The 53,741-nt window shown below is 60.8% G+C and carries 62 protein-coding genes and 1 tRNA gene (1 of these 63 only partly in view); 20 read left to right on the top strand and 43 right to left on the bottom strand.

The annotated features are described in order from the left end of the window. The 5 genes in view from dnaX to ACQ4WY_RS19095 are tightly spaced (at most 47 nt apart) and all read left to right on the top strand, a layout consistent with a single transcriptional unit that may run on beyond the window. A protein-coding gene (dnaX, locus tag ACQ4WY_RS19115; RefSeq protein WP_436505356.1) for a DNA polymerase III subunit gamma/tau crosses the window boundary here: on the top strand, positions 1–1,882 show its 3' portion. 425 nt of this gene lie to the left of the window's left edge; only the last 1,882 of its 2,307 coding nucleotides appear in the window; its start codon lies beyond the left edge, outside the window; the stop codon is at positions 1,880–1,882. Between the two features lie 41 nt (positions 1,883–1,923). Next, positions 1,924–2,250: a YbaB/EbfC family nucleoid-associated protein gene (locus tag ACQ4WY_RS19110; RefSeq protein ID WP_034759121.1), complete on the top strand. Its 327-nt coding sequence runs from the start codon at positions 1,924–1,926 to the stop codon at positions 2,248–2,250. Between the two features lie 47 nt (positions 2,251–2,297). Beyond that, a complete protein-coding gene (recR, locus tag ACQ4WY_RS19105; protein WP_086138528.1) occupies positions 2,298–2,888 on the top strand; it encodes a recombination mediator RecR in 591 nt (196 codons plus the stop codon). 7 nt (positions 2,889–2,895) lie between these two features. After that, on the top strand, positions 2,896–4,116 hold the full coding sequence (locus ACQ4WY_RS19100; RefSeq protein ID WP_436505355.1) for a CaiB/BaiF CoA transferase family protein: 1,221 nt from the start codon (positions 2,896–2,898) through the stop codon (positions 4,114–4,116). A 33-nt stretch (positions 4,117–4,149) separates the two neighbouring features. Next, positions 4,150–5,292, top strand: coding sequence for an esterase-like activity of phytase family protein (locus ACQ4WY_RS19095; RefSeq protein ID WP_436505353.1), 1,143 nt, complete (start codon positions 4,150–4,152; stop codon positions 5,290–5,292). On the opposite strand, the gene ACQ4WY_RS19090 is transcribed toward ACQ4WY_RS19095, so the two are convergent. From ACQ4WY_RS19090 to ACQ4WY_RS19075, 4 genes are all read right to left on the bottom strand, one after another. Continuing rightward, the gene (locus ACQ4WY_RS19090; protein ID WP_436505352.1) at positions 5,261–7,420 is read right to left on the bottom strand and encodes a putative bifunctional diguanylate cyclase/phosphodiesterase; all 2,160 of its coding nucleotides are present in this window, start codon (positions 7,418–7,420) and stop codon (positions 5,261–5,263) included. The genes ACQ4WY_RS19095 and ACQ4WY_RS19090 overlap by 32 nt on opposite strands. A 1-nt stretch (position 7,421) precedes the next feature. After that, positions 7,422–10,262, bottom strand: a complete 2,841-nt coding sequence (locus ACQ4WY_RS19085) for a hybrid sensor histidine kinase/response regulator (protein ID WP_436505351.1) — start codon at positions 10,260–10,262, stop codon at positions 7,422–7,424. A gap of 184 nt (positions 10,263–10,446) precedes the next feature. Further along, positions 10,447–10,647 carry a YbdD/YjiX family protein gene (locus tag ACQ4WY_RS19080; RefSeq protein WP_010396213.1) on the bottom strand — a complete coding sequence of 67 codons (201 nt, stop codon included), beginning with the start codon at positions 10,645–10,647 and terminating at the stop codon, positions 10,447–10,449. Beyond that, complete coding sequence (locus tag ACQ4WY_RS19075; protein WP_353658262.1) at positions 10,647–12,707, bottom strand: carbon starvation CstA family protein; 2,061 nt, start codon at positions 12,705–12,707, stop codon at positions 10,647–10,649. Before ACQ4WY_RS19075 ends, ACQ4WY_RS19080 begins: the two co-directional genes overlap by 1 nt. A gap of 246 nt (positions 12,708–12,953) precedes the next feature. On the opposite strand from ACQ4WY_RS19075, the gene ACQ4WY_RS19070 reads away from it, so the two are divergent. From ACQ4WY_RS19070 to ACQ4WY_RS19050, 5 genes are all read left to right on the top strand, one after another. Then, a complete protein-coding gene (locus ACQ4WY_RS19070; protein WP_436505350.1) occupies positions 12,954–14,342 on the top strand; it encodes a cache domain-containing protein in 1,389 nt (462 codons plus the stop codon). Next, on the top strand, positions 14,339–14,968 hold the full coding sequence (locus ACQ4WY_RS19065) for a response regulator transcription factor (RefSeq protein ID WP_436505348.1): 630 nt from the start codon (positions 14,339–14,341) through the stop codon (positions 14,966–14,968). Before ACQ4WY_RS19070 ends, ACQ4WY_RS19065 begins: the two co-directional genes overlap by 4 nt. A 302-nt stretch (positions 14,969–15,270) precedes the next feature. Next, complete coding sequence (locus ACQ4WY_RS19060) at positions 15,271–16,359, top strand: EAL and HDOD domain-containing protein (protein WP_436505347.1); 1,089 nt, start codon at positions 15,271–15,273, stop codon at positions 16,357–16,359. A 1-nt stretch (position 16,360) separates the two neighbouring features. Then, complete coding sequence (locus tag ACQ4WY_RS19055; protein WP_436505346.1) at positions 16,361–18,415, top strand: putative bifunctional diguanylate cyclase/phosphodiesterase; 2,055 nt, start codon at positions 16,361–16,363, stop codon at positions 18,413–18,415. Positions 18,416–18,508: 93 nt separating this feature from the next. Beyond that, positions 18,509–18,598, top strand: a tRNA-Ser gene (locus tag ACQ4WY_RS19050). A 299-nt stretch (positions 18,599–18,897) separates the two neighbouring features. Here the strand turns inward: ACQ4WY_RS19050 and ACQ4WY_RS19045 are convergent. The 15 genes from ACQ4WY_RS19045 to ACQ4WY_RS18975 form a co-directional block, all read right to left on the bottom strand. Further along, complete coding sequence (locus tag ACQ4WY_RS19045; protein ID WP_436505345.1) at positions 18,898–19,302, bottom strand: hypothetical protein; 405 nt, start codon at positions 19,300–19,302, stop codon at positions 18,898–18,900. 61 nt (positions 19,303–19,363) lie between these two features. Continuing rightward, a complete protein-coding gene (locus tag ACQ4WY_RS19040) occupies positions 19,364–19,651 on the bottom strand; it encodes a BrnT family toxin (RefSeq protein ID WP_436505344.1) in 288 nt (95 codons plus the stop codon). Between the two features lie 298 nt (positions 19,652–19,949). Continuing rightward, the gene (locus tag ACQ4WY_RS19035) at positions 19,950–21,008 is read right to left on the bottom strand and encodes a phage integrase (RefSeq protein ID WP_436505343.1); all 1,059 of its coding nucleotides are present in this window, start codon (positions 21,006–21,008) and stop codon (positions 19,950–19,952) included. 13 nt (positions 21,009–21,021) lie between these two features. After that, entirely contained in the window at positions 21,022–21,273 is a 252-nt protein-coding gene (locus tag ACQ4WY_RS19030; RefSeq protein ID WP_046682344.1) for a DUF4224 domain-containing protein, read from the bottom strand. Positions 21,274–21,432: 159 nt separating this feature from the next. Continuing rightward, positions 21,433–22,284, bottom strand: coding sequence for a phosphoadenosine phosphosulfate reductase domain-containing protein (locus ACQ4WY_RS19025; protein ID WP_436505342.1), 852 nt, complete (start codon positions 22,282–22,284; stop codon positions 21,433–21,435). Next, the gene (locus ACQ4WY_RS19020) at positions 22,281–22,895 is read right to left on the bottom strand and encodes a hypothetical protein (protein WP_436505456.1); all 615 of its coding nucleotides are present in this window, start codon (positions 22,893–22,895) and stop codon (positions 22,281–22,283) included. The genes ACQ4WY_RS19025 and ACQ4WY_RS19020 overlap by 4 nt, the downstream gene beginning before the upstream one ends. Then, complete coding sequence (locus ACQ4WY_RS19015) at positions 22,892–23,131, bottom strand: hypothetical protein (protein WP_436505341.1); 240 nt, start codon at positions 23,129–23,131, stop codon at positions 22,892–22,894. Before ACQ4WY_RS19015 ends, ACQ4WY_RS19020 begins: the two co-directional genes overlap by 4 nt. After that, positions 23,125–23,277, bottom strand: a complete 153-nt coding sequence (locus ACQ4WY_RS19010; protein WP_436505340.1) for a hypothetical protein — start codon at positions 23,275–23,277, stop codon at positions 23,125–23,127. Before ACQ4WY_RS19010 ends, ACQ4WY_RS19015 begins: the two co-directional genes overlap by 7 nt. Further along, entirely contained in the window at positions 23,274–25,112 is a 1,839-nt protein-coding gene (locus tag ACQ4WY_RS19005; protein ID WP_436505339.1) for a replication endonuclease, read from the bottom strand. The genes ACQ4WY_RS19010 and ACQ4WY_RS19005 overlap by 4 nt, the downstream gene beginning before the upstream one ends. Continuing rightward, positions 25,102–25,455, bottom strand: a complete 354-nt coding sequence (locus ACQ4WY_RS19000) for a hypothetical protein (RefSeq protein ID WP_034745810.1) — start codon at positions 25,453–25,455, stop codon at positions 25,102–25,104. The genes ACQ4WY_RS19005 and ACQ4WY_RS19000 overlap by 11 nt, the downstream gene beginning before the upstream one ends. A gap of 101 nt (positions 25,456–25,556) precedes the next feature. Continuing rightward, complete coding sequence (locus ACQ4WY_RS18995; RefSeq protein WP_436505338.1) at positions 25,557–25,964, bottom strand: hypothetical protein; 408 nt, start codon at positions 25,962–25,964, stop codon at positions 25,557–25,559. A 119-nt stretch (positions 25,965–26,083) separates the two neighbouring features. After that, entirely contained in the window at positions 26,084–26,347 is a 264-nt protein-coding gene (locus ACQ4WY_RS18990; protein ID WP_436505337.1) for an Ogr/Delta-like zinc finger protein, read from the bottom strand. Continuing rightward, positions 26,344–26,532 (bottom strand): hypothetical protein, encoded by a 189-nt coding sequence (locus ACQ4WY_RS18985; protein ID WP_046682347.1) that lies wholly within the window; start codon positions 26,530–26,532, stop codon positions 26,344–26,346. Before ACQ4WY_RS18985 ends, ACQ4WY_RS18990 begins: the two co-directional genes overlap by 4 nt. 37 nt (positions 26,533–26,569) lie before the next feature. Then, complete coding sequence (locus ACQ4WY_RS18980; protein ID WP_035820909.1) at positions 26,570–26,773, bottom strand: hypothetical protein; 204 nt, start codon at positions 26,771–26,773, stop codon at positions 26,570–26,572. 10 nt (positions 26,774–26,783) lie between these two features. Further along, the gene (locus ACQ4WY_RS18975) at positions 26,784–26,987 is read right to left on the bottom strand and encodes a ribbon-helix-helix protein, CopG family (protein ID WP_139178462.1); all 204 of its coding nucleotides are present in this window, start codon (positions 26,985–26,987) and stop codon (positions 26,784–26,786) included. 82 nt (positions 26,988–27,069) lie between these two features. Here ACQ4WY_RS18975 and ACQ4WY_RS18970 point away from each other — a divergent pair, with 82 nt between their 5' ends. The 5 genes from ACQ4WY_RS18970 (at position 27,070) to ACQ4WY_RS18950 (ending at position 30,644) form a co-directional block, all read left to right on the top strand. Further along, positions 27,070–27,513, top strand: coding sequence for a helix-turn-helix domain-containing protein (locus ACQ4WY_RS18970; protein WP_436505336.1), 444 nt, complete (start codon positions 27,070–27,072; stop codon positions 27,511–27,513). Between the two features lie 103 nt (positions 27,514–27,616). Then, a complete protein-coding gene (locus ACQ4WY_RS18965; protein ID WP_436505334.1) occupies positions 27,617–28,174 on the top strand; it encodes a hypothetical protein in 558 nt (185 codons plus the stop codon). 379 nt (positions 28,175–28,553) lie between these two features. Then, complete coding sequence (locus tag ACQ4WY_RS18960) at positions 28,554–29,324, top strand: hypothetical protein (RefSeq protein ID WP_436505333.1); 771 nt, start codon at positions 28,554–28,556, stop codon at positions 29,322–29,324. Positions 29,325–29,377: 53 nt separating this feature from the next. Then, on the top strand, positions 29,378–29,995 hold the full coding sequence (locus ACQ4WY_RS18955; RefSeq protein ID WP_436505332.1) for an AAA family ATPase: 618 nt from the start codon (positions 29,378–29,380) through the stop codon (positions 29,993–29,995). Between the two features lies 1 nt (position 29,996). Beyond that, complete coding sequence (locus ACQ4WY_RS18950; protein WP_436505331.1) at positions 29,997–30,644, top strand: HNH endonuclease; 648 nt, start codon at positions 29,997–29,999, stop codon at positions 30,642–30,644. 303 nt (positions 30,645–30,947) lie between these two features. On the opposite strand, the gene ACQ4WY_RS18945 is transcribed toward ACQ4WY_RS18950, so the two are convergent. The 24 genes from ACQ4WY_RS18945 to ACQ4WY_RS18830 form a co-directional block, all read right to left on the bottom strand. Next, a complete protein-coding gene (locus ACQ4WY_RS18945) occupies positions 30,948–32,219 on the bottom strand; it encodes a phage late control D family protein (protein ID WP_436505329.1) in 1,272 nt (423 codons plus the stop codon). Next, on the bottom strand, positions 32,216–32,824 hold the full coding sequence (locus ACQ4WY_RS18940) for a phage tail protein (protein ID WP_436505328.1): 609 nt from the start codon (positions 32,822–32,824) through the stop codon (positions 32,216–32,218). The genes ACQ4WY_RS18945 and ACQ4WY_RS18940 overlap by 4 nt, the downstream gene beginning before the upstream one ends. Positions 32,825–32,839: 15 nt before the next feature. Further along, on the bottom strand, positions 32,840–35,440 hold the full coding sequence (locus ACQ4WY_RS18935; RefSeq protein ID WP_436505327.1) for a phage tail tape measure protein: 2,601 nt from the start codon (positions 35,438–35,440) through the stop codon (positions 32,840–32,842). A gap of 279 nt (positions 35,441–35,719) precedes the next feature. Then, a complete protein-coding gene (locus ACQ4WY_RS18930; protein ID WP_436505455.1) occupies positions 35,720–35,791 on the bottom strand; it encodes a GpE family phage tail protein in 72 nt (23 codons plus the stop codon). Next, a complete protein-coding gene (locus tag ACQ4WY_RS18925; protein ID WP_436505326.1) occupies positions 35,764–36,129 on the bottom strand; it encodes a phage tail assembly protein in 366 nt (121 codons plus the stop codon). Before ACQ4WY_RS18925 ends, ACQ4WY_RS18930 begins: the two co-directional genes overlap by 28 nt. Before the next feature lie 40 nt (positions 36,130–36,169). Next, positions 36,170–36,679, bottom strand: coding sequence for a phage major tail tube protein (locus ACQ4WY_RS18920; protein WP_436505325.1), 510 nt, complete (start codon positions 36,677–36,679; stop codon positions 36,170–36,172). Between the two features lie 56 nt (positions 36,680–36,735). Continuing rightward, positions 36,736–37,911 carry a phage tail sheath protein gene (locus ACQ4WY_RS18915; protein ID WP_436505324.1) on the bottom strand — a complete coding sequence of 392 codons (1,176 nt, stop codon included), beginning with the start codon at positions 37,909–37,911 and terminating at the stop codon, positions 36,736–36,738. A gap of 35 nt (positions 37,912–37,946) precedes the next feature. Continuing rightward, the gene (locus tag ACQ4WY_RS18910) at positions 37,947–38,429 is read right to left on the bottom strand and encodes a hypothetical protein (protein WP_436505323.1); all 483 of its coding nucleotides are present in this window, start codon (positions 38,427–38,429) and stop codon (positions 37,947–37,949) included. A gap of 2 nt (positions 38,430–38,431) precedes the next feature. Next, on the bottom strand, positions 38,432–39,991 hold the full coding sequence (locus ACQ4WY_RS18905; protein ID WP_436505322.1) for a phage tail-collar fiber domain-containing protein: 1,560 nt from the start codon (positions 39,989–39,991) through the stop codon (positions 38,432–38,434). Beyond that, positions 39,988–40,608, bottom strand: coding sequence for a phage tail protein I (locus ACQ4WY_RS18900; RefSeq protein ID WP_436505321.1), 621 nt, complete (start codon positions 40,606–40,608; stop codon positions 39,988–39,990). Before ACQ4WY_RS18900 ends, ACQ4WY_RS18905 begins: the two co-directional genes overlap by 4 nt. Then, positions 40,601–41,512: a baseplate assembly protein gene (locus tag ACQ4WY_RS18895; RefSeq protein ID WP_436505319.1), complete on the bottom strand. Its 912-nt coding sequence runs from the start codon at positions 41,510–41,512 to the stop codon at positions 40,601–40,603. Before ACQ4WY_RS18895 ends, ACQ4WY_RS18900 begins: the two co-directional genes overlap by 8 nt. Next, positions 41,509–41,853, bottom strand: coding sequence for a GPW/gp25 family protein (locus ACQ4WY_RS18890; protein ID WP_436505318.1), 345 nt, complete (start codon positions 41,851–41,853; stop codon positions 41,509–41,511). The genes ACQ4WY_RS18895 and ACQ4WY_RS18890 overlap by 4 nt, the downstream gene beginning before the upstream one ends. Next, positions 41,850–42,521, bottom strand: coding sequence for a phage baseplate assembly protein V (locus ACQ4WY_RS18885; RefSeq protein ID WP_436505317.1), 672 nt, complete (start codon positions 42,519–42,521; stop codon positions 41,850–41,852). Before ACQ4WY_RS18885 ends, ACQ4WY_RS18890 begins: the two co-directional genes overlap by 4 nt. An 84-nt stretch (positions 42,522–42,605) precedes the next feature. Next, a complete protein-coding gene (locus ACQ4WY_RS18880; protein ID WP_436505316.1) occupies positions 42,606–43,205 on the bottom strand; it encodes a hypothetical protein in 600 nt (199 codons plus the stop codon). Positions 43,206–43,360: 155 nt separating this feature from the next. Then, on the bottom strand, positions 43,361–43,828 hold the full coding sequence (locus ACQ4WY_RS18875; protein WP_436505315.1) for a phage virion morphogenesis protein: 468 nt from the start codon (positions 43,826–43,828) through the stop codon (positions 43,361–43,363). Then, positions 43,825–44,313, bottom strand: a complete 489-nt coding sequence (locus tag ACQ4WY_RS18870; protein WP_436505314.1) for a phage tail protein — start codon at positions 44,311–44,313, stop codon at positions 43,825–43,827. Before ACQ4WY_RS18870 ends, ACQ4WY_RS18875 begins: the two co-directional genes overlap by 4 nt. After that, complete coding sequence (locus ACQ4WY_RS18865) at positions 44,297–44,809, bottom strand: lysis system i-spanin subunit Rz (protein ID WP_436505313.1); 513 nt, start codon at positions 44,807–44,809, stop codon at positions 44,297–44,299. Before ACQ4WY_RS18865 ends, ACQ4WY_RS18870 begins: the two co-directional genes overlap by 17 nt. Then, positions 44,806–45,366: a glycoside hydrolase family 108 protein gene (locus ACQ4WY_RS18860; RefSeq protein ID WP_436505312.1), complete on the bottom strand. Its 561-nt coding sequence runs from the start codon at positions 45,364–45,366 to the stop codon at positions 44,806–44,808. Before ACQ4WY_RS18860 ends, ACQ4WY_RS18865 begins: the two co-directional genes overlap by 4 nt. Beyond that, complete coding sequence (locus ACQ4WY_RS18855; protein ID WP_035820867.1) at positions 45,366–45,737, bottom strand: hypothetical protein; 372 nt, start codon at positions 45,735–45,737, stop codon at positions 45,366–45,368. Before ACQ4WY_RS18855 ends, ACQ4WY_RS18860 begins: the two co-directional genes overlap by 1 nt. Positions 45,738–45,801: 64 nt before the next feature. After that, a complete protein-coding gene (locus tag ACQ4WY_RS18850; RefSeq protein WP_436505311.1) occupies positions 45,802–46,014 on the bottom strand; it encodes a tail protein X in 213 nt (70 codons plus the stop codon). Further along, positions 46,014–46,517, bottom strand: a complete 504-nt coding sequence (locus ACQ4WY_RS18845) for a head completion/stabilization protein (protein ID WP_436505310.1) — start codon at positions 46,515–46,517, stop codon at positions 46,014–46,016. Before ACQ4WY_RS18845 ends, ACQ4WY_RS18850 begins: the two co-directional genes overlap by 1 nt. Positions 46,518–46,612: 95 nt before the next feature. Further along, on the bottom strand, positions 46,613–47,332 hold the full coding sequence (gpM, locus tag ACQ4WY_RS18840) for a phage terminase small subunit (RefSeq protein WP_436505309.1): 720 nt from the start codon (positions 47,330–47,332) through the stop codon (positions 46,613–46,615). Then, a complete protein-coding gene (locus ACQ4WY_RS18835) occupies positions 47,329–48,348 on the bottom strand; it encodes a phage major capsid protein, P2 family (protein ID WP_436505308.1) in 1,020 nt (339 codons plus the stop codon). Before ACQ4WY_RS18835 ends, gpM begins: the two co-directional genes overlap by 4 nt. A 47-nt stretch (positions 48,349–48,395) precedes the next feature. Next, positions 48,396–49,199, bottom strand: a complete 804-nt coding sequence (locus ACQ4WY_RS18830; RefSeq protein ID WP_436505307.1) for a GPO family capsid scaffolding protein — start codon at positions 49,197–49,199, stop codon at positions 48,396–48,398. 136 nt (positions 49,200–49,335) lie between these two features. Here ACQ4WY_RS18830 and ACQ4WY_RS18825 point away from each other — a divergent pair, with 136 nt between their 5' ends. From ACQ4WY_RS18825 to ACQ4WY_RS18805, 5 genes are all read left to right on the top strand, one after another. Continuing rightward, complete coding sequence (locus tag ACQ4WY_RS18825; protein WP_436505306.1) at positions 49,336–51,147, top strand: terminase ATPase subunit family protein; 1,812 nt, start codon at positions 49,336–49,338, stop codon at positions 51,145–51,147. 14 nt (positions 51,148–51,161) lie between these two features. After that, positions 51,162–52,208, top strand: coding sequence for a phage portal protein (locus ACQ4WY_RS18820; protein WP_436505454.1), 1,047 nt, complete (start codon positions 51,162–51,164; stop codon positions 52,206–52,208). Further along, positions 52,205–52,420 carry a hypothetical protein gene (locus ACQ4WY_RS18815; protein WP_436505305.1) on the top strand — a complete coding sequence of 72 codons (216 nt, stop codon included), beginning with the start codon at positions 52,205–52,207 and terminating at the stop codon, positions 52,418–52,420. The genes ACQ4WY_RS18820 and ACQ4WY_RS18815 overlap by 4 nt, the downstream gene beginning before the upstream one ends. 327 nt (positions 52,421–52,747) lie before the next feature. Further along, complete coding sequence (locus ACQ4WY_RS18810) at positions 52,748–53,263, top strand: hypothetical protein (protein WP_436505304.1); 516 nt, start codon at positions 52,748–52,750, stop codon at positions 53,261–53,263. Positions 53,264–53,273: 10 nt separating this feature from the next. Beyond that, positions 53,274–53,684 (top strand): SOS response-associated peptidase family protein, encoded by a 411-nt coding sequence (locus ACQ4WY_RS18805; protein WP_436505303.1) that lies wholly within the window; start codon positions 53,274–53,276, stop codon positions 53,682–53,684. Positions 53,685–53,741 lie beyond the last annotated feature (57 nt).

Here is a 53,741-nt window from a genome sequence, read left to right as displayed (position 1 = left end):
TTCCATGCTGAAAACGCTGGAAGAACCGCCCGAGCACGTCAAGTTCATCCTGGCCACGACGGATCCGCAAAAGATTCCCGTGACCGTGCTGTCGCGCTGCCTGCAGTTCAACCTCAAGCAGATGCCACCCGGCCACATCATCAGCCACCTGGACAATATCCTGGGGCAGGAGGGCATTGCCTTCGAACACCCGGCCTTGCGCCTGCTGGCTCAGGGCGCCCACGGTTCCATGCGCGACGCGCTGTCGCTGACGGACCAGGCCATCGCCTACGCGGCCGGCGAAGTCACCCTCGATGCCGTGCAAGGCATGCTGGGCGCGCTCGACCAGTCCTACCTGGTGCGCCTGCTCGACGCGCTGGCGCAGCAGGATGGCGCGGATCTGCTGGCCGTGGCCGACGAGATGGCTTCGCGCAGCCTGTCCTACAACGGCGCCCTGCAGGATCTGGGCACCTTGCTGCACCGCATTGCGCTGGCGCAAACCGTGCCAGCCGCCTTGCCGCAGGATTTGCCTGAATACGCGGACATCGTGCGTTTGGCTGGCGCGTTTGACGCGGAAGAAGTGCAGCTGTTTTACCAGATCGCCGTGCATGGCCGCAACGAGCTGGGCCTGGCGCCCGACGAATACGCGGGCTTTACCATGACCTTGCTGCGCATGCTGGCCTTTCGGCCCGGCATAGGCGGCGCCGACGGCGTACCGGCGGCGGCACCAGCCGCTGCAACGGGCAACCGTCCCGCTGCCGTGGCCGCCGCGCGCGCCGCGGCAGGGGCATCCGTTCCGGCAGCCCGCGCCGCCACGAACAGCGTGGCCAGCCATGCAGCCGTGACACCGCCCGCCGTTGTTGCCGCCGCTGCCGCCAGCATGGCGCGCAGCGAAGCGCCGCCGCCACGCGCACCGACACCAGCCGCTGCACCGGCGCCAGCACCAGCGGCGGCGCCAGCGGCTGCTCCTGCTCCAGCTGCGGCCGTCCCTGCAGCATCGGGCGCGCCGATCAGTTCCGCCCGCGCCGCCATCAATGCGGCGCTGGAAGCGGCCCGCGCCGCCTCGAAAGGCCGTCCGGGCAGCGCGCCGTCGGCACCGTCGTCGGCGCCCAAGCCGGCCGCGCCGGCACCGGCGCCTGTCGCCGCGGCACCCGCCCCGGCGGCAGCGGTCCAGGCAGCTCCGCCACCGCCTGCCGCCGAGAAAGCGCCTGCGCCGTGGGACGACGCGCCACCCGTGACCGTGATGGAAGCACCGGTGGCCGCTGCTGCGCCCGTGCAGCAGGCGCGTCCTGCCGCCCCGCCGCCGCAGGCGCAGCCGGATGACGACCTGCCGCCGTGGGTCACCGAATTTTCCGACGACAGTGCTTCGGCTGCCGTGTCGGCGCCAGCCGCACAGAGCAACGAGCAAGCCGCCGTCGTCATGCCGCAGCGTGCCGCCAAGCAAGCCGCGCCCAGCGGGCCGTATGTGATCACGCCCGTGCCGGGCCTGGACTGGGACGGCAACTGGCCGGCCGTCGCCGCCGTGCTGCCCTTGCGCGGCATAGCCCAGCAGCTGGCCGTGCAGGCCGAGCTGATCGAATGCCTGCACGACGGTCACAGCACCACGTTCCGCCTGCGCGTGCCGATCGACACGTGGCGCAGTCCGGTCAACGTGGAAAAACTGGCGGCCGTGCTCACCGAGCGCTTCGGCCGCAAGGTCAATGTCGATACGGAACTGGGCGCCGTCTGGTATACGGCCAGCGCGGAAGCGCAGGCGCACCGCGAGGCGTGCCAGCTGCAAGCGGAAGAAACCATCGCAAGCGATCCCTTCGTGCTCGACATGAAGCGTGCATTCGACGCTTTTGTCGTGCCGGGAACGATTACCCCTGCACCGGCCGGCTCCGCCGCGCCGACCCTGCATTGATGATTAACACACTCACAAACTGAATTGAACGGAGCATTCTCATGATGAAAAATCAACTGGCTGGCCTGATGAAGCAGGCGCAAGCAATGCAAGACAACATGAAAAAGGCCCAGGAACAACTGGCGCTGGTGGAAGTGGAAGGCCAGTCCGGCGCCGGCCTCGTGAAAATCGTCATGACGTGCAAGAACGACGTCAAGCGCGTTTCCATCGACCCGTCGCTGCTGGCTGACGACAAGGACATGCTGGAAGACCTGGTGGCCGCCGCCTTCAACGACGCCGTGCGCAAGGCGGAAGCGACGTCCGCGGAAAAAATGGCAGGCTTGACTGGCGGCATGAACTTGCCAGCCGGCTTCAAAATGCCATTCTGATGCCATACCGCATGCGCTCGATCCATGGCACGGGGCAGGGTTGATCCATGTCCAAGTCGCTTGAATTTCTGACCGAGGCGCTGCGGCGCCTGCCCGGCGTCGGCCCCAAGTCGGCGCAGCGGATGGCATTTCATTTGTTGCAGCACGATAGGGAAGGCGCGGCCATGCTGTCGCGCGCCCTGTTCCAGGCCGTCGATGCCGTGCATCACTGCGGCCTGTGCAATACCTTTACCGAACACGAAGTGTGCGAGACCTGTCTCGACGAAGAGCGCGACAAGCGCTTGCTGTGCGTGGTGGAAACGCCCGCCGACCAGCTGATGATCGAGCAAACGCTCACCTACAAGGGCCTGTATTTCGTGCTCATGGGGAGACTCTCTCCGCTGGACGGCATCGGCCCGAAAGATATCCACCTCGAAAAATTGCTGAGCCGCGCCAACGACGGCGTGGTCGGCGAAGTGGTGCTGGCCACCAATTTCACGAATGAAGGCGAAGCGACCGCCCATTACATCAGCGAAATGCTGAAGGCGCGGGGCCTGCGCGTGAGCCGCTTGGCCCGCGGCGTGCCCGTGGGCGGCGAACTGGAATACGTCGACGCGGGCACGATTGCCCGCGCGATGCTCGACCGCAGGGCAACCTGAGCACAACATGACAGAATCCTCCGCGAACGCTGGTCCCTTGACGGGCATCAAAGTCCTTGAACTGGGCACCCTGATCGCGGGGCCGTTCTGTGCCCGCATGCTGGCCGAATTCGGCGCCGACGTGATCAAGATCGAGTCGCCCGATGGCGGCGACCCCATCCGTACCTGGCGCGTGCTGAAGGATGGCACGTCCTTGTGGTGGTCGGTGCAGGCGCGCAACAAGAAAAGTCTGACACTGAACCTGAAGTCACCGGAAGGCCGGGCCATCGCCCGCCAGTTGGCCCTGGAAGCGGACATCATCATCGAGAACTACCGCCCCGGCGTGCTGGAAAAGTGGGACCTCGGCTATGAGCAGCTCAAGCAGATCAAACCCTCCCTCATCATGGTGCGCCTGTCCGGCTTTGGGCAGACGGGCCCGATGAAGGATTTGCCCGGCTTCGGCGCCATCGGCGAATCCATGGGCGGCTTGCGCTATGTGTCCGGCTTTGCCGACCGTCCGCCGGTGCGCGTGGGCGTGTCGATTGGCGACTCGGTGGCGGCCCTGCACGGCGTGATCGGCGCCATGATGGCCTTGCGCCACCGCGACGTGACGGGTGGTGCGGTTGCCGGCGAAGGCCAGATGGTCGACGTGGCCCTGTACGAGTCCGTCTTCAACCTGATGGAATCGCTGGTGCCCGAGTACGATCAGGCAGGCGTGGTGCGCGAGCGCACGGGCGGTTCGCTGCCCGGCATCGTACCCTCGAATACCTACACGACGGGTGACGGCGAAAACATCGTCATTGCAGGCAACGGCGACGCCATCTTCAAGCGCCTGATGCTGGCCATGGGCCGCATCGACATGGCGGGCGACCCGCAGCTGGCGCGCAACGACGGCCGGGTGGCGCGCACGCAGGAAATCGACGACGCCATCGGCGCCTGGTGCGCCACGCACACGATAGACAGCGCGCTGGCCGTGCTGAAGGCGGCCGACGTGCCGTCCGGGAAAATTTACTCCGTGCGCGACATGATGAGCGATCCGCAATTTCTCGCCCGCGATATGTTTGAACAACACCATTTCGCTGACGGCACGCCCGTCAAATTGCCCGCCATCAGCCCGAAACTGTCTGCCACGCCGGGCAAGACCCAGTGGTTGGGGCCCACCCTGGGACAGCACAACGACGAAGTGCTGGCGTCGCTGGGCTATGATGCGGCCGCCATCGCGCGGCTCAAGACCGATGGCGTGGTGTAAGCCACGCTCCTGCCGACTTATTTGATACCGATCATGCCTCAACTGTTCCGTAGCGTGCGCGCCGCGCTTGCCCTGGCGTCCGCCGCCATCGTCCTTTCCGCCTGCGCCAGCTTCCCCCTCGACGCGCCGATTGCCGGCCTGCGGCTGATCGGCGAACAGCGCATCGCGCTCAAGCAGGCGTTCGAGGGCACCACGGTGGGCGGCTTGTCCGGCATCGATTACGATGCGGCCAACAATAGCTGGGTGATGGAAAGCGATGACCGTTCGGAAATCAATCCGGCTCGTTTCTACCGCGCCGCTCTCCACTATGACAGCAAGGCGTTTACGGGTGTGAGCCTGGCCAGCGTGCATTTCTTTACCCAACCCGATGGCAGCCGCTACCCGAACCTGGCGCATGCAAAATTGGACCAGGGTGATCAGGTGCCCGACATCGAAACCATCCGCGTTGATCCGCAGGACGGCAGCCTGTGGTACGGCAGCGAAGGCAACCGCAAGGTGGGCTTGCATCCTTTCGTGCGCCACGCGGATAGCGATGGAAAATTTCTGGCCACCTTGCCCACACCTGCCATGTTCAAGGTCTCGAAGGAAGAAATTGGCTCGCGCAACAACATGAGCTTTGAAGCGCTGTCGTTTTCCTCGGATGGCAAGAGCTTGTGGCTAGGCATGGAAGCGGCCTTGTACCAGGATGGCCCGCTGGCCACGCCCGATCACGGCTCCGTGGTGCGCATCACGCGTTTGGACCGCGCGGGCAAGGTACTGCGCCAGTACGCGTATGTTATCGAGCCGGTGCCGTCGCGGCCCGCGCCTGGGCGCGAAGCGGACAATGGCGTGTCGGAAATCCTCGCCGTGAACGATCACCAACTGCTGGTGGTGGAGCGGGCCGGCGTGGAACACGCCGATGGCGTGTATACGAATCACGTGCGTATCTACGCGATGGAAACGGATGGCGCCACCGATATCCAGGCTATCCCGGCGCTGGCGGGCGCCAGCTATGTGCCTGCGCGCAAGCGCCTGTTGCTGGACCTGGAAAAGATCGGCCTTGAAAGAGTCGACAATATCGAAGGCATCAGCTGGGGGCCGCGCCTGGAAAACGGCCGCCGCAGCCTGGTGATGATCTCCGACGATAATTTCAACGCCCAGCAAGTCACGCAAATCCTTGCCTTCGAAGTGCTCTAGTTTCCAGGCTGACCAGTTGCCCCGTCTGCCTGGCCAGCATGGCCGTGATTGTGTCGTGCGGTGAAGGGTGGCCCAGGAAATAGCCTTGCGCCATGTCGCAGCCGTATTCTTCCAGCATCAGTAGTTGCTCGTCCGTTTCCACGCCCTCGGCCACCACCACCATTTTCAAGCCATGCGCCATGGCGATGATGGCGCGCGTGATGGCCGCGTTTTCCGTATCCTGCGGCAAGCCGGCGATAAAACTCTTGTCGATTTTCAAGGCCCGCACGTCGAAGCGTTTCAGGTAGTTCATCGACGAGTAGCCCGTGCCGAAGTCGTCGATGGACAGGTACACGCCGATGCTGCGCAATTGCTCCAGGGTCACCATGGTGGCGCGCGCATCGTCCATCAATGTCCCTTCCGTCAATTCCAGTTCCAGCAGGCGCGCGTCCAGGCCCGTGTCGGCAAGGGCCGAGAGCACGATCTGCATCAGGTTTTCATCCTTGAATTGCTTGGCCGACAGGTTGACGGCCATGCGGATGGCCCGTCCGCCATCGCTTTGCCAGGCCTTGGCCTGGTTGCACGCCGTGCGCAGCACCCATTCGCCGATGGGCACGATCAGCCCCGTCTCTTCGGCCAGCGGGATGAATTCCGTGGGCGAAATGATGCCCCGCTCGGGGTGGCGCCAGCGTACCAGCGCTTCCACGCCGACGATCTGCGTGCTGGGCACGTCGATCTGCGGCTGGTACAGCAGGTACAGTTCGTTGTTCTGCAAGGCTTTCCTCAAGCCCACTTCCATCTTGACGTGGCTCATGATTTCCATCGTCAGCGAAGAGCTGTACAGCTTGGCGTTGTTCTTGCCGCAGTTCTTCGCGTGATACATGGCCGTGTCCGCATATTTGAGCAGCGAGTTGCAGTCCTCGCCATCTTCCGGATACAGCGAGATGCCGATGCTGGCCGTCACAAAAATTTCGTGTCCCTCGATCATGAAAGGCCGGCGCATGGCTTCCTTGACCCTGTGCGCCACGTTGAGCGCATCTTCAACCCGTTCCAGGTCAGGGATCAAGATCGTGAATTCGTCGCCGCCCAGGCGCGCCAGGTTGCTGCCGCCGGAGGCGGCTTCAAACTCGTGTTCGGCGCGCAGTACCAGGTCGCTGGGGCGGATGGTTTCGCGCAGGCGCTCGGACACCACCTTGAGCAAATGGTCGCCCACGTCGTGGCCCAGGGTGTCGTTGATGCGCTTGAAGGCATCGAGGTCCATGAACAGCACGGCGAATTTCTTGTCGTGCTCTTTCGAGCGCAGCAGTTCGCGTTCCAGGGTTTCCAGGAACGCTTGCCGGTTGGGGATGCCCGTCAGGCTGTCGCAGTAGGCCAGGCGGCGGATCTGTTCTTCCGTGCGCTTGCGCTCGCTGATGTCGCGCACCAGGCCCAGCACTTCATCGGCCCCCGTGGCCACCAGGCGCGCCTCGAAATGGCGCGTGCTGTCTTCGTGCGTGAGTGTGTAGTCGACCGAGCCGATATGCTGCGTGGCCAGCACGGTGTGCGCCTTGTCGAGCAGGCGCGCGGCGATTTCGGGTGGCAGCACGTCGCGGATATGGCTGCCCACGCAGTCGCTGAGGGAAAAACCGGCGCTGGCGTCGTGCCCCTGTTCGTAGTCGAGATAAAAGCCTTCGCGGTTCAGGCGAAAGAAGGTGTCGGGGATGGCGGCCAGCACGGCGCGGTTGTGTGCGTCGGCGATGCGCAAACGGGCGATGGCGTCGCTGGCGCGCAGCACATACAGTGCGCGGTGGCCCAGGATGGGCCAGTTGATGGGCTTGGAAATGAAATCCGTGGCGCCCACCTCGTAGGCGCGCGTGACCGCTTCCAGCTCGTCGTCGCCCGTCACCATGATGATGGGCACCGTGCCGCCCACTTCCTGATGGCGGATTTCGCGGCACACGGCAAAGCCGTCCATGGCCGGCATGTCGACGTCGAGCATGACCAGGTCCGGGCCGCTGTGCTTGTAGCTGGCCAAGGCCTGCACGCCGTCTTCTGCCTCGATCACGTCCAGGCCCACTTGCGTGAGCATTTGCCGCATCAGCAATCGCATTACGGGATCGTCGTCGGCCACCAGCACCAGGCCGCGGGAAAGGGAGAGGGGCGCTGTCATGTCAGTGTTCCTTCACGAGGATGGCGTTCAGCGATTCGCGTACGGCCTGGAAGGCTTGTTGCATCTGCAGCAGCAGGGGAGCTGCGCCCTCGGTGCTGCCGGCGCGGCCCAGTTTTTCCATTTCCTTGCACAGCTGCGCCAGGCCATCGGCGCCCACGTTGGCGCTGCCCGACTTGAGACTGTGCGCCACCTTGCGCAGCGCTTCCGCATCCGCGCCGGCAATCGCTACGCGCATGGCCGCCAGTTGGCGCGGCGTTTCGCTGGTGAAAGCGAGGATGACCCGTTCGAGCAGCGCATCGCCATCGGCGCGCGACAGGGCACGGATATTTTCCAGCGCCTGCCGGTTCAGCGGCTGGCCCGCTGGGGGGGCGGGCGCCGGCGGCGGCACCTCCGGCGATGCCTCCTGCAGTTCGCTGTGGTGCACGCTGGCCGCGCGCGGCAGGGTGATCCAGCGCGCGATCGTATGGCCCAGGTCTTGCTGCGTGAATGGTTTGCTCAGGTAATCGTCCATGCCGGCCGCCAGGCATGCTTCGCGGTCGCCCTGCAGCGCATTGGCCGTGATGGCGACGATGGGCAGCACGCGCGCATGGCCGCACTGCTGTTCGTGGCGGCGGATTTCCGCCGTGGCGGCAAAGCCATCCATCACGGGCATCTGGCAATCCATCAGGATCAAATCGAAATCCTCGGCCTGCGCCGCCTGCAAGGCTTCTTCGCCGTTGCGCGCGCAGACCACGTCCAGGCCCAGGCTGTCGAGCATGGCCAGCGCCACTTCCACGTTGACGGGATTGTCCTCGGCCAGCAGCACGCGGCGGCGCTGGCGCCGGCCCACTTGCCGCGTTGCGTGCGGCGGATGGATGCGCAGGCTGTCGCTGGCGCGCGGCGGCGTGACGATGCAATCGAACAGGTCGCATTCGCGGGCTGGCTTGATCAGCTGGAAGGCCACGCCGGCCTCGCGCCGCTGCACGGGGTCGGCCGCCGCCTGTTCCGTGCTCAGCAGCAGTAATTTGAGGTCGGCCAGCAGCGGATCGCTCTTGATGGTGGCGGCCAGGGCCAGGCCGCTGGTGCGCGGCAATTCCATGTCGAGCATGGCCACGCCATACGGCGTGCCCGCCTGGGCGGCCGCGCGCAGCTTGCCCAGGCAGTCGCTGGCCGTGCCGGCGCTGTCGCTGACGATGTGCCAGCTGGCCAGTTGCCGCTCCAGCACGGCGCGCGTGGCGGGTGTGTGGTCGACGATCAAGGCGCGTAACCCTCGCGTGGTTTTCAAGTTGAAGGACGGGTCATCGCTGTCGACCCGCCGCTTATCGAAATTTACTTCGAACCAGAAGATCGATCCTTGCGTTAAAGCATTATCGACGCCGATAGTGCCGCCCATCAGCTCCACCAGCTGTTTCGAGATCGTCAGTCCCAGGCCCGTGCCGCCGTGCTTGCGCGTGGTCGAGCCGTCCGCCTGGGAGAACGATTCGAAGATGCGCGTCTGCGCCTCGTTTGATACGCCGATGCCCGTGTCGTGCACCTCGAAGCGCAAGCCCACGCTGGGCGCATCCTCGCTGCACACTGCCACTTTCACGGTGACCTTGCCCGTTTCCGTGAACTTGATCGCATTGCCCAGCAGATTGACGATGATCTGGCGCAAACGGTTGGGGTCGCCGCAGATGGCGATGGGGATGTCGTAGGCAATATCGAATTCCAGGCTGATATTTTTCGCTTCCGCCTGCGGCGCGAACACATGTTCTATATCGTCGAGCAGCTCGCGGAAATTGAAGCGGATGTATTCCACGCTCAGCTTGCCTGCCTCGATCTTGGAAAAGTCGAGAATGTCGTTGATGATCACCAGCAAATTCTGTCCCGAGCGCTGCACCATGCTCGTGTAGTGGCGTTGCTGCGGGCTCAAAGGACTGGCCAGCAGCAGCTCCGTCATGCCCAGCACGCCATTCATGGGAGTGCGGATTTCATGGCTCATGGTGGCGAGGAAGGCGCTTTTCGCCTGGCTGGCTGCCTCGGCCGCATCCTTGGCCTTTTCCAGCTGCGCCGTGCGCACGCCCACCTGGCGCTCGAGCTGGTCGCGGTAATTGGCCAGGGTGCTGTCGCGGCTGTCGATCTGCGCCAGCATGTCGTTGAAACTGTCGATCAGCACACCCAGTTCGTCGCTGCGCTGGTGCGCGATGCGGTGGCTGTAGATCTGGCTGCTCGACACTTTTTGCGCCGTATCGATCAGCTTGGTGATCGGTTCGGCGATCACGCTTTTAAAGCGCCGCGCGAGGAAGACGGCGATCAGGAAGGACAGCACGGTGGCGCCGCCGATGGCGCCCACATGGTGGCCGATGTCGCGCCACATGTGGTTCAGGTCGGCCTCGATCAGCACGGCGCCGATGGTCTGTTGTGGCTCGCCTGGCCGGTAGACGGGACGGTACAAGCGCATGGCCGGCGACAGGGTCGTCCCCGCGCCTTGCGTGACGGGCTGCACGGCCATGTCGGCCAGCAGGGCCGGGTCCATGTCTTCCGGCGCCGCCAGGCCGTCCGCATGCTGCGGCGCGCGGTACAGGGCGAACAGGCGCCCGCCCCGGTCGAACAGGGCCGCCTGGGCCACCTCGTCGCGCGCGGCCAGCGCGGCCAGCACCTGTTCCGCCTGCGGCTGTGCCGATTTCCCCACCAGCAAGGGCGGCGCGCTGGCCGCACCGATCACCCCCGCCAGGGACAGCAATTGCTTGCCTTCATCATTCTTGTGGCTGAGCACGGACGTCAGCGCAAACGCCACGAACACCAGCAGCAGCGCGCAGCCCGACGACAGCACCGAAATCATGGTCAGCTTCTGGCTGATGCTGGAGCGTTGGAAATTGAACATGGTTGCGGCGCTCCTCCGGTCGGCCAGTTGACTGTTTTTTAATGCCTATTGGAAAAATATAGACGCGAAGACACACCCCGATGTTGATGTGGGTCTAAGGGAAGAGAGGGGAGGGGAACTTACGGAGAGGTAAAACAACGCAACAATGAGGTCAGACCCGGTGGGTCTGACCTCAGCATTTACGCTAACAACAACCACCACGTTTTCCAGCGCCACCGTAGCGGGCTTCCTGCCGTTCGCGGAAGAACTCTTCATACGTCATCATCGGCTCGCCGGGATGGGTCACTTCCCGGTGCGCCACGTAGGTGTCGTACTCGGGCAAGCCGCACATGAGTCGCATGCTTTGCCCCAGATACCGTCCAGCCTTGATGATTTCGTCTATCATCATTGCACCGTGGGCATGGCCTGGAACGGCGTTTCCTTGGTGCTTGGACGGCTGTCGGCGCGCGCCTTCAGGATGGTGCGGATGCCGAAGAACAGCACGCTGATCACGACGATGACGAAGAAGGCGGCCAGGCCCGCGTCGAGGTAGTCGTTGAAGATGATCTGCTGCATCTGCGCCACCGATTTGGCCGGCGCCAGCAGGGTGCCTTCATCGAGTGCCGCCGAATATTTCTTGGCATGCGCCAGGAAACCGACGCGCGGATTGGCGTCGAAAATCTTTTGCCAGCCGGCCGTCAGGGTGCACAACAGCAGCCAGATGGTCGGCGTGATGGTCACCCACGCATACTGGCCCTTTTTCATTTTGAACAGCACGCAGGTGCCGAGGATCAGCGCAATCGCCGCCAGCATCTGGTTGGCGATGCCGAACAGCGGCCACAAGGTGTTGATGCCGCCCAATGGGTCGACCACGCCCTGGTACAGGAAGTAGCCCCAGGCCGCCACACAAAGGCCCGTGGCCAGCAGGTTGGCGATGACGTTTTCCGTCTGTTTCAGCGCTGGCACGAAGCTGCCCAGCAAGTCTTGCAGCATGAAGCGGCCGGCACGCGTGCCCGCATCGACGGCCGTCAGGATGAACAGCGCTTCGAACAGGATCGCGAAGTGATACCAGAAGGCCATCATGGCCTTGCCGCCGATGGCGCCGGAGAGAATCTGCGCCATGCCGACCGCCAGGGTCGGTGCGCCACCGGCGCGCGAGATGATGCTGTGCTCGCCAACATCCTTGGCCGTCTGCGTCAGCATTTCCGGTGTCACGTAGAAGCCCCATTGCGAGATCGCCTGTGCGGCGGACTCGGCCGTGGTGCCGATCAGGGCGGCCGGGCTGTTCATGGCGAAATAGATGCCTGGCTCGATGGTCGAGGCGGCTACCAGGGCCATGATGGCGACGAACGATTCCATCAGCATGGCGCCATAGCCGATGAAGCGGGCGTGGCTTTCGTTTTCAATCATCTTCGGCGTGGTGCCCGAGGAAATCAGCGCGTGGAAGCCGGAGACGGCGCCGCAGGCAATCGTAATGAACAGGAAGGGGAACAGATTGCCCGACCAGACGGGGCCGGAGCCGTCGATGAACTTGGTCATGGCCGGCATTTTCAGGTAGGGCGCGACGACGATGATGCCGATGGCCAGGCCCAGGATGGTGCCGATTTTCAAGAAAGTCGACAGGTAGTCGCGCGGCGCCAGCAGCAGCCACACGGGCAGGACGGAAGCGATGAAGCCGTAGCCGATCAGCATCCACGTCAATTCCGTGCCCGTGAACGTGAACATCGGGCCCAGCACCGCGTGTTCCTGCACGTACTGGCCGCCGATGATGGCCAGCATCAGCAAGACAAAGCCGATGATGGAGATTTCGCCGATGCGGCCCACGCGGATGAAGCGCGAGTACACGCCCATGAACAGGGCGATGGGAATCGTCGCCATCACGGTGAAGCTGCCCCATGGGGAACCGGTCAGCGCCTTGACGACGATCAAGGCCAGCACTGCCAGGATGATGACCATGATCATGAAGCAGCCGAGCAAGGCGATCATGCCGGGAATTTCGCCTAGTTCAGCCTTGATCAGGTCGCCCAAGGAGCGGCCATCGCGGCGCATGGAAATGAACAGCACGATGAAATCCTGCACGGCGCCGGCAAATACGACACCCGCCAGTATCCACAGCATGCCGGGCAAATAGCCCATCTGCGCGGCCAGCACGGGGCCGACCAGGGGGCCGGCGCCGGCAATCGCCGCGAAATGGTGGCCGAACAGCACATATTTGTTGGTCGGCACGTGGTCGAGGCCATCGTTGTGCTTGAAGGCGGGCGTCATGCGGCGTGCGTCCAGGCCCAGCACCTTGTCGGCGATGAACAGGCTGTAGAAACGGTAGGCGATCAGGTAGACGCAGACGGCGGCGATGACGATCCAGATCGCGCTGATCGGTTCGCCACGTTGCAGGGCGACAACGCCCAGGGACCCGGCGCCTGCCAGCGCAAGCGCTGCCCAGCCGAGCTGTTTGAAAATGCGGTTCATGCTTCCTCCAGAGATTTGACGGGCGCTGTGCCGTGCGATGATGTGTGCTGCCGAGCCTGGTCGTCGCCAGTTTGGGTGTTACTTTTTGGTGTATCTGCAGCTTATGGCGAGTATTCAGGAATCGTATAATTGCCGCAAGCGCACGACTACGCAGTAACGCTCAGTATTACTACGCAGAGCTATCGCGGCGCCGCGACGTAAAATCACGCATTCCCACCAGCATCGACGCCGCCGGAGCGCCAGGCCATGAAACTCAGACAGAAAGTCATCTTCCTGGCCCTCACGCCGCTCATACTCGCCCTGTGCGCCATCGCATTTGCCGTGCGGCACCAGGCCATTACCCTGGCCGAGCAGCAGCGCGCCACCATCCAGCAAGCGTATTTGGCCAGCAAGGAAGCCGAACTCAAGCATTACGTGACCCTGGCCAGCCATTCCATCGCTTCCCTGTACCAGTCGGGACGCAAGGATGACGCGACGCAAGAGGAGGCCAAGCGCATCCTGTCCGCCCTCAGCTATGGCGACGATGGCTATTTCTTCATCTATGATTTGCAGGGCAAGTCGCTGATGCATCCGCGCCAGCCCGAACTGGTGGGGCAGAATCTGTGGGAGTTGCGCGATGCGGAAGGAAATCTGACCATCCAGCGCCTGATGCAGCGGGCGAAGAGCGGCGGCGGCTTCGAACGTTACAACTGGATCAAGCCGTCGACGAACAAGTCCGCACCCAAGCTTGGCTATGTGATTTTGATGCCGGAGTGGGGCTGGATGATGGGCACGGGCATTTACATGGATGACGTGGACCAGGCGCTGGCCAAGGTCGACGCCCAGCAGTCGCGCAATATCCGCTCGACCATGGAACTGATCGCCGCCATCGCCATCCTCGGCTCCCTGCTGGTGGCCGCCTGCGGCCTGGTGCTGAACCTGCGCGAATTGCGCGTGGCCGACGCCAAGCTGAAAGTGCTGGCGCAGCGGGTCGTCGAATCGCAGGAAGAAGAGCGGGCGCGCCTGTCGCGCGACTTGCATGACGGCATCAGCCAGTGGCTGGTGTCGATCAAGCTGCAGATCGAGGCGGGTATCGCGCGCCTGGGCGGCAATGCCGAGCAAAAAGAAAAGGCGCCAGCTACTTTCGAGCGGGCCGCCGAGCAACTGAACAAGGTGCTGGGCGAGGTGCGGCGCATTTCGCACAACCTGCGCCCGGCCATCCTTGACGACCTGGGCCTGGCCGCCGCGCTCGACCACCTCGTGCATGAGTTTAACGACAGCAGCAGCGCGCAAGCCAGTTTCACGGCCAGCCCGGTGGCGGCGGGCGAGGGCTTGCCCGACATGGTGAATACCGTGCTGTTCCGCATCGCCCAGGAAGCGCTGACCAATTGCGAGCGCCATGCCCACGCCAGCGGCGTGGAAGTGAGCCTGCACGAGGCGGGCAAGGCGGTCGAATTGCGCATCCAGGATAATGGCGGCGGCTTCGATTTCGACGGCATCGCCCTGCATCCGCAGCGCGGCATCGGCTTGCGCAACATGACGGAACGCATGGAAGCCATCGGCGGCAGCCTGCACATCACCTCGTCTCCGGCCGGCACCCTGGTGCTGGCGCGACTCGGCCTTCCTCCCCACACACTGATAAATACACAGACATGACCGAAAAGATCAACATCCTGCTGGTGGACGACCATCCCCTCGTGCGCGACGGCTTGCGCGCGCGCCTGGAAGCGGTGGCGCATTTCGACGTGGTGGCCGAGGCGGGCGGCGCCGACGAAGCCCTGGCCCAGGCGCGCGCGCACCAGGTGGATCTCGTGCTGATGGATATCAATATGCGCGGCACGAATGGGATTGAAGCAACCGCGTTGTTCAAGCAGGCGTTTCCAGAGATTGCCGTGCTGATACTGTCCATGCACGACAAGCTCGAATACGTGTCGCAAGCCATCGCCGCGGGCGCGCGCGGCTATGTGCTCAAGGATGCTCCAGGGAAAGATATCGTCTTCGCCATCGAGACGGTGATGTCCGGCGGCATCTATTACAGCGCGGCCCTGGCGCGGCAACTGTCGCGCCCGCAAGTCCACGATTCCTTCCTCACCACGCGCGAGCAGCAGGTGCTGCAGCACATCGCGGCGGGCCAGTCGAACAAGCAGATCGCCCGCGCGCTCGACCTGAGCGTGCGCACGGTGGAAACGCACCGCCTGAACATCAAGCGCAAGCTGGGCATCGAAGGGCAGGCTGAATTGATCAAATACGCGGTCGAGCACGCGCATGGCGGCAGCGCCTGACAAGGCGTGCGCGGCGCCGTGTCTTTGTCAAACCCGCATGACAAGCGGGTCTCCCGGGGGAATGTTTTTTTTGAACATTTATTGCCAAAATTAAACTGTTTCCTGGGTGAGATTCGGATAGAATGATTCTTGCTGTCGAAATGGCATCCTTGTCGGGCCAGGGTTGCCAAGGCTGGTCAGTTTATTTACTATGGCGCCCTACCCACACTGAGATACCGATGTCAGCGTCTGAATCAAACCTGTTTCCGTTGGTAGGATTACAAGCAGTTGCCAATGCTCATAACGAGTGGGTCGCTGTCACCTTGCAAGTACCGCAGGCCTCGACGGCGCCGTTGCTGGCGGTGCTGGCCGCTGCCGATGCGTATGCCTTCCTGGCGCCGCTCGACTGCATCATTCCCCTGGCCGACCCGCATGGCGTGGACGAGGCCGTGCTGGCGCAACTGGCGCCGCAACGCACCATCTTCCGTTTGCCGGCTCATCTTGCCGGCGACAAGCAGATCCAGAAAAAATGCCGGCAATGGCGCGACGCCGGCTACCGTATCCTTCTCGATGGCGCGGATGCCGGTCCCGTGGCGGCGGCGCAGGTCGACGCGCGCGCGCTGAGCTTTGACGCGGCCGGGGCACGCCCGGCCCTGCATCAGCTGCTGCCCTTGCCGGGGCCGCACCTGGCCTACAACATCGTCGACGCCGGGCAGTTTGCCGCATTGCAAGAACTCGGCGTGAGCTGGTTTGCCGGCGATTACGCCTTGCACCATGCGCGCCAGCAAAGCGAGCCGGAAGACGCCACGTCGCGGCGCCGCCTGCTGGCGCTGCTGGGTTTGCTTGCCCGCGATGCCGACGCGAACGAGCTGGAAGTGCCGCTCAAGCAAGACCCATCGCTCAGCTATCATTTGTTAAAACTGGTCAATTCAGCCGCCTTCGGTTTCACGGCGCCGATTACCAGCTTCAGCCAGGCCATCACCTTGCTGGGCCGGCGCCAGCTGCAGCGCTGGCTGCAACTGCTGTTGTACGCGCGCCAGCAAGATGACGGCAAGATCCACGCACTGCTGCCGCTGGCGGCCGTACGCGCGGCGCAGATGGAAGCGCTGTGCCAGTTGCGCGGCGGTGACCGCGACGCGCAAGACCTGGCCTTCATGGCGGGCGTGTTTTCCCTGCTCGACGTCTTGCTGGGCATGCCGATGGCAGACATCATCGCCACCTTGAACCTGGCGCCCGAAGTCAGCGCCGCCTTGCTCGAACGCAATGGCGAGCTGGGTACCTTGCTGGCGCTGGTCGAAAGCACCACGCCGGCGTCCGACGGTTTGCGCCGCGCCGGCATCGATGGAGAAACTTATTGGCGCAGCCTGCTGCAGGCCTACCAATGGGCCATCCAGGTCAGCCGGAACTTCTAGCATGACCCTGCTTCCGGTGTCGGATTTTCTTGGTAACAGCGCCGCCCTGTGCGATGCCGTCGTGCGTTTGCGCGGCCCCGCGCTGGTAGCTGAGCTGGGCCGTATCGCCAGCGCCGTGATGGCCAGCCCGCATGGCCAGTTCCTGCCCGCGGCCAGCGCCGATGGCGCCACGTCAACTGCGCCGCCCGCGCCATTTCCCCTCGATACGCCAGCTTTGCTGCAGGAAATCAATTTTGACGGCCACTGCTTCGGCCATTACAGCGTGGCGGGACGCAGTCTGTACAGCGACGCCGACCGCCGCCACCTGGCCAGTCTGGCATCGTTGACGGCGGGCGTCTTGCAAGTGCATTCGCTGGCGCAACGCTCGACCCATGCCTACGCGCAAGTCGAAGCCTTGCTGGCGCAGCAGACCCAAATCCTCGACCAGTTGCACGAATCCGTGCTGACGATGGACTTGACGGGCTACATCACGAGCTGGAACAAGGGCGCCGAGCGCCTGTTCGGCTACACTTCGGTGGAAGCCGTAGGGCGCAACATCCTGTTCCTGTACGACGACGAAGACACGGGTTTCCACGATGCCTTTCTGGAACAGGGAGGACGGCTAATGGAGGTGCGCCGCCGAAAGAAGTCAGGCGAGATCTTCTGGGCCAGCCTGTCCTTGTCACCGCTGCAAGACCTGGACGACAAGCCCATCGGACTCATCGCCTACCTGACGGACATTACGGAACGCAAGCTGGCCGAAGAGCGCTTGCACCACCTGGCGTATTACGACCCGCTGACCAGCCTGCCCAATCGGACCTTGTTGGCCAAGTTGGTTGACCAGGCCCTGAGCGTGGCGCAGCGCAGCAAGATGCTCGGCTGCGTGCTGTTCATCGACCTGAACCGTTTTAAACTGATCAACGACACCCTGGGCCGGCGCATAGGCGACGAATTGCTACGGCAAGTCTCGCTGCGTTTCCGCCATGCCTTGCGCGACCAGGACCTGGTGGCGCGCCTGGGCGGCGACGAGTTCGCCGTCGGCCTGTTCGACATCGGTCAGCATTTCGAGGCCAGCATGGTGGCGCAAAAGCTGCTCGCTTCCCTGGTGGAACCGTTTTTGATCGAAGGTCATGACTTGCGCGTGGGCGCCAGCATCGGCATCAGCGTCTATCCGCAAGACGGGCAGGACGCGGAAACCCTGCTGCGCCTGGCCGACATCGCCATGTACCGCGCCAAGCAGGACAGCGGCGGCGAAGCGGAAAGCGTGGCCTTCTATAGTCAGGACATGAACCTGGGCATGCAGGCACGCATGCGCCTGGAAACAGGCTTGCGCCAGGCCCTGTCGGAACAGCAACTGCTGCTGCATTACCAGCCGAAATACGCGCTGGGCAGCGGCCGCATCATCGGCGCCGAAGCGCTGGTGCGCTGGCACCACCCGCAGCACGGCATGATCCCGCCCGCCGAATTCATCCCCCTGGCCGAATCGACGGGCCTGGTGGTGCAAGTGGGCGAATGGGTCCTGGAAGCGGCCTGCGCCCAGGCGCAAGCGTGGAAACTGGCCGGTCTACCGCCGATCCGCCTGGCCGTCAACGTGTCCGCGCGCGAATTCACGGCAGCCCTGCCCGCCAGGGTGGCGGCGACCCTGGCCCGCTACGGCCTGGAAGCGGCCTGGCTGGAACTGGAAATCACGGAAAGCACCTTGATGCACAACATCGAGCGCGTGATCGGCATCATGGACCGCATCACGGCGCTGGGCGTGGCCCTGTCGCTGGACGATTTCGGCACCGGCTACTCAAGCTTGTCCTATTTAAAACGCTTCCCCATCGACACCTTAAAGATCGACCGTTCTTTCACCACCGGCATCCCGACAGACGCCAGCGACTGCGCCATCGCCAGCACCATCATCAGCATCGCCCAGCAGCTGCACCACAAGGTGATCGCTGAAGGCGTGGAAACGGCGGAGCAACTGGCCTTCCTGAAGAGCTCAGGCTGTGACGAAGTGCAGGGTTACTTGTTCTCGCGGCCGTTGCCGGCGGGAGAGTTCGAGAAGGCGCTGCGGGAAAACTGGGGCCTGTAGTCCAGGCGTGCAAGCTCTTCCTGAAAGTAGAAAGGCCCGTGACGGTTCTAGCCATTGGTAAGCCACCGACCTTTATGTATAATGCTGCCATCAGGAAGCGTGGCCGAGTGGTTGAAGGCACTAGTCTTGAAAACTAGCGACGGGTTAAACTGTTCGTGAGTTCGAATCTCACCGCTTCCGCCAAAAATATGAGAATAAGCCCTTAATTATCAAGGGCTTATTTTTTTTATGCTGTCGCCTGCAAAATCCCTGATGTAAAACTTCAGTTTCAACTTGGCGACAATTTGCGGAAATGGTTTCCGCAACTCGCCGCTACCGGGTAGGGCGGACAGCCTGGCCAATGCGCCTGTAGACCTTCTCTGTGATGAATTTTTCACCACGCCCTAGCAAAGTGCTCGCGCGGAGGGGAGGGGGCGATGCCAGCGGCCGCGCCAAAAAAATACCCGCAAAATATGCGGGTATTTCTGAATGCACAATATTGATTAAGCTGCTATCTTTTCGTGATGCTTATCCTGGGCTTTCACGCGCTTTGATGCACGCGGAGCTGCTGCGGTTGGCTCCGCGCAACTATCACTCTTCACTTTGCTAACCTCACGGGCTGCTTTTTCATTGGCATACTGAATAGCCATTTTTTTCAGTTCTGCCTCTGCAAACCGCTTCAACGCATCACGCATCAGTGGCTGATAACCCAGTTTGTTAACTTGGGCGATGACCTTAAACTCCTCGATCAACTCCTTTGGCAGACGAATCGAAATCATCTGCATACCCAAGGCATCATCGATCAGCTGGGCCGAATTGGCGGGGGCCAGAACAGCGTGAGCTGAGTCAGACCCCAGTTCGCCATTTTCCCATGCTTCAGCAGTACCGATGATTTTATCCGTTTTCATGAACCTCTCCTTTGTTTGCTATTTAATAACGCCATCTCAGCGTTCAATCGGGTGGCTACCCCTAAGAATTTTTTTCCTCATAGATTGCAATATCTTTCGCGCCCGCATCATATGCGGACTTTATATGAATATTTCCATCTTTCAGTACAAATATTACTTTTAGCGTCCGGCACTGATTTGTTTGTGAAATAAACCACCACGTAGCTGGATCCGTTCGATGATCTTCCCGATCATCTTCAATGCTAATTCCTTCTTGGTTGAAGAAGCATTGTTGTATTTCATTTTCCGAAACGTTGTGCTTTACATCAAGCTTCACTCGGATAGCTGTTGATATTATCAGCGGCGGCATTTTTCACCTCGGTGTCTGTGGCTGTGTATATACACACATTAACGTCATTGGTGATTAAATGCAACAAAATGTATGATTTTTTACTAATTTTTACGCTTGTGTTGGGTACATACTCGTTCTGAAGGAAAGCCAGCTAGTATATACACATACTACGCTACATTCCAGCATTTTGCAGAATAGGTGTGCTCTCCCGCGCGCGGGAGAGCTTCATCTTGCCACCGAAGTGATCGTCATTCCGGCCGTGCGAGGAATACTATGGTGCAGATCTGGTTTGAGTTAGAGACGCCGCTCAGCACCGTTATCGGGTGGGGCGAACAGCCTGGCCAATGCGCCGATAGACCTTTTCCGTGATGACTTTTTCACTATGCCCCAGCAGGGAGCTGGCGGCGCCCAGGTCGGCAATGTCGCTGGCGGAGCGCGCGCGGATATCGCGGAACTGGAAGGCCTTGATGCGGCTGGCCAGCTCCTCGTCGCCAGCTTTTAGCGCCAGTTCCGCTGCAGATTTCCGGGCGCCATCGAAGCGCAGGCGCAAATGCCACTTCTTAACCTGGCAACCATTCGGCAGCGCGACGATGAAGGTGGTGCGCGGCCGGTGCGGGCGCGCGTGGATGCGCTCGATGACCTTCGCCAGCTCGGACTTGATGCCGTCGTGCTCGAGCACGATGCGCAGCAGCTTGTTGCTCTTGCCTTGGCGCACCTGCAACGCCCCATCCTTCAAATCGCCGTCGCGCATCTTGAGCACGTCCGCAGGCCGCTGACCGGTCAGGTAGTTCAGGTCCATGGCGTCCTGCAGCTCTTCACAGCCAGCGTTTCGCACCGCATCCCACACGGCTTTGTCGGCATAGAAGTCGCGCGGCACCTCCTTATTTTTGCGCACGCCCCGGCATGGGTTCTCGCGCTTGGTGTAGCCCCATTCCCGCGCCATATTGAACACATGCGACAGCAACGCGATTTCGCGGTTGGCGCGCACCTTGGCGCTGCGCGCGTCGCGGTAGCGGGCAATGTCCTGCGGCGTGATGGCATCGATGGGCGCGTTGTCGAAGACCGGGCGCAGCTGGCTCAACGAGCTTGAGTTCTCGCGTTGCGTGCTTGGCGCTTTGCCGGGCAGTATGTCCCGGACGTATTGCGCAAACACATACTCCATCAGCGTGGCGTCGGTCGGGACAGGCTTGCACTCGTATTCTGCCCACAGGCGCTTGGCCTCGACCAGATCCGTGCCCAGCGGGTATTCCTTCCTGTTCCCGGCATCGTCCCGGCCGTTGTAGTAGTAGCCGGTCCATGTATCGCCGGACTTGAGCTTGCGCACGCGCCGCAGCATGCGGGGCGGCAGTTTGTAGCCAGTGCTCTTAGGTCGCATAGTTCTCTTTCTATTAACGTACTTTGGACAGGTCTGGCGCCCAGGCCGGCGTGCTCACCAGGCTGGCGGGATTGATGCCGCTCAAGCGCAGCCTGGCGTACAGCCGCCCGATGATGGGCGCGCCGGCGCGGTTCTTGATGAAGGTCCAGCCGTTTTGCTGCAGCCATTTGATCTGATCCACTTTCCGGCAGCAGCCTGAAATGGTTTCCAGTTCTTCAGCAGTCAGGGTTTCGGACTGGATCGAATTGTCAAAAAGATTATTCATTGGGCTGGGCTTTCGTTGTGGCAGGGTGGCATGCCTTGCTTTTGCTCGTCGCCAAGGCGAACGCTTCGGCCTCCGTGTATTGAGGGACTTCGGCGCCAGGTTTACGGTAGTCACGCAGTCTGCAGAATTCTTTGTACTGATCCATTTTTTATGCCCCCTCTAGTCTGTGCAACCGCAATCGGTCAGTGCATCATCGAACGGGAACAATTCACCGTGATTCATCGCCATGTCATACATTGCCTGATAGCTGGGCCGGTCCTTGCGGAACCAGCCGCCAGCACCAGATCCGGACGCCTGGGCGTTCTTTTCCTGCTGTATCCACCACAGGGCGCGGCTGGGCTTTTCCCGGATCAGGGATAGAACCTGGTTGCCGCCTTTCAGGAAGCACAGATCGCAGTTGCCGTGCATCGTCTTGCCGCTCATATTCGGCAGGCCCAGGTCAAAATCTTGTGCTGCCCAAAATGCGCTGACGTCAGCCACGGTCAGGCCGGCCGCCGCCAAGGGCGCTTCTTTTACTTCGTGCTTGCCGTAGTCCTGCGTCGACAGCCTCGCCACGCGCACGGGCTCGTCTGCACGCATGCCGATAAACGTGGTCCACTCGACCAGGCCTATCGACTTCAAATAGCGCTGCATTGGGCGTACCTTGAGTTCCGCCGTGCAAAAGCGCGCCACAGGGTTCGGCAGGAATTTCTTTTCGTCGTGCAGATCGGCGAACGGCTCGCCGCGGCGGCTGGCCGTTGCAAAGTCCACGATGGCAAATTCCTTGCCACGCGCTTCATTGCGAGGACGGTTTTCTATCCAGACGATGGGAACGCCCCAGCGCTCGCCGCAGTCGCGCACGAATTCAAGGGTCGCTTCCTCTTCCTTGCCGGTGTTGGCGAAGCACACCACCACGTCAGCCGGCAGTGTGCCGCCATAGGCCTGAATCGTCATCCACAGCATCATGCCGCTGGTGCGGCCGCCGCTGAACGAAATGACGCCCGGGCCGTCGAACAGGAATGGGTTGTTCATGCGGGCACCATGCAGCGTCGCGCCAGGGAGACCAGCCAATGCGCCAGCTCGGGCGGCGTGTGTTCGCGTTCTGCCTTGCCACATTCCGGCCGCCAGCCTGGATCGCCTTTCCGGCGCCGCTCGCCGGCGCGGTTGCGGCCAGATGGGGCGATCACATGCGAGGCGTCACCCAGGACGATGGGTATGGCCGGTATTTGAGCCGGCGCACAGCCGACGATGTACAGCAAGGTGGCCTTTTCGGCGCGGTGGCCAAACGAGCTTTGGAAAATCGGCAACGTCCAGCCGCCAAATTTGTCCCGCTCGCCGATCGCCGGCAAGCCGCAGTGTGGCCAGAGGGTAGAGCGCTTCGGGTGCTCGAGCACGCCGCCGAACTTGCGCACCTGGGCGACGGCCCACACCGCGAGTTCCTTTTCGTCCGGGCGCGGCTTGGCCAGATGGCGCAGCGTGCCCCAGGAGCGGCAAGGCGGATGCGCGACCACCGGCACGCCACCCGGCCAGGCTCGGGCGTCGCGCTCCGCGTCCCAGGCGTCCACCGCCGGCATGGTTTTGTAGATCGAATTGGCGCGCACGAACAGGGCCGCCACGGCCGGTAATGTGCGTTCCGCTGTCATGCTGGGCACCCGACAGGCGCGGCTGCTTTCTTGACCGCCTCGATGGCGGCCAGCGGTACGGCCCGGAACATGCCCGGCCACTGGTGGTCCAGCTCCACCCACGCATGCAGCTCGCCATTGCCCACGTCGCGGCGCAGGTCGTTGACGGTGCCGGCCTGATAGCCTTCATCGGTATCGAATGTCACGCGGTCGCCCAGGGCGATTTGCCGCGGCGAATTGGTCAGGGTGTTCAGCATTGCGGTACTCCTTTCAATTTGGCAGAAACGCCGCATACGCCGTAGCGGTCGATGGCGTCCAGAATCACGTCGCCGCAACAAGCGGCAATCGCGGCATAGTCAAAGCGTTCGGTTTGCGTGCGAACGATCACGGCATAGATGCTCATGTGCCATTTCCTTCTTGGGGTGGGGTGTCGGGAACGATCAGCCGGGGCCACGGGCAGGCGTTGACGGCCGCCCAGGCGGCAATCAGGGCTGTTTTTGCCTCGTCAGACAGGTCAGGCACGGGCGCCGCCAGCGGCGTGGCCGGGGCAGGGCGGTCGGGGTGCGTACAGTTATTTACACGAGTCCGAGGAACGGCAACCCCAACAGCCACCCCGCGCGCGCCTGTGGCATGTACCGGCGTCCACGTATGGCGTACGGACTTAAAGACCACGCCAATCAAGTCGCTGCAGCGCACGCCGTAGGGCGTGATGCGTTGCGTTTCGCCGTAGCGGCCGATGACGGTTTTTTCGTCCTTGGCCAGGGTGACGACCAATTCCTTGCGCGGCACCAGGGCGCCGCCTTGGGCGCGCAGGTATTCGGCCCAGCAGGCGCGCTTTTCGCCGTCGATCTTTTGCACGGCGTCCCAGGCGCGGCGCATGGCGGCCGGGGCTTCGTTGAGCATGCTTTCCTCGATGCGGCGCAGTTCGCGCCACACGGTGATGGGCGCGCCGCCCCATTGCTGGAATTGGCGGATGCCCCAGCACGCTGCCCAAGACTCGACGCGCGCCGATGGCGTCAGCTCGACATCGCCTTCGGTGTCAGCCGTGACGACGTAGCCTTCTTTGGTCTTGTGCTCGGCCACGCCATCGATGTTCTTGGCCACGTACTTGGCGATGTAGCCGGCGGCGCTGCCCTTGGCCCAGTCGATGCGTTTCACGTCCAGGCGGCGCGCGAAGGCGCCCGGTTCGCCACGGTCCACGCGCCAGGCGTAGCGCTTCATGATGCGGATGGCGCGGCCCGCCACGTCCTGCAGGTGGGCCGTCTTGTATTTCGCGGTCGGGCGCACGAACAGCAGCAGATGCCAATGCGGGCAGCCGTCGTGGTGCGGCTCGGCGATGCGGAAGCCGTACAGGCCGATGCCACGGCGCGCCAGCGCGGAGCGGCACAGCGACGTCATCTTGCCCAGGTAGGCATTCGCCTCGCGCGGCGTGGAGCCGTCGAACTTGTCGTTGGGCTTGCCGCTGTGCTGCATGGCGTGGAAGCGCGATGGGCACGTCCACGTGATGAAAATGCCCTGGTCGCCACACTCGCGGGCGATCTGCTCGAAGCCGTTGATGCGCAGCATCAGCTCGCCCCGGCGGATGGCCTTGTTGGCCGTCGTTTTCTCTGCCAGCTCGGCGATGCTGAATTGCTGGCCGTTCTCGTTCTGCACCAGGGTGGCGGCCAGCGCTGCCGCATTGCGGCGGTTCTGCGCCAGGCGCGACAGCACGGCGTCGTTGCTGGCGTAGGGTTCGCCGCGATAGTTCACGTAGCCCAGGCGGATATTGCCAGCTTCAAAGGCGCGCTTGACGCGCTTGCGCAACTGACGGCGCCACCAGCGGGCGTCCACCAGGCGGGCGATGGTGTCGGCCTGCTCGTCGAACTCGGGCAGCTTGATGCCGTAAGAGGTGCATTCGTCCGCCATGATCTGCAGGGCGTGCGCTTGCGACGTTGCCGACCAGAGCGCCTTGACCACTCCAGCCGCCGCACGCTCGGCGGTGGCCACGATGTCGGCATCGCTTTGCGACAGATCGACGCCGGCCGGCACGTACTGGTCGGCGAACTCGCGCACAAAGCTGGTGGCGACGGACTCATAGACTTTGTACCAGGACGACCAGGCCATTTTTGCCATGGCCGCCGTGATGACGCGGTTGCGCCACTTGAACGGGATACGGGCCAGCTCGGGCGCGAACTGGGCGGATCGCAAAAAAGCTTCGTGACGCTGCGGGGCCGGCAGCAGAATTTGTTTAGATTGCATTCAACAGTCTTTCGTACACACGGATAGCGGCAGAGGTGGCAGCGCGCAGCTCGATGCGCTCTTCCTCGGTAAATGAATGGATGGGTGATTCCCAGCGGTCGGCGTCCATGCCTGCGGCGATCAACACGGAGCGCCGCGCGCCGCGTGGCGACAATCCCCACGCCTGGGCCATGAAGGGCGCCAGGTTGCGCGGCTTGATGCTGCGTAGTTGCGCCTTGGCTTCGGCGATAGCGGCCAGCGCATGCCCGGCGCCTGGTGGCGTCGGCATGTCCTTGTCGCGCGCTGCCAAAATCTCGGCGGCAGGCTGGAAGGACAGGTGGTTGTCGATAAGAGACGCCGGCATGGTTCAGTCCTTGATGAAGCCGATGGCCCGCAGCACGCCGGGGGCAATGACGATCAGGAGCGACAGCAGCCAGACGCCGCAGGTTTTGGCCAGGCGCAGCATCAGCGTGTTCCTTCCTTGGCAAAGTACTTGGCCCAGTAAGTCAGCGTGCGAGACGAACTGGTGCATTGCACGACGCCCGATTCGCTGGCGAACATGTAACGCAGCTCGATAGGCAGCCCGCCGACCAGGGCACGCTGATTGTCCGACAAGAAGAAGCCGCCATGCTGCAGCGCCTGCAGATCGCTCGCGATGAAGGTGAGATTGGCCGCGCCGTAGGTGTGATAGGTCTTGACGATTTCACGGAGGTATTCGGAAAGCTTACCGATACTGGCACTCGTTCCAGCGTGGGCTTGCAGCAGAAAGCAGGTCGGCGCCACCGGCACGACGCATTTTTGCAGGGCCGGGCGGGGCGTAGCCGGCGCCGGGGAAAGGTTTGCATGACTGGTGGCGTGCAGCGTGATTTCCATTGGTTTCCTTATTTTTGGTTGAACGAATCCCGCACGCTCAAAAGGGAGCGCTGCAGGGCACAGCAAAAGAGGGGAGTTACAGCGGCCGGGCTACGGCGGCGCGAGGATCGGGATAGTCATCAGCAGCCCGCAGTCAGGTCGAGGGCCAGCTGGCTGGTGGCCGCCGCGCGCGCATGCTGGGACATCGGGATGCGGATATCCGGCTTGGGCATGGTGGACAGCGAGAGGGTGCGCAGTACTTCCAGGCCTGCCACGAAGGAGTGCCCGCATTCGGGGTTCTGGCACATGTAGGTGATTTCCTTGAACATGGCGGACATCGTGCGGCTTTTGACGGCGCGGACGGTGTTTTCGCAATGCGGGCAGGGCAGGCCGATGACTCTCATTTCAGCTTTCTTTCCACTTGGTACAGGGCGCGACCGCGACCTGTCATGTTTTTTGACTGTATGCGTAAGCGCGACTTGACGAGCCATTCCGCCGCCTGATCGATACTTGCCAGCCCCTGGCGCTGGCGCACGAGTTCCAGCACCGCGCGCTCTTCGTCATTGAGGTTAATTTGATGGTCTGGCATTTTCTGTAACTTTAGAGTTGCTCAAAAGTGACTCGGTTTAAACGCTGCGACGCTGTACGCTGTCGATAGTGGCGTCATCCAAGGCGATCACAGCCAGGGCTTCACGCATCACGATCTGGCGCACCAGCACCGCAAGCTCTTCGCCTTGGTAGTTGGCGATCGAGGAAACGAGCTGGTGCTCGTAATCGTCCAGGCGCAGCATGACGCGGTGGCTGCGGATACGTTTTGCATCGGGGTACATGACGTGGTCCTTAGTGAATGGATTTGGAAGCGAGTTCACGCTTGTAATCGGCGAGGCCGCGCAGGATCAGGAAACGTAGAAACCAGGCACGGGAGCGCTCAAGTTTCTCTGCGTAGCCTTCGACTTCGTCTACCTCGTCAGACGTCAGGCGAACGCCTAGAGGCTTAGTCGTGACGCCCTTGGCCGTGCGCCTCGCTATGGATACGTTTTTCATAATGTTATGATCTGTAATCGCTATGGTATGGCATAACTATGGCTCTCAAATGAGAGCATTGTAAAGAAAAATTTGCGCACAAATGAGATCAATTGGTGAAATACTAAAAGAAGAGCGTCAACGGCTGGGCATGAATCAAGAGGATTTTGCTGCCGTCGGCGGGCTGAAGCGACGCGCACAAACGCTGTATGAGCAAGACGAGCGTGCCCCGGATGCGCTTTACTTACGAGCGTTGGCTGGGATCGGGGTCGATGTCCACTACATACTTACAGGTGAGAGATTGCAATCAGCCGTTACCTCGGATGAGCGAGAATTGTTGGACGGCTATCGAAGTATGGACGTTCGCGGGAAAGCAGGCGTACTTGGGATGATTGGCGGCATGCGCTCGCCAACGCCCCCGTCACAACAAGCGGGGAGTGCCGCACACGTTGAAACCCACGGCAAGATTGGGCAAAATTTCGTGGGCAATATCATTGGGCCGCAAACTTTTAATGTGAGCGGGAACGGGCGGAAAAAGGAAAAATAGTAAAAGAACCACTGCCCTTCTTATGCAGATTATAAATGCTACTTGTTTTCTTTGCATGGATGTATGCGAAAGCACAAATCCAAATTCTAAAAAATACAGTTATATGAATAAAAAAACAATTCTTGGGGTGGTTGGAGTTATTGTGTTAGGCGCGCTAGGTTCAGCACTTTGGGATTTCTCAAAGCCAGTACTGTCTACGTTCATTGCTTCAATTGCGAATTTATCAACGCTGGGGTTTGAATCACTTCGCGATGGCTTTTATGAAAAAGCTGCGCGTTCATTAGGACGCCCGGTTGGGATTGGATACGCTATAACGTTCATTCTTTCTTTGTTTGCACTCTTTTCGGCAGCGATCTTTCATGTACTCTCACTATCTGAAAAATCTAAAATGACTATGGCTGCAAAGAGCTACATGATGATGTGTTTTATGATGGCATTTATTGCTTTCGCCCAATTGTCGCAGCGCACTTATGTAATGCAACTTGCAAATTATTATGAACTTTTGGAAGTTAGGGCGTCGCCATTTATGTCTGATTTAGAAATAAAGAGAACTCGCGCTCTATTTTCCCAAGTCCAGACAAAAAAAGATTTCTTGATCGTCACTGAAATACTTTCAAAAAAACTTCGCGTAGCTGGAGAAATACTGCCGAAAGCACCATGAATTTATCGACATCACCATTCCAGCTGACTCTTAATAGCATTATTAAATAAACGTTTGGGTGCTATTGCGGTGAGTGCAGGGCTGGCATTCGGTCACGACCTCACTCTTGGTGTCCAAACTCACAGTAAACTGTGCTGTACTAATTATTGATACGGCACGCCTAACTATGCTGCGTATGCGTATTGACGCTGCACTCATGCAGAGACTTCAGCTTGAAGATTCGCATAGATGGGCCTGTCTCGGAATTGCGAACTTTACCCTGAAACCCTCGAACCTAGTAAGTGTTATTTATCGCCATTCGAAGATTTTGGTCGTTTAAATAGTTGTCATAATAGTAATTTTAGATCTTTTAAGTTCATATTTTAAGAATGGATAATTAGTGATGCGTTTCCAAATAAATGAAGTGCAAGCCGATGGTGATTGGGTGCCGCTAACAGACCATCGTGTATCAGATAGCCTTGAAAATATATTTACACTAATAGTCGGCCAGAATGCGGTTGGAAAAAGTAGACTGCTTAGGAAGATTGTCAGTAATTACATTTTCCCACAAGTGAGTCGTATTAAATCATCTATAATTCCAATGCATTATTATAATAATTGGTACCCTAAAGTAATAAATAAAGAAAATAAAAATTGGAATTACGAAAATTATTTTGAGATAGGTGATAATCCACCATCATTCAATCCATATTTATATGGAGGCCATAATTTTGATTTAGATGAGGTAAGGGTTTCATCATATTCAATATCATTACCAAGTACTGTAATTGCAGTATCCACTGGACGTCACGATAGATTTCCATCAGCGGCTAATGTCAAAGACAAAGAATTGATGGCGGAATATCGCTATATAGGTACTGATCAGTTTTCAAAGAATAGTATTTCATCAAGTCTAATATCATTACTCGAAGGACTTTTGCAAGGCAGACAAAATCTCCATAAGCTCAGCGATATATTTGAGTATCTTGGTTTTGCACCTTACTTAGATGTAAAATTATCTCTTGATAAAAAGCAATACTCGAAACTTAAAGATGAAGAGCGTCGTGAGTTACATAATGAATCTAATCAACCTCTACTAGATTTTTTAATGGGGGAAGGTTCTCGATTTCATAATAATTATTTGCCAGGGGGGGATTTTTTGATCAATTAAAAACTCGTTCAAAAACCCACATAGAACTTGATTTCTGGGATCACTCACTTGGCATGAAACATCATACAATTTTTGAGTTAATTCCATTTCTCAAATTTGGATTAATAAGAATATCTGATATTACTTTAATTTCTTTGCGCAATAAAGCTCGATTACGATTAAGCCAGGCAAGTTCCGGTCAGCAATGCATGCTGACAATTATGCTGGGTATCGCAGGAGCGATAAAGAATGGAGCACTTATATGTATTGATGAACCAGAAATTAGCTTGCATCCACAATGGCAAACGAACTTGGTCAAGCAGTTGCAAGAAGTTTTTTCCAATTTTAGTGGTTGTCATTTTGTAATTGCCACTCATTCACCTCAGATTGTATCAGGACTTACAAGTGCAAATGGATATGTTTTAAATTTAGAAGAAAAGAAACTTTATCACTCAATTGAATATGCAAAGCGATCTGCAGATTTTCAGTTGGCACAAGTTTTCCATACCCCGGGTCAAAATAACGAGTACCTTTTACGGATCACACTCTTATTGCTAACAAAGCTCGCACGGCGCGAAGACCTTAATCACGAAGACCAACAGTACATAAAAATGCTTGTGGCTGTTCGTAAAAATATGAGCGATGCAGATCCGGTTTATCATCTTATCGGTCAAGTGGAGGCGCTGTCTTAAGATGAAGCCAATTAATTTTGATGGAGTAGATGCGAATTATGTTGGGTCGTACAATGGTATTGACCACGAGATTTGGAATCATACAAAAGGCCCTATTGTTGCTCTGAGACATTCGATTCGAGCACATTATTTAATTGAGCAGAAATTTAGGTGTGCATATTGCCGAATGGGAAAAAAAGAAAGTCATGGCTTAAGTTGGGACGTAGAGCACATTATCCCGAAATCTACTCATCCAAAATATTTATTTGAACCTGAAAACCTTGCGTTAGCTTGTAAAGAGTGTAATTTGAGTAAATTGAATAAAGGGGTTCTGGTAAAAAATATAGCGGATAATGCTGAATACCCTCGCGTGCCTGGCGCATTCACTATCATTCATCCACACTATGATACATACTCAGATCATATAGAAATTGCTGTTCTTGCCCAGAAGGTTTCACATCGACCAAAAAATAGGGGGAAGGGGAAGGAGACATTCATTATTTGTGATCTTGTTAGATTTTCATATGCGTTTGCTGAATGGGAAGATTTCAACTATGCAATTGTCAAAGAGTTCAGTGATTACATTAAACGCTGCCCGGGTGATGCAACTAAAGATGATATTGTGAGATTTATGAGCACGTTAAATTTTACTGTCGAAACCGACTTTTAATTTAGCATTATAGTTAATCTAAATGCCAGCGTCCGTAAATGGAGGCACACGATGCTTAGGATAATTCTTAATGCATCCGGGTTTTTCCTGCTTTTGGAAGGCCCCTTGCGGACTGATGTGTTGAAGAAGTCGAGCGGCTCCAATTTCGGGAGGCCCCAGACCTCCAAACAGTCGGTGATCGTTCAATGGCGGCGGTTCTGGCCAGTCAAGGCTGGCAGAATTTCTATCTAAATATCAACGTACCCGCGTTTTTCAACACAATTGGACAACAGCGGACGTTGAGCGAACGTCAAAGAGGTGCGTTCAAGTTGTTTCTATGCTATTTACTGCTTTCGGGAGTTCCCTAGACTCTTCGCTATTTTCATGAATGATCTCGCGCAGTTCCGTGATTTGCTGCCAAGCCAGCTTCGCCGCTCGCTTGGCAGCCTGCTTGCTCTTGTAAATATGCTCCAGCGTCTTGAGCGTGCCCGTGGCACCAGCCTGCTCTTGCCCCGCCTTTTTCTTCTTCGCCGCCACGTCCTTCCACTTTGCCACCACGCCCGTGATGCCTTCGTCCGGGTCTTTCTCGTCCTCGCGCTCGGCCTCGACCGCTTCCGTCTTGGTTTCAAACTCCACGCGCGTGGTAAAGCCGTTGCCGCCCAGGCTGTGCGTGACCTTGACCGATAGCCAGTCGGTGGCGTCGATCTCGGGCTTGAAGCCTTGCACTGTCACAGGCGATTGGGGGAACACGGCCGGGTTGCCTAGGGCCAGATTCATTTCAAAGGTGGCCAAGCCGCGCAGGATGCGCTGCCATTCGGCGACGGCCGCCGCGCGTGCGTCCGTTTCGTTGGCGAAGGTGGTGCGCAGGCGCTTGCTGTTGCCGGGCACGCCGGCCACCACGCTGCGGCGGCGCGCGTAGCGCTCGTCGTGCCAGAAGGCGCGCACGCCCGTGTAGGCGTCGCTTTCGGCGCTGTGGTAGCGGTGGCCGTCGCCCAGGGCGCGCATGATGGGGATGACGGGCAGCGCCTTGCCGCTGGCAGTGCGGCTCTGGTTGATGGGGATGAAGAGCAAAGTGTCGTTCTTGACGGTGGCCACCGCGTCGTATTTCCTGCCCAGCCGGCGCAGGAAGGCCGCATCGCTTTCGTGGGTCTGGTCGATGTGCTCGATGGCCGTGTCGCGCAGGCGCGCCGACACGCCCGACGCCAGCTCGTTGCGAAAAGCAATCGCTTCGATGATGGCTCCCAGGGTGGTCTTGTGAAAGCTGTGTTCCTGCTGCTGCTTGAAGGTGTCGATCAGGTTGGCCGACCTGGCGCGCAGGGTGATGGTGTCGGGCGCGCCGCTGTGCTCCACCTCGTCCACGGTGAACTTGCCCATATCCACCAGGCCCGACGCTTGCCAGCCCAGCGCCAGGGCGATCTGCGCGCCGCGCGGCGGCAGGGCCAGCTTGCCGTCGCTGTCATCGAGCGAAATATCGAGCTGGTCGCTCTCGTCGCCACGGCACAGGGTCAAGGTCAGGTTGACTAGCCGCGGTGAGACGATGGCCGTCAAATCCTTGTCCTCAATGCTGACCTTGAAGGCGGGGATATGCTCGCTCATTTGAACTTGTCCGCCGCGCTTCCGATGGCGCCGCTGATGCTGCCGCCGATCTTGTCTTTCATGTCGCTGACCACGCCGCCGTATTTCGAAGTGATGCCGCCGACCACATTGCCGACCACGCTGCCTACGGCACTCTTTGCCGCGCCGGCGATGCTGCTGGTCATGCCGTCGATACTGAGCATGTTTTTCAGGTCACCGATGTCGCCCAGGCCGACCATGGCCAGCACGCCGTCGTCGTCGCGCTTGAGCGCAATCGAGAACTCGACGCGGCGCGCGCCGCCGCTGCCGTCCAGGATGGTGCGCCCCTCCGTCATGCTGGTGATGCGATAGGAGCCGAGAATGCGGCCCGTGCCCTGGATCAAAATCCACGATTTACCGGTGTCGGCCATCATGCGCAGGGCATCGAGCGAGTACAGGGAGCCGGTCAGTTCCGGTGCCACCCAGCCCGACAGGGTAATCGTGTCGTCGCCGGGCCCCACGTACTGGTGCGCGTCGCGCAGGCCCACGCGCGCCGTGCTGGCGTGCTTCCATTCCGTTTGCCGCCGCAGTTCGTGATAGGCCAGCGTTGGCAGGCTGAAGACGAACATTCCTAAAATCATCATCATGGTGGTTATTCCTTCTTAATCGTGGTCGCGCAGGGACGAGCGGATGCGCGCCGCTTTTTCACGGTCGCGCTGTTCTAACGCCGCGCTCACTGCGCGGGCGATGGCCTGCGGATCGGAACCGGCTTGCGCCTGGATCGTGATTTCGATCTTGTCGCCCTGGATGGTCATGCCGGCGCCGAACCCGCCCTGGGACAGCGGCGCGCGCGTGTCGAAGGCGCTGGCCGGCAGGGCGGTGGCCGTGCCGATGGCAATGCCGGCGCCCAGTTGCGTCAGGCGCTGCGCCAGGCCCGATACCTTGGCAATCGGCGCGCCCTCGCTGCGGTCCAGACCCACGGCCAGGCCCTGCATGGTGTAGTCGCCGAGCTGGGCAAAGACGCGGCTTGGGCTGTGGATACCCAGTTTTTCCTTGAACCAGGCAATGGTGCTGGAATCGGCATTGCTGATGGCGTCCTTGACGGTGCCCATGGAACCGGTGATGCCGTTGACCAGACCACGCAGGATGTTGGCGCCGAACTCGGTGAACTGGGCCGGCAGCTTGATGCCGAACCAGCTCATGACGCCCGCGAACGCCTGGTAAAACACGCCGACGGGTGACCAGTTGATAATCAGAGCCGTGATGCTGCCCATGCCGCCGGCACAGACCGTGCGCAGGCGTGACCAGATATCGGCAAAGAAGGCGGCGATAGGTTGCCAGGATGCGGTGATGCGCTGCAGGATGCTGGCGCCGAAGTCGGTGAACTTGGCCGGCAGCGCAATGCCGAACCAGCCGAGCACGCCCGCGAAGGCGCGATAGAACAGGCCCAGCGGTGACCAATTGGCGATCAGGTTGCTGACGCCGCCGATGCCGCCGGCAAACGCGGTCTTGACATGCGACCAGATGCCGCTGAAAAACGCCTTGATTGGCTCCCAATATTTGTAGATCAGGTAAGCGGCGCCTGCAATGGCTGCAATGGCCAAGATGACCCAGCCTACCGGCGTTGTCAGTAGGGCTATACCAAACCCCAGCGCGGCCCGGCCGGCCCACATGAAGGCCCCGCCCAGGCCGCGCATGATGGGTGTGAGCACGCCGCCCGTCACGCCCATCTTGGCGAACATGACGTGCAGCATGGCGTACGGGCCGATCAGGGCGGCAATACCCAGCATCAGCGGGCCGAGCACCAGTAGCAGGCCGGCCAGCACGGCGAAGCCGGCGATCATGACCTTGGCCACGGTCGGGTTGCGTTCCATGAAGGCATTCAGGCGCGTAATGGCGCTGATCGCCATTTCCAGCCCCTGCGCGTACAGCGGCAGGATTTTTTCGCCCATGGTGAGTTTCAGGTTGGCCAGCTTGGCCGTCGCTTCCAGTTCGGCGCCGCCGGCCTGCTGCTTGCCCAGGTCATAAATCTGCTCGATGTCATACGCGCCTGCGTTCAGCTTGGCATTCTTGTGCATCTGGATGCGCTGCCGGAACATGTCCAGAAACTGATTACCGGCCGTGCGGTTTGAAAACAAACTGCCGATGGTGTCCTCAATTTGCTTGGGATCCGTAATGCCCTTTTTTTCCAGTTGTGGCAACAGCACCTGCTCCAGCCACTCAAATTGGCTGCGTCGGAAAATGTCACTGCCCAGCAGGGCACCGGGGCCAAGGGTGGCAGATTGCGCAACCGTGTCGTGCTTGACCTGACCACGATCTTTAATCAGACCCAGTCTTTCCATGTTGCTGACGGCGCGCTTGGTGGTGCGCCCCTGATACAAGTTCGTATAGCCAGACATCAGGGCCGTGCCGGCGCGGTGGCCGCCGACTTCCTGCACCAGCGGTTCCATCTGGTAATAGAACTGCTTGTCGTCCATGATCTTGGCGGCGATACCGCCCGTCTTGATGAAGTTCAGCCATTCGGTCGGTCCCACGCGCCCGCCCGTGGCGGTGATGACCTTTTGCATCATGTTTGCCTGCGAGTGGAATTTTTCCGAACTGGCCGTGCCGCCGCGTTGCTCGATGACCTTGAGCAAGTCCATGAAGATGCGCTCGTTCTCTTCGCCCGACTCGGCGCCGAAGAATGCCTTGTTGGCAAACTTCATCTTGGCCAGGGTGGGCGCGACCATTTCCGCATGGTGCAGGTCGCCAAAGATCGACATCGCGTCGCGCACCAGTTCCAGGTTTTCATTCTGGCTGGTACCGTAGGTCTTCATGTTCTTGGCAAAGTCGATTGCCTGCTGGCTGGTTTTCGGCCCCAAGCCCAAGGCATTGACGCGGGCCTTTTCCAGCTGGTAATGCTTCGCCTCGTGCAGACCTTTGGCGATGGGCATGGCCATGACCGCGCCGGCCGCTGTCGCGCCAGCGCCCGCCATGGCAATGCTGCCCGCTTTGCTGCGCAGCTTGTCGGCATGCTGGGTGGCGTTGGTGACGCGCTGCTGCTTGGCGGCGGAGGCGGCCAGGCGTCTTTGTTGCGAGGCCAGTTCAACGTTCGTCAACTGGATACTGTTTTTTAACCATTCCTGGGCCTTGCCCAACTGGCGCGTGTCGATGCCGGCGTCTTTCAGGCTGGTGCGCAGGACGCGGAATTGCTGGCTCTGTTCTCGGCCTTTCAGCGTCAAGGCCTGCGTGACCTTCGTCGCCGCCTTCAAATCACGCGTCATGGCGCGTGTAGGAGACTCGGTCTGTTTTATGCTTGCGGCCAGCTCTTTTACTTTTTTTTGAGCTTCTTTCAACTCAACCCCCGTTGTTCGAATACCGCTATGTAGTTCGCGGAATTTCCCAAGGTTCCTTTGCTGTGTGTTCAGGTCGCGCAAGCGGTCGCTGGTCGCCTTCAGCGCCTTGGCCGTATCGCTGGAGCCGCCCATGATTTTTTTCAGCGGGCCGGTAATCTTGTCCAGTGCCGCAAATATCACCTGTAATTTCAAATCCCGACCAGCCATCTATTCCGCTCCGCTTCGTTGCCTGGCGCGTTCGCGCCAGGCCATCAGTTCATCAATCGTAAAGCCGTCCATCGCTGCCGGCGTCCAGTGAAAGACGCCGGCAATGTCGGCCATGGCACCGAAAGGCGATCTACTTTGCTCGCCAAAAAACCGGCAACCTCGACGCCCACGGCCAGCAGGTCGGCCGGGTCCATGTTGGCGATGTCGTGCGCCGTCAAGGTTGGCTCGGTGATGCGCGGCAGCACGATCTGCAGGGCCGACACGTTCAGGTTGGCCAGCTCGATCAGGGAAATTCCGCGCAGCGCGCCCGCCTTGGGCTTGCGCACGGTCAGCGAGGTGATGAGGCTGTCGCCGCGCTTGATCGGTTCGTCCAGTTCGATGACAGCTTGGTTTTGGGTATCGTTGTGCATGCTGTGTTCCTTATGGTGGGGTGGTCAGTAAAAAAGGGGATTACAGGCCGATGGCCTTGCGGATGGCTGCATTCGTGTCGCCGCCGCCGAAATTCTCGGTGCCGCTCATGAAGTCCAATTCGATGACGGTGGCGCCGTCGATCAGCAGCTTGTAATAGCTGCAAACCATGGTGTATTTGTGGGTGGTGTCGTCGCCCATCTTGGCGCCGCCCATATCGATTTCCTTGTAACGGCCGCGCACGACGACCTCGACGGCGGCCACCGTGCCGTCATCGTCTTCCTGGTAGGCGCCGGCAAAGCGCAGTTGCACGGCGCCGTGCGTGTGCGCGCCGTACTGTTTCAGGGCTTCGGCGATCAGGCCGCCGCCGCTCCATTCCAGCGACAGCGCCTCGTTGCCGAAGTCCACGGACACGGGGCCGCTCATGCCGCCTGCGCGGTACTCTTCCATCTTGCGGCTCAGTTTCGGCAAGGTGACTTCGGGCACCATGCCCATGAAGGACACGCCGTTCTGGAACAGGTTGAAGTTTTTCAGTTTGCGGGGCAGGCCCATAATTTCTCCAGTATTTCAATGTGCCCGCGCTGGCGCGGGCTGGGTGGTGATGGTGACTACGCGGCGATGCGCGAGGCGAAGTCGGCCAGATAGCGGTCGGTGATGCGCTGCTGGAACTTCAGGTTTTCCAGCGGCGGCACGGGCGTGTAGTCGTAGTCGATGGCCAGCTTGCCGTCTTTCAGCCCGGCCTTGTCGTTGTACTGCTCGTCATACCAGGCATGGCCATCGATGATGTAGCCCTGCAGTTTCAAGTCGCGGAACTTGGCATTGATGCTTTCCAGCAGGTCGCGCACCAGCGACGGATGCAAGGGCAGATCGACATAGGCAAAATGCGCCTCGGCGATGGTGTCCGCCAGCACCTGGGCCGTGCGCGTGTAGCTTTCGAAATAGAAGAAGCCGCCCGGCGCCTCGCAGGTGCGCGAACCCCAGAAGCGGTAGCCGCCCATGTTAATCAGGGTAGTCACTTCCTTGGCGTTGAGCACGCCGGCATCGGTGGCTGGGTCTTGCAAGTCGAAAAACACATCCTTGGTGATGCCGGTCGGGCCGTTGACGACCACGTTGGACAGCGTCTTGTGCCAGCCCGTTTCCTCGTCAATCTTGGCGCGCAGGCCCATGGCGTAAGCGACGGCGGAAATGCTGGCCTCTTCGTCGGTGGCGGTATTCCAGTTCACGAAGTCTGGCCAGATCATCATCACTTCGCGCTGGCCGAACTGGCCGCGATAGGTGGTGGCCGTCGCGACGGTGGCGCAGCCATAGGCGGACGCATACACGAAGGCGCGCAGGCGCTGCGCCACGCTGGCCAGGGCATTGGTGACGGCCTGGGTGTCCAGCCCCGGCGCGCCCAGGATGCGCGGTTTCACTCCCAGCTTGCTTTGCGCGGCCAGCAGCGCCTGGACGCCCAGGTATTTGCCATCGGGCGAGACGCCGCCCACGGCGTTGCTGGTGGTTTCCGCTTCCGTCTCGCCCTGGGCCACGCGCACCACGACCGTCAGGGGCTTTGTCTGCGCGGCGATGGCCTGCAGGCTGCGGTACAAGGTGCCCGTCTTGCCGGCCTTGCCCATGGCGGCCAGCACGTTGGTGACGAGCACGGGCGTGTCGAGCGGGAAGGCCGCCGGGTCGGCATCGTCGGCCGTGGCGATCAGGCCCAGCACGGCGGTGGACACGGTACGGATCGGGCGCGAACCCTCGTTGATTTCAATGACGCGCACGCCATGGTGGTAGTCGGTGGCCATGTTGCTCTCCTGGTAAGTGGTAAATGTCGGGGGTGTTACTGGGTGTTGCCTGCATCATCGAAGGCGCGCCGGGCCTCTTGCGGCAAGGCGTCGGCGATGCGCTGGAATTCGGCGCTGACGGCCGCTTGCAGGGCGTCCATATCCTGTGCGGCGGCGACCGTCGCGCAGATGGTGATATCGAGCAGGCAGGTGCGCGCCGTGACGATGGCTTGCGCGGTTGCCGCGTCGCCGCTGGCCATGGCGGCAAAGCCGATACCGGCCAGGCGGTTGAGGATGCCGTCACGGCGCGCGCGAACGGTATTGAGGTAGACGGCGCACACCTGGCCATAGGGAATGGCAGGGGCCGCCGTGATGCGCAGCGTCCCTTTGACAAACTTGAACGATCCGCCGGATGCGCGGACGGTGTGGGCGGCCAGGTGGTCCGCCTCGGATACCTCAAACACGTCGGACGGGATGTCCTGGTACTCGATGTTGACGGGGTAAAAAAAACCTGTGCTCGGTGAATATCTGACGGGCATGATTAGTTTCCAATCGCAAAATAGGACGGGGTGATGCCAGCCGAAAGCGCATTCCCGTTGTAGGTGAACAGCCGACAGCCCGTTTTTGTCTTCATACCGGCGTTGATGTTGCTGGGCAGACTGGACCCGCTTCCACCTTGCCCTTCATATCCAGGGAAGACGTGAAAACACGCGTTCGGAAACGGAATAGGGAAGATCACGTCGACATAGCCAGATTCCGGTGTCTGCGCGCCGCCGCCCCATTGCAGGATCATGCCGCCGGGTTGTTTCTGGTAGCCGCTCGAAGACAACATTGCCGCAAAGTCGGCATTGCGCCACAGCTCGGCGGTCGATTCGATGACTTGCCATACTTTTGGCCCGGTCGCCATGAGGGTGAGAAATTGCCCTGGCTTGATCGTGATGTTCGGCACACTGCCGACATCAAATCCAATGTTCACGCCTGGCGCGGCAAGAATGGTGCCGGTATTGAAGAGTCCGAAGAACTTGACGCACTTGCCGGAATTGTGGGGAATGCCAAGCGATACCGGGTCGGGAATGGTGATGGCCTTGCCCGGATAAGGGAAGTACAGGGCGCAGCCCATATCCTCGGCGGTGAGTGGGCGGCTTTCAACGACGTCGGCGTAACGCACCATGTTTCCTTGCGCGCGCTGCACAAAATCGGTGTTGGCCAGCTTGCTCGACGCGTCAAACTTCGCCGGTGCCCCGATCTCCTTCATGCTGTATTGCGGATGCGGGTCGGCAGCAGCTTGGTGCTTGGCCAGTTGCTGGTCGCAATAGGCGCGCGCGCTGGTGTCTTGCTGATCGACATAAGCGACCTTGGCCAGCAGCGGATGCGGGTCGGCAGCAGTCTGGTGCTTGGCCAGTTGCTGATCGCCATAGCTGCGCGCGCTGGTGTCCTGTTGATCGACGTAAGCGACCTTCGCCAGCAGCGGATGCGGATCGGCGGCGCCCTGGTGCTTGGCCAGTTGCTGGTCGCCATAGGCGCGTGCGCTGGTGTCTTGCTGATCGACATAGGCGACCTTGGCCAGCAGCGGGTGCGGGTCGGCGGCGGCCAGGTGCTTGGCCAGTTGCGCGTCACTGTAGGCGCGCACGATGATGTCCTGCTCATCGACATACTTGCGCGTGGCCAGGATGACAGATGGGTCGATTTTCAGTTCGATGGCGGCCGTGCTGGCGACGATCAGCACGATGCGCACCACTTGCGTGCGCCCGCTGCCCTCGGCCATCAGGGGCTTGTAGCTGGGCGGGCAGTTGGCCACCGCGCACAGGTCGCCGGCTTCGTCGTAGATACCGATTTCGCGTATCCACCAGCCGCCCACATCCTCGGGCAGCACCTGCTCGACGATGATCTGGCTGGCGTTGGCCGGGTCGATGCTCAGCTGGTTCAGGCCGGCGCGGCGCACTTCGCGCACCAGCGCCTTTTGCGTGCGCACGGGCATGGGCAGATTGCCGTTGCCGTCGCCCACGGCCAGGCTTTTCAGTTTCAGGGTTTGGCCCAGGGCGATGGCGTTGGCCAGCTTGGCCTCGCCCACTTCGGTGAGAATGGCGAAATATGTGCTCATGGATAGATGGTCAGGGTGTCGATGGTATGGGATGCGCCGGCCTGCAATAGCGTGCCGCGCACTTCGATGGTTTCCGCGATCCAGGGATACACGGTCATGCTGTCGCCGTGGTACGCACAAGCGCCCGCGTAGACGTTGCCACGGCTTTCCAGATAAATGGCCAGGCCCGTCAAATGGCGGCTGACGGGTTTGGCGTCGGCGATCAGGCGTTCCATTTCCAGAAACATGGCGTCCGTGATGCCCGTGTCCAGCACGCCCACGTCGAGGCGGAAGGTGCCCGGCACGCCCGGTGGCGTGGTTTGCCACCATTCGGTAATGCGGATCAGGTAGCCCAGGGACTCGACCACGCGGCGCACGGCGGCAATCGTGCCCTTGTGCTTGTGGATGAAGTAGGCCGCCTTGATCGCGCCGCGCTTGATCGACTCGGGCCAGGCATCATCCCAGCGGTCGACGGAACAGGCCCAGGCCAGAAACGGCAGCAGATTGACCGGGCAGCGGTCGGCGTTCCACAGGTCGCGCAGCGGCACGGGCACGTTGACCAGCTCGGCGCAGGCCACGGCAATGGCGCGCTCCAGCTTCGTGGTATTGGGCGGCAGGGTGGGCACGATCCTATTCATCGAGCACCACGACATTGAGCTTGATGGCCGTGCAGCGCGCGGCCTGGGTGGCGTTCAGTTCGATATCCGCTGCCGGGCTGGTCAAGACGACCTTGCGCACGCCTTCGACGTGCACGGCGGCGCTGCAGGCGGACCGGTAGATGCTGTGCCCCAGCGGGCGGCGCGGCTGCGATACGCGCACGGCGTTGGCCCGCGCGGCGTCCAGCAGGATCGGCACTTCCGGGCCGACGCCGATAAACAAGGTGGCTTCGATCTGGTAGTCGATGACCTGGGCGGCTTGCACGCTCAAGCGGTCGCCCAGGGGGCGCACGTCCTCGGCGTTGAGCGCGCGCGCCACCGTGGCCAGCAGCGCGGCGTCGGCGATGCCTGTGTCGTTGTTGGCCAGCACAGTGACGATGACGTGCGCCGGCGCGGGGCTGGTGGCGCTTGCGTCCTTGACGCGGCCGTCGCTGCTGCGGGCGTGGAATTCATACGACGCTTTCGGGCCGGCCACGGACAGGCCATCCGGCGCTTCCTGGATGCGCAGGCGGTAGGCGTCGTTGTCTTCCATGACGGCGGCCACGGGCGGCAGGGCGTTGGGATTGGCCGGCGTGATGACCAGGCGCGCCACGTTGACGTTGGCGCCCAGTTGATCAAGGTCGCCGTCGAGGGCGAACGCCAGCATGACGGCCTTGCCGGCCTCGTTGACGCGGTTGCGCAGGATGGTTTCTTGATAGCTGTTCTCTTCCAGCAGCTTGGCGGCCGGTTCCGATTCCAGCTCCAGCAGGGCCGTGACGGCCGCGCGCTCGGCTTCCGGCAGCAGGCGCACCAGGTGCGCTTTACGGTTGGCGAGGATGGCTTCGAAGTCGAGCACCTCGACCACGCTGGGCGCGGGCAATTGGGTCAGGTCGATGGGCGTGCTCATACGGCGCTCCCTTGCTTGACGGGCACGGACAGGGTGATGCCCTGGCCATTCGCCGTGCCATCGAGCAGCAGGGCGATGGCGCCGTCCGTGTCGCGCGTGAGCTGTACGCTGGACAGTTGCAAACGCGGTTCCCAGCGGCGCAGGGCAAAGGCGGTGGCGGCGTAGATGCGCAACTGCGTGGCGCTGTTCAGGGGCTGGTCGATCAGCTCGGGCACTTCGGAGCCATAGCGGCGGCGCCGGATGCGCGAGCCGATGGGCGTCGTAATAATGTCGGTGACGGACTGGCACAGGTGGCCCAGGCCCGTCAGGCTGCGCCCGGTGGCGGCGTGCATGCCCATCATGGCAGCGGCCCGCCCGATTGGTCTTCACCTTGCTTGACGCCGCTGTGCGGATGCTTGAGCAAGCTGATGGCGCTAGCCAGCACGTCCTCGCTGGCTTTGATCGTCCCTTGCACGGCCATGGCCACGCCGCCGGCGGCGCCGGCCTTGGCGTTCACGCCGCCGTTCAGCGCGGTGGCGCCTTCCACGGTGGCCGATTGCTTGACGATCAGGTTTTTCATGACGGTCAGGTCGCCCGTGCAGATGGTGCTGGGCGCGTTCGATGTCACCTTGTCGGCGGTGATGGTGGCGGTGCCGCCGGGAAGCGTCGCCGTCAGGGCATGGGCAGCGTGGTCGTACTGCACCACGGCGCCGTCAGGGTAGTGCGTGGTGTGGATGGTGGGATTGGATTCTGGCGTGTCAAATTCCTGCGAGTACAGCGCCGGCACGATGATGCCGCGCGTCAGGTCGCCGCCCGGGGAAAAGACGATCACTTGTTCGCCGACCGTGGGCGCCGACCAGGTGCGCGTGCTGCCGGCGCGCCGTGTGGCCCAGTTCAGCCATTCCGTGGTGAGGGTTGGCCCGAGCTGCACGCGCGCCTTGGCCCCTTTCACCTCGGCGATGGTGCCCAGGCGGATCAGGTTTTGCAGCAAGCGGAGGAGGTCGGACAGGTCGGCGTTCATGCAGTGCATGTTGCCGAAGTCCGCGTGCGGATGCACGCGGGGGCGGGTTGATAAGTGGCTTAGCGACTTTGGTGTAGCATAAATCTATTTAATTTAATCAGTTTGTGGAAATCCAAAGCCTCGAGATATTTTGAATGTGGATCCGTCGCTAAAAACGGCTTTTGCTGAAAATAATACTTTTGCATCGCCAATATCGGATTCATCTTCTCTTCTTATTTTTAGAAGTAAGACGAATGTGCGAGACTTTCCACTTTCAACTGATTCATTAATTATTTGTGGAAGAATGAAAGGTTTGAATTCCGATGCGGAAAGTAAGGTGGAAAGTTGGCTGCGGTTATTTGTTTTTCCCTCGGTGAACGAATATTGGGAGGTTAGATTGTTTTTTACTTGGATTTTATCATTGATAATTTCTAAGAGTTGTGGCAACGTATCTTTTTCAATTTTCACTAAAGTTGCGGTTCGTCCTCCGCGATTTGTAACAATAATTGGTAGCATAACTAGAATTTCCTTTTTGCTTCTCACCCCTTCTAAGTCGATTCGTAAAGCAGATTCAGATTCAAAATGTAAATCAGGGAGGTTTTGAATGACTTGATCTCGGGCATATAAGAATGAACCAATGCTCGAAAGAAAGGCTAATGCGGCTATGGCTTCTGCCCAACCAAATTTTGCTTCAAATTTAAATATAGATGACATGATTTTTATATGATGTGGATGCTGAAATATTTCGTTTCTTGAGAGATGATTTTCTAATGCGGTGAGATAGAAATTTTAAGATAAGATTTATGCATAATATTAGACGTCGAAATATTAATTCATTATTGTCTAATTTTTATCTTGCTTAGTATAACTTAGGGCGCTAGAAGATGCTTCAATAAACTGTTCCGCACTGACATTTGGTTAGACTGAGACATCCCCAGTAGGATACGTGCTGGATACTTGAATGTACGCCCTCCTTTCTGTACCAGATCTTGCTGACCAAACTGATGCACACGCGCCACACGTGCCACCCAGCCAAAGAACCCGACCTCGATCTGGTCGCCCGTCGCTTTTAATTTCAGGTGCTTGGCGGTACGGATCTTGGCGAACATCGCCGCCTTCTGCCGCTTGATGCGCCCGTTCTTCCCCTTGAATTCCTTGCGCCGCTTGCGCGCCGGATAGGCCGCGCCGTCCGGCCCCTGCTGCGCCTTGATGCGCTGCGCCTGGTTGCGGCGCAAGTCGATGGCCACCTTGTGATTGATGGCGCGGCGCTGGGCCGGCTGTAGCTTGGCCAACAGGGCGCCGGCCCAGGCTTCCAGCGCGTGCAGGTCGTCGCTCATGGCGTCGCCTCGGGCGTGCGCCACTCGGCCAGCAGGGTGTCGCCGTCATATAGCTTCCAGAACTCGTCCGCATAGGCGGGCATGTGCTGTATCTCGGCCAGGTGCTTGATATCCAGGCGGCCCGCCTCGCCGGTCTTGACGGCCACGCGCTCGGTCAGGTCCAGCTTGATGGAAATGTCGACCGTTTCATGGTTATTAAAATCCACCTCGAAGGCGATGCCATGCTTGCGCGTTTCCTCGTTGGCCATCAGGTCGAGCTGGTGGACTTTCAGCCAGGCGATCAGGGCCACCATGATGGCATCGGCGTCGCCGGCGTAGTCGGTGACGATCAGGTTGAGCTTGAAGCGGTATTCGAAGGAGAAGGAGGCGGTGGCCGACGCCACCACGTTGCCTTCGTCGGCGAAGACTAGCAGGCGGTCGGGGTCGCGCTGCAGGTCGGGGATGGCGGCGGCCAAGTGCTGGCGCAGGCTATTCGGTTTGTACATGGTAGGTGTCTCGTACTAGATTGTAGGCGTCAATGCAGGCGTTCAGCTGGCGGGTGGCGTCGTCGCCGTCGCTGGCAATGGCGTTAAGAGCTGCCGCAGTCGCTGGGTCAAGTTCGGCGCGCGTTTGGTGCCGATGGCTTGCGGCAGCGGTGGAATCTGCAGTTGCGGCGCACTGACCGCTGGCGACGGGGATTGACAGGCGCACAGCGCCGCTGCGCACATCATTGTTAAAACGGTCACGCTCGGTTTTCGCATGGGTTTGTTCCTGGGTGAGGTGGTCGGCGCGCTGCGCCAGGGCGGCGCCGGCGGCGCGCTCCAGCGTCAGCACGCGGGCGGTGGCCTGGGCCAGCGCGGTGGCGGCGGTGCTCTTGTCGGTGGCCGCCGCCCGCTGCAGAGTGGCGATGCTGGCATCTTTGCGCCAATCCTGCGCCGTCCAGCCGACCAGGGCGCCGCACAGCAGGCAGGCGGTCAGCGGGCGCCAGGTGGTCGCGGTCACATGGCCACCCGTTCCTTGATCCAGCCGAACAGAAAACGGCGCTGGCTCTTGTTGGCCTCGGTAATTTCCAGGTAGCGCGCCGCCTGCAGGCCGTTCAGGGCGCGCAGCAGCACGGCGGCGCCATCCTGGCCGCGCCATGTCAGGAAGGACGCAAGGGCGCCCAGCGATTGCGCGCCCAGGCGGCCGTCGACGAACAGGGCGGCGTAGCGCCCGCCCGTGTCATTGAAACCGTTCAGCCAGCGCTGTAGGAACTCGGCCGCGCGGTGCGGCCCCATGTTGACGCCCGTGTCGATCACTTCGGCGCCGATGCCGGTATGCAGGGCCAGCACCTGGTCGAACTTCGGCTCCGTGATGTAGCGGGCCGTGTAGATGGCGCGCGCCACCGTCACGGGCAAATCTCGCATCGGTCCCGTGTAGCCGTTGGCGCGCGCCACGGCCACGGTGATGCCGTAATTGGTTTCGCCGCCCGCATCAAGAGGGTCATTCACATAGCCGCCTTCGGCGCGCAGGATGGCGTCGATGACGCGCGCGATCAGTGGATTATCGGTGGTGGCCATTAATGCTCCTTCGCGTCTTTGACCAGCTCGGCGATGTCCTTGTCGCTGCGGCGCTGGAACCACAGGGCCACGGCGCGCGATACCCACCAGCCGGGCGCGCCGACGATCAAGTCGATGGCGGAAGCGTTGACCATGGCGCCGATGGCCGGGAGCTGGGCGCACAGCAGTTGGTACACGGTGCCGCCCAGCAGGCACGAGAAGACGCCGGCGCAGGCCAGGCGGGCGACAAACTCGCCCTTGTTGAAGGTGCCGTCGCTGTTTAGTGGCGGCAGCACGATGTACAGCATGGCCGCGCCGACCATGCCCAGCGCCGCCTTGAAGCCGTACAGTTTGACCAGTGTGGCGAAACCACCAAACGATTCTGCGGACATTGCTTGATACTCCGAGGTGAGGGGTGAGAGATTTTTCATGAGGGTAAAAAGGTGGATTGCTGCGTTAATCCCATAGCTGCACAAGATCGGCTGCGGCCTGGCCCGTGCTGGCCGCCGGCTCTGGCAGGGTGACGACCAGGCCGGCAGGCAGCACGGCGCCGTGGCGCGCCAGCGCGGGATTCATTTCCAGGGTTTGCTCGACGTATCCCGCGCCGTCGCCCAGGTAGCGCCACACCAGGGCGTCTACCGTGTCGTGCTGCTGCGTGCGTACCTGCATCAGATCAGCTCCACGGTGAGGTGCGTGCGGCCGACCATATCGGCAATTGCCCATTGCGCATTGCGCCGTTGCGCACCGGGCGCCTCGTCCAGCCATTCCATGCTTTTCTTGTCGCTAACGGACGTGGCCGTGCTGTCGTAGTCGCGGTAACGCTCGATCAGATCCGCTTTCGCTGTGCTGTAGACGGCGCGCCGGTACTGCGCCAGCAAGCGGGATTCGCGGTTGATGCGCGTGGCCGGCACGTCCACCAGGGCGGCGATACCTGCGGCGGCGTGCTTGCCTTGCCAGTCGGCCAGCTCGCGGTTGACCTGCAGGATGGCATCGACCACGGCTTGCACCAGACGCGCGTCGGTGACGGTGCCGTCCAGGCGCATGGCGTCGCGCATTTCAGCCAGGGCAATATCGGGAAACCAGCCATCGTTCTCGATGATGCCAGGGGCAGGCGCCGGTGCCGCCGGCGTGCTGCCGGGCGGGATGGACGGGGGCAGGGCCATGAAGGACATACGGGGTACTTTCAAAAATGGGCGGTGGACGGGGTTCATCAGGCCGATGGTTCAGCCAGAATCCCCCCGTGCCGCCGTGCTGCGGGGGATGCTCTTTACGTGGAACCGGCCGCGCGCTTGAGGCGCCGTTCCAGCTTTTCCATATCTTTCTTGACGCCGCAGGACTCGGACAGGGCGCGCGCGCGTTTCAACTGGCCCATGGCCGTTTCCGCCTGCGCCACCAGCGCCGGGGCGATGTCGGCTTCGTCGGCCTGATCCAGCACGGCGATCATGGCCAGGCCAATGGCCTTGTGCAGCTTGGCGCGCGCCTGGTCGGGCGCGTCGCTGGCGGCCGTCAGTTCTTCGACGGCGCCCAGCACCTGGGCCGCATGCTGCGGATCGCTGGCCAGCTTGCCGTGCAAATAGCCTTCGGCGAACTCGTCCAGCATCAGGGTGGCGATGTCACGGCTGTAGGTGTCGGGCAGCGTGAACTTGTGTTCCAGTGCATAGGCGGCCATGACCAGGGCGCGCTCGTATTCGCCCGTGTCGATGTGCCACACCAGCAAGGTGGAGAAGACGTCATCCTGCGCGCCCTTGCCGCCGGCCAGTACGCCGTCGATCCACGGCGCGTAATCCGGCAGCAAGGTGGCCTTGACCTCGATCTTGCGTTCGACGGACTGGATGGACTTCAGGCGGCGCCGGTCGTCGGTCAGCTTGTAGAGCATCATTTCGTAGGCCGTGCCGGTGGTCACGCCTTGCGGCGCGGCGGCGCCGGCCGTGCGCTCGGCCAGCATGCGCGCGCGGTGGCGCAGGGCGGGGGACTGGTTCGCCATCATTTGTTTTTCAACTCGATGTTTTCCACCAGCGCGGCCAGGCCCAGGTCTTCGATCACGTAGGCGTCGTTCGACGACTCGTAGTTTTCGATGCGGTCGCGCTTGGGCACGTCCTCGACGCGGCGGCGGCGCGCGCCTTCCTGGAAGTAGATCGACAGATTGTCGAAGCGCGTAATCAGGATCGCGTTATCCGGGAAGAAGGGCACGCGCGCGGCCGGCAAGCCGCCGATGCGTTTCTGGCTGATGATGATGTCGGCCGCCAGCGTTTCCGTGGGCGCCTGCTTGGTGTTGACCAGCGGGAAATACTTGTCGTTCAACAGCTTGCGCCCGACGATGGCCACCAGATTGGTGTCTTCCTGATACCACGGGTCCAGCAGGTTGACGGCATCGGTGACGGCCGCGTCGAGGTTGGCATAGTCGGCGCCGTCCACGTCGCCGATGACGACCTTGCCCGGCATGCCGCTGGCCACCAGGCCCAGGACGCGCTCGGGCGCCAGCTCGCGCAGGTGCTGCAGCCAGCCTTTATTCACGTCCTGCAGCAGCGGATTGGCGTCCAGATCGGTGTCGGCCATGGCCTTCACGCCATTGAAACCGATGACGATGCGGTCCAGCGCCTGGCGCGTCAAAATGGCATTGGCCACGCGCGACTGGAAGTCGGCGAACTTGGCCCAGGCGTCCAGCTTGGCATAGTTCAAATGCGTGTCGAAGTTGGTCTGTTCGCAGCGGTACTTGGTGCCGTCCAGGGTGGACAGGTCGCGCGTCTTGCGTTCCTTGTCCTTGGTGTTGGTGCGGCCGGCAATCGGGCCGGACACGCCCAGGCCCAGCTTTTCGCCTTCCTGCTCGCTCACGCCGATGATGTTGACCTTCGACAGGAACTCGCTCGATTCCTGCATCTTCGTTTCCAGCTTTTGCTGCACGCTGGGCGTGACGCTGAAGGTCTTGGCCACGTTGTCCGTGTCGTTCAGTTGGCCCAGGCGGGTTTCATATTGGCCAAAGACCTGGCGCGTTTGCTTTTTCATAAATCAGTGCTCCGTTGTTGAATGGGGTGTTGGTGGATGGCGCGCACTTAAAACTCGGTCTGCACGGCGCCGTCGTTGCCGGTGGCGGCAGGGCGGCGCGGGCCGTTGCCGGGCGCTTCGTCCATCTGCGCCTTGAAGGTGGCCAGCTCGTCCTGCGTGGACTTCAAGGCTGTTTCGGTTTTCTCCAGGCGCGCCAAGGTGCCCGTGTAGTTGTCGTTGACGGTGACGACGTGGCCGGCCAGCTCCTGCACGGCTTCGCTGATGTCGGCGAACTGCGCCGCGTCGGTGCCGGATTTATTGGAAAAGCGCGACAGCAGGTTTTTCACGGCGTCGGCCAGCTTGGCGCCCTGCGGCTCGTCAAATTCCAGCGTCACCTCGACGGCCGAAGTGAACAGGTTGGCGCTTTGCTGCTTGCGGCTGGCGGAAAATTTCAGCGCCTCGGTGCCCAGGCTGGCCGGGCTGTCGGTGACGCCCAGGCCGACCAGGTAGGGCCGCGACGAGTCGGCAAAGTCGGGCTGGATTTCCAGGCTGGTGTACAGCTTTTGTTTCGCCTTGTTGATGGCCATCAGTTCCGGCGTCGGTTCGATCTGCGCGAACAGGGCCAGTTTCTTGCCGTTGTCGGTGTCCACTTCCTCGGCTTTCACGGCGATCACGTCGCCGTAGGCCTTGAACTGGCTGTCGGGCAGGATGCCCCGGATATGCTCCAGCCAGATGCGCGCGCCGTAGGTTTTCGGGTTGTAGGTGGCGGCGATCTGCTCGATGGTGGCGCGGTCGATGTTGCGGCCGTCCGTGGTGGCGCCTTCGGTGGCGACGCGGAAGAATTTCGATGGTTTGGGCGATGGTTTGGACATGGTGGGCGTTCTCGGTTGATCGGATAACGCCATGGTCAACGTCTTGGCGCCGCGATTCAATGCGGTGCGGGTTGCTATGGGCCATAGCGACTTCTGCCTTTCCCCGCTCCGCGCGCGCGCGGCCTACGCTGGCGGCATGCTGACAATCGAGAAAACAAGCGAACAAACCACCGACGAGAAAATCGCCGAACTGGCCGTGCCCGAATCCGAGCCGCGCCGTGCCGCGCGCGCCCTGTACTGGAAGGGCTGGCGTATTTCGTCCATCGCCCGCCACCTGGGACTCAAGCGCAGCACCATCAACAGCTGGAAGCTGCGCGACGAATGGGACAAGGCCCAGGCCATCGAGCACGTCGAGGCAGCGGCCGAGCTGCGCCTGGTGAAGCTGATCGAAAAAGAGGTCAAGAGCGGCAGCGACTACAAGGAAATCGATCTGCTGATGCGCGCTATCGTGCAGGCGGCGCGCGTGCGCCGCTACGAGCAGCCGGGCGGCAACGAGGTGGATCTCAATCCCAAGCTGGCAAACCGCAATGCCGGCCCGAAGAAAAAGCCGACCCGCAACGATTTCAGCGAAGAGCAGAAAATCCAACTGCTCGACGCCTTCCAGGATTCGCTGTTCGACTATCAAAAGGTTTGGTATCGCAACGGCGACCAGCGCACGCGCGCCATTCTCAAAAGCCGCCAGATCGGTGCCACATGGTACTTCGCCCGCGAGGCGCTGGCCGATGCGATGGAAACCGGGCGCAACCAGATTTTCCTGTCCGCTTCCAAGAGCCAGGCGCACGTCTTCAAGCAATACATTGTGCAATTCGCGCGCGAGGCGGCCGGCATCGAGCTGACGGGCGACCCCATCGTGCTGCCGAACGGCGCGCACCTGTACTTCCTGGGCACGAATGCGCGCACGGCGCAGGGCTACCACGGCAATTTCTACTTCGATGAATTTTTCTGGACACAGAATTTCCAGGAACTCAACAAGGTGGCCTCGGGCATGGCCATCCACAAGAAATGGCGCAAGACGTATTTTTCAACGCCATCCTCGACCACACACCAGGCCTACCCGTTCTGGACGGGCGAGCTGTTCAACAAGCGCCGCGCCAAGGCGGACCAGGTCAACATCGACGTGAGCCACGCCCGCTTGTCGTCGGGCTACACGGGCGAGGACAAAATCTGGCGCCAGATCGTCACCATCCTGGACGCCGAGCGCGGCGGCTGCAACCTGTTCGACATCGACGAGCTGCGCAACTTCGAATACAGCCCGGACCAGTTCGATAACCTGCTGATGTGCAATTTTATTGACGACTCGGCCTCGGTCTTCCCGCTGGCCGAGCTGCAGCGCTGCATGGTCGATTCCTGGGTGGAGTGGGACGACTACAAGCCGTTGCTGGGCCTGCGTCCGTTCGGCAACCGGCCCGTGTGGATCGGCTACGACCCGGCCTTGAACGGCGACAGCGCCGGCTGCGTCGTGCTGGCGCCGCCCATGACGGCCGGCGGCAAGTTCCGCATCTTGGAGCGCCACCAGTGGCGCGGACAGGATTTCAAGGATCACGCCGAAGCGATCCGCCAGATGACCCAGCGCTACAACGTCGAATACATCGGCATTGACACGACCGGCATGGGCATTGGCGTGTTTCCCATCGTGCGCCAGTTCTTCCCGGCCGCCACGGCGATCAACTATTCGCCCGAAGTCAAAACCCGCATGGTCTTGAAGGCGAAAAACATCATCAGCCGTGCGCGCCTGGAATTTGACGCCGGCTGGACGGACATCGCGCAATCGTTCATGGCCATCCGCAAGACCCTCACCCCCAGCGGGCGCAACGTCACCTACGTGGCGGGGCGCACCGATGAAACCGGTCACGCCGATCTGGCGTGGGCCTGCATGCACGCCCTCGATCATGAGCCATTCGAAGGCACCACTGACAACCACCAATCTTTCATGGAGATTTATTCTTGAGAAAAGCACGACACATGCGCGCGCGCGGCCAGCAGGCCCAAGGCGCGCCATCACCAGCGGCCACGGCGCCGGCCGCCGCCGGCATCGAGGCGTTTTCCTTCGGCGACCCGACGCCCGTGCTTGAGCACGCCGACATTCTCGACTGCTTTGAGTGCTGGAAGAACGGCCACTGGTATGAGCCGCCCGTCAACCTGGCCGGCCTGGCCAAGTCCTTTAATGCGGGCGTGCACCACAGTAGCGCGATCCACTTCAAGGCCAACGTGCTGGCGTCCACCCTGATTCCCAGCAAATACCTATCGCGTGACGCCTTCAAGCGCATGGCCCTGGACTTCCTGACGTTTGGCAACGCCTACCTGGAAGACCGGCCCAGCCGCAGCGGCAAGGCGCTGGCGTACCAGCATGCGCTGGCCAAGTACATGCGGCGTGGCGTCGATCTGGATACCTACTTTTTCGTGAACGGCTACCAGGCCGTGCATGAATTCGACAAGGGCCGCGTGTTCCACCTGATGGAACCGGACGTGAACCAGGAGCTGTATGGCGTGCCGCAGTACCTGAGCGCGCTGCAATCGGCCTGGCTCAACGAGGCGGCCACCCTGTTCCGCCGCAAGTATTACAAGAATGGCTCGCACGCCGGTTTCGTGTTTTACATGACGGACGCCGCCGCCAACACCCAAGACGTGGACAACCTGCGCCAGGCCATGCGCGACAGCAAGGGCCCGGGCAACTTCCGTAACCTGTTCATGTACGCGCCGAACGGCAAGAAGGACGGCATCCAGATTCTGCCCGTGTCGGACGTGGCCGCCAAGGACGAGTTTTTCAATATCAAGAGCGTCACGCGCGATGACCAACTGGCCGCGCACCGCGTGCCGCCGCAGCTCATGGGCATCCTGCCGAACAATGCCGGCGGCTTCGGCGCCGTGGAACCGGCCGCGCGCGTCTTCGCGCGTAACGAGCTGGTGCCGTTGCAGGCACAGTTCATGGCGATCAACGAGTGGGCCGGCGTGGAAGTGGTGCGCTTCGCCCCGTATGACCTGGCCACAGGCGGGGAGGGCTTGCAATGAGCGACCATATCGACAACACGGACAAGATCATCTTCGCCGAGGTGGCGCGCGGCTTGGCCGCCGTGCGGCGCCGGCCAGGCCTGGTGGCGCATGGCTGCTGCCATTACTGCGACGAGGCGCTGGCGCCCGCGCTGCAGTTCTGTGGCGTGGACTGCCGCGACGACTACGACAAGGAGCAGGCGGCGATGATCCGCGCCGGCCGCCCAGGATGACCGCCACGCCGCGATAGCCTGCAGGGTAGGGACGCGACAGCCCAGCCGCGCCAAAGCGCCCCAGCCACCGCACAAGCCGCCCACGAGGCGGCTTTTTCACGTCCCGCCGATTGATGTTGCTCTTGAAGCAAGAAAAAGGCCGGTTTCGGCCCGGCGCGCGCAGTTGTCCCCCCTCCACACCTGCCCGCTATATAGGGGTCTTTTGACTCAAATTTGCGCCATAGCCGAAGGCGCATGAGGACTGGCGCGGCGGGGCGAAGAGGGATCATGCGATTTGACGCATTTTGACGCAGTTTGAGCGGTTTTTCGTGCAGGTGGTGCGGCGACGTGGGAACGGTGTTGTTTTCGCGCTGCGCCGTGTCCTGGCGCGGTTTTGGCCCATGTATTGGCGTCTGCATTCTGAGCATCATTCATCTTCACTCCACCGCATCATTGCCGGGTATTGCGGCCTCAAGAACTCTTGATATACTGTATGTATATACAGTATTTTACTTAGGTGTCACGATGATTGTTAAAATGTTAAAGATGCGCCTTGCTGGTGTAGAGGTGCCCAAGCGACGGCTGAATGATCGTTACAACTTGGCACGGCCCGGAACGTTGGAGGTCGTTGAAACGACAGACCAGGGCTTACACCGTCTGGTAAGGCTGGCCCGCTTCACTTACGGAGAGAGTGGAAAATACGTTGACACACTGTTCGATGTCAATTTGCTCTGGTATCGGGATGGGCGCATGGTGTTATCAGGGTTTGAACGCAGCAAAGTGGATATGCAATTTTGCGACTATGCGCAGTCCTGGCTGTGTTTTGTCGGTACGGAGCCGCCGCCAATGCCGGGAGGCAGGTAGAATAAATTGCATGTGCGCCGACTATACCCCCAGCCGTAGCGATCAAATCGAACAGCATTTTGCTGTCCGCTCCCCTCAATTTGACCTGCCGCCGGAAGCCTGGCCTGGCTACATGGCGCCGATTATTCGCGCGTCGCACGAGGTGCCCGGTGAACTGGAAGTCGCGCCGGCATGTTTCGGGATGGTTCCCCACTGGGCCGATATGAAGCTGGCGCGCCAGACCTACAACGCCCGCACCGAAACTGTGGCGCAGAAGCCGTCCTTCCGCAATGCCTGGAAGCGCAAACAGTTCTGCATTATCTCTGCCGATAACTTTTTTGAACCCTGCTACGAAACAGGGAAGCCGATGGCATGCCAGCCGCCATCACCGGTATTTGGGAATTCCGGCCGCAAGATTTGCTGCTGTCGTTCTCGATGCTGACGATAAACGCCGATGGCCACCCGCTCATGCAGCGCTTCCACAAGCCTGACGATGAAA

It is taken from the genome of Janthinobacterium salmonicoloratum (assembly GCF_051380845.1).
Lineage (GTDB): Bacteria > Pseudomonadota > Gammaproteobacteria > Burkholderiales > Burkholderiaceae_D > Janthinobacterium > Janthinobacterium lividum_F.
The sequence above is the reverse complement of the archived record's forward strand: the minus strand, read 5'-3'. Positions and strand labels throughout refer to the sequence as shown.

Excerpts from the sequence above, each read along its gene's own strand:
- ACQ4WY_RS19110 (WP_034759121.1), top strand. The coding sequence starts at position 1,924 with ATGATGAAAAATCAACTGGCTGGCCTGATGAAGCAGGCGCAAGCAATG.
- recR (WP_086138528.1), top strand. The coding sequence starts at position 2,298 with ATGTCCAAGTCGCTTGAATTTCTGACCGAGGCGCTGCGGCGCCTGCCC.
- ACQ4WY_RS19100 (WP_436505355.1), top strand. The coding sequence starts at position 2,896 with ATGACAGAATCCTCCGCGAACGCTGGTCCCTTGACGGGCATCAAAGTC.
- ACQ4WY_RS19095 (WP_436505353.1), top strand. The coding sequence starts at position 4,150 with ATGCCTCAACTGTTCCGTAGCGTGCGCGCCGCGCTTGCCCTGGCGTCC.
- ACQ4WY_RS19090 (WP_436505352.1), bottom strand. The coding sequence starts at position 7,420 with ATGACAGCGCCCCTCTCCCTTTCCCGCGGCCTGGTGCTGGTGGCCGAC.
- ACQ4WY_RS19085 (WP_436505351.1), bottom strand. The coding sequence starts at position 10,262 with ATGTTCAATTTCCAACGCTCCAGCATCAGCCAGAAGCTGACCATGATT.
- ACQ4WY_RS19080 (WP_010396213.1), bottom strand. The coding sequence starts at position 10,647 with ATGATAGACGAAATCATCAAGGCTGGACGGTATCTGGGGCAAAGCATG.
- ACQ4WY_RS19075 (WP_353658262.1), bottom strand. The coding sequence starts at position 12,707 with ATGAACCGCATTTTCAAACAGCTCGGCTGGGCAGCGCTTGCGCTGGCA.
- ACQ4WY_RS19070 (WP_436505350.1), top strand. The coding sequence starts at position 12,954 with ATGAAACTCAGACAGAAAGTCATCTTCCTGGCCCTCACGCCGCTCATA.
- ACQ4WY_RS19065 (WP_436505348.1), top strand. The coding sequence starts at position 14,339 with ATGACCGAAAAGATCAACATCCTGCTGGTGGACGACCATCCCCTCGTG.
- ACQ4WY_RS19055 (WP_436505346.1), top strand. The coding sequence starts at position 16,361 with ATGACCCTGCTTCCGGTGTCGGATTTTCTTGGTAACAGCGCCGCCCTG.
- ACQ4WY_RS19045 (WP_436505345.1), bottom strand. The coding sequence starts at position 19,302 with ATGAAAACGGATAAAATCATCGGTACTGCTGAAGCATGGGAAAATGGC.
- ACQ4WY_RS19040 (WP_436505344.1), bottom strand. The coding sequence starts at position 19,651 with ATGCCGCCGCTGATAATATCAACAGCTATCCGAGTGAAGCTTGATGTA.
- ACQ4WY_RS19035 (WP_436505343.1), bottom strand. The coding sequence starts at position 21,008 with ATGCGACCTAAGAGCACTGGCTACAAACTGCCGCCCCGCATGCTGCGG.
- ACQ4WY_RS19030 (WP_046682344.1), bottom strand. The coding sequence starts at position 21,273 with ATGAATAATCTTTTTGACAATTCGATCCAGTCCGAAACCCTGACTGCT.
- ACQ4WY_RS19025 (WP_436505342.1), bottom strand. The coding sequence starts at position 22,284 with ATGAACAACCCATTCCTGTTCGACGGCCCGGGCGTCATTTCGTTCAGC.
- ACQ4WY_RS19020 (WP_436505456.1), bottom strand. The coding sequence starts at position 22,895 with ATGACAGCGGAACGCACATTACCGGCCGTGGCGGCCCTGTTCGTGCGC.
- ACQ4WY_RS19015 (WP_436505341.1), bottom strand. The coding sequence starts at position 23,131 with ATGCTGAACACCCTGACCAATTCGCCGCGGCAAATCGCCCTGGGCGAC.
- ACQ4WY_RS19010 (WP_436505340.1), bottom strand. The coding sequence starts at position 23,277 with ATGAGCATCTATGCCGTGATCGTTCGCACGCAAACCGAACGCTTTGAC.
- ACQ4WY_RS19005 (WP_436505339.1), bottom strand. The coding sequence starts at position 25,112 with ATGCAATCTAAACAAATTCTGCTGCCGGCCCCGCAGCGTCACGAAGCT.
- ACQ4WY_RS19000 (WP_034745810.1), bottom strand. The coding sequence starts at position 25,455 with ATGCCGGCGTCTCTTATCGACAACCACCTGTCCTTCCAGCCTGCCGCC.
- ACQ4WY_RS18995 (WP_436505338.1), bottom strand. The coding sequence starts at position 25,964 with ATGGAAATCACGCTGCACGCCACCAGTCATGCAAACCTTTCCCCGGCG.
- ACQ4WY_RS18990 (WP_436505337.1), bottom strand. The coding sequence starts at position 26,347 with ATGAGAGTCATCGGCCTGCCCTGCCCGCATTGCGAAAACACCGTCCGC.
- ACQ4WY_RS18985 (WP_046682347.1), bottom strand. The coding sequence starts at position 26,532 with ATGCCAGACCATCAAATTAACCTCAATGACGAAGAGCGCGCGGTGCTG.
- ACQ4WY_RS18980 (WP_035820909.1), bottom strand. The coding sequence starts at position 26,773 with ATGTACCCCGATGCAAAACGTATCCGCAGCCACCGCGTCATGCTGCGC.
- ACQ4WY_RS18975 (WP_139178462.1), bottom strand. The coding sequence starts at position 26,987 with ATGAAAAACGTATCCATAGCGAGGCGCACGGCCAAGGGCGTCACGACT.
- ACQ4WY_RS18970 (WP_436505336.1), top strand. The coding sequence starts at position 27,070 with ATGAGATCAATTGGTGAAATACTAAAAGAAGAGCGTCAACGGCTGGGC.
- ACQ4WY_RS18965 (WP_436505334.1), top strand. The coding sequence starts at position 27,617 with ATGAATAAAAAAACAATTCTTGGGGTGGTTGGAGTTATTGTGTTAGGC.
- ACQ4WY_RS18955 (WP_436505332.1), top strand. The coding sequence starts at position 29,378 with ATGAAACATCATACAATTTTTGAGTTAATTCCATTTCTCAAATTTGGA.
- ACQ4WY_RS18950 (WP_436505331.1), top strand. The coding sequence starts at position 29,997 with ATGAAGCCAATTAATTTTGATGGAGTAGATGCGAATTATGTTGGGTCG.
- ACQ4WY_RS18945 (WP_436505329.1), bottom strand. The coding sequence starts at position 32,219 with ATGAGCGAGCATATCCCCGCCTTCAAGGTCAGCATTGAGGACAAGGAT.
- ACQ4WY_RS18940 (WP_436505328.1), bottom strand. The coding sequence starts at position 32,824 with ATGATGATGATTTTAGGAATGTTCGTCTTCAGCCTGCCAACGCTGGCC.
- ACQ4WY_RS18935 (WP_436505327.1), bottom strand. The coding sequence starts at position 35,440 with ATGACGCGTGATTTGAAGGCGGCGACGAAGGTCACGCAGGCCTTGACG.
- ACQ4WY_RS18925 (WP_436505326.1), bottom strand. The coding sequence starts at position 36,129 with ATGCACAACGATACCCAAAACCAAGCTGTCATCGAACTGGACGAACCG.
- ACQ4WY_RS18920 (WP_436505325.1), bottom strand. The coding sequence starts at position 36,679 with ATGGGCCTGCCCCGCAAACTGAAAAACTTCAACCTGTTCCAGAACGGC.
- ACQ4WY_RS18915 (WP_436505324.1), bottom strand. The coding sequence starts at position 37,911 with ATGGCCACCGACTACCACCATGGCGTGCGCGTCATTGAAATCAACGAG.
- ACQ4WY_RS18910 (WP_436505323.1), bottom strand. The coding sequence starts at position 38,429 with ATGCCCGTCAGATATTCACCGAGCACAGGTTTTTTTTACCCCGTCAAC.
- ACQ4WY_RS18905 (WP_436505322.1), bottom strand. The coding sequence starts at position 39,991 with ATGAGCACATATTTCGCCATTCTCACCGAAGTGGGCGAGGCCAAGCTG.
- ACQ4WY_RS18900 (WP_436505321.1), bottom strand. The coding sequence starts at position 40,608 with ATGAATAGGATCGTGCCCACCCTGCCGCCCAATACCACGAAGCTGGAG.
- ACQ4WY_RS18895 (WP_436505319.1), bottom strand. The coding sequence starts at position 41,512 with ATGAGCACGCCCATCGACCTGACCCAATTGCCCGCGCCCAGCGTGGTC.
- ACQ4WY_RS18890 (WP_436505318.1), bottom strand. The coding sequence starts at position 41,853 with ATGATGGGCATGCACGCCGCCACCGGGCGCAGCCTGACGGGCCTGGGC.
- ACQ4WY_RS18885 (WP_436505317.1), bottom strand. The coding sequence starts at position 42,521 with ATGCACTGCATGAACGCCGACCTGTCCGACCTCCTCCGCTTGCTGCAA.
- ACQ4WY_RS18880 (WP_436505316.1), bottom strand. The coding sequence starts at position 43,205 with ATGTCATCTATATTTAAATTTGAAGCAAAATTTGGTTGGGCAGAAGCC.
- ACQ4WY_RS18875 (WP_436505315.1), bottom strand. The coding sequence starts at position 43,828 with ATGAGCGACGACCTGCACGCGCTGGAAGCCTGGGCCGGCGCCCTGTTG.
- ACQ4WY_RS18870 (WP_436505314.1), bottom strand. The coding sequence starts at position 44,313 with ATGTACAAACCGAATAGCCTGCGCCAGCACTTGGCCGCCGCCATCCCC.
- ACQ4WY_RS18860 (WP_436505312.1), bottom strand. The coding sequence starts at position 45,366 with ATGGCCACCACCGATAATCCACTGATCGCGCGCGTCATCGACGCCATC.
- ACQ4WY_RS18855 (WP_035820867.1), bottom strand. The coding sequence starts at position 45,737 with ATGTCCGCAGAATCGTTTGGTGGTTTCGCCACACTGGTCAAACTGTAC.
- ACQ4WY_RS18850 (WP_436505311.1), bottom strand. The coding sequence starts at position 46,014 with ATGCAGGTACGCACGCAGCAGCACGACACGGTAGACGCCCTGGTGTGG.
- ACQ4WY_RS18845 (WP_436505310.1), bottom strand. The coding sequence starts at position 46,517 with ATGTCCTTCATGGCCCTGCCCCCGTCCATCCCGCCCGGCAGCACGCCG.
- gpM (WP_436505309.1), bottom strand. The coding sequence starts at position 47,332 with ATGATGGCGAACCAGTCCCCCGCCCTGCGCCACCGCGCGCGCATGCTG.
- ACQ4WY_RS18835 (WP_436505308.1), bottom strand. The coding sequence starts at position 48,348 with ATGAAAAAGCAAACGCGCCAGGTCTTTGGCCAATATGAAACCCGCCTG.
- ACQ4WY_RS18830 (WP_436505307.1), bottom strand. The coding sequence starts at position 49,199 with ATGTCCAAACCATCGCCCAAACCATCGAAATTCTTCCGCGTCGCCACC.
- ACQ4WY_RS18825 (WP_436505306.1), top strand. The coding sequence starts at position 49,336 with ATGCTGACAATCGAGAAAACAAGCGAACAAACCACCGACGAGAAAATC.
- ACQ4WY_RS18820 (WP_436505454.1), top strand. The coding sequence starts at position 51,162 with ATGCGCGCGCGCGGCCAGCAGGCCCAAGGCGCGCCATCACCAGCGGCC.
- ACQ4WY_RS18815 (WP_436505305.1), top strand. The coding sequence starts at position 52,205 with ATGAGCGACCATATCGACAACACGGACAAGATCATCTTCGCCGAGGTG.
- ACQ4WY_RS18805 (WP_436505303.1), top strand. The coding sequence starts at position 53,274 with ATGTGCGCCGACTATACCCCCAGCCGTAGCGATCAAATCGAACAGCAT.